Raw genomic sequence first — 57,671 nt, 5'->3', positions numbered from 1 at the left:
GTAACAATCTATTGTACCTTCACCTTCTTCTCTTTGACATAGTGTAAAACCATCATCATCATCATTATCATCCGTCCCTACTTGGATAATATCTTGAGTATAGCCTCCATCAAGAACTAAATCGAAACTAACACCTGCGTAAACATTATCTGCTGATATAGTTCCAGTTCCTTTTTCGTCTAAATTAATTCTTCCAAAGATTTTCTTTGAAGTAGTAAACTTATTATTTTCATAAATTCCTTTAAGAACATATAATTCATCTGTAGTAGTATTTTCAACAACTAAGATTTTCTCATTGGTTTCTGCTTTTTCATACCCATAAATATTATCATATGTAAAATCATTAATTTCTTCCTTTAAGAAATTCAAATCAATTTTATTTATGTCCTGGATTTTGGTTAAAGCAAAAGCCTTTTGTAAAGCCATGTCACCATCGTTATTTATGGTCTTTAATGCTATGGAACTTGTTTCTACTTCTGCGGGATTTTGCTCTTCTGAGCAAGATACGATAAAAAAAGCAGCGCTTAAAATAGCAAGAACTGTTACTTTTAAATTTTTCATTATTAAAATATTAAATTAATTTTTTAATTATTTAAATAAATTCAAATCTCTAAAAGCTTTTAAAGTATTTAAGTTTGATATCACTGCAAAAATAATTTCTACTATAATTATATAATTTCCATTTTCGATAAAATACAAAAAAAATCGACGAACTGTTTTTTTACGCTCAAAGCATAACATTACTACTTTCTGAGAAACATGAGATTGAATTGTAAAGTGAGATTACAAATTCATTGCAGAAAAACCTTTAAATAAATTTCCGAAGATTTATATATCTGCCCTGAAAAAAGTTTCTGTATTAAAAGGGTACGGGGGAGTTTACATTTTAAAAAAGAGGGGGCTTGTTTTATGGGGAGATTCGGATGTACGTAATTTTTTAATTTTTTAAAAAAAATTATAACTATTTTTACTACAATTCATAAAGATCAAAAAATGGACTATTTCTTTGAAAATTTAGGTGATGAAAGATTTCAGGAATTATGTAATACAATAATTACCAAAGAATTTATAGATGTTCAATCATTACCTGTTGGCCAACCAGATGGAGGCAGAGATGCTCTTTCATATTATATGAATTCATCAAAAAAAAGCTTTAATGTTTATCAAGTAAAATTTGTAAGAAATCCAAATAACATAGCTGACCCTCATAAATGGCTTTTTGAAATCTTGAAAGGTGAAATACCAAAAATTAAAAATTTGATTCCACGTGGAGCCGTAAAATATTATATCCTCACGAATGTAAAAGGAACATCTCATTTAGATGGAGGAAGCATTGACAAAGTGAACAAACTACTTGAAGAAAACATTTCAATACCATCCCTCTGTTGGTGGCGAGATGATTTATCAAGGTTAATAGAAAAAGACCCTCTATTCAAATGGTCTTTTCCTGAAATTTTAAATGCTCAAGACTTTATGAATTCAGCACTTTTTAGTCAAATTCATGAAAATAGGGAACGTAGAGAGCAAATTTTGAGAGCATATTTAGCAGATCAGTATTCCATTGATAATGAGGTAAAATTCAAACAAATAGATTTACACAATAAATTATTTAACTTATTTACTGATGTCCCCATTAAAGTAAAAAAATTAAATGTCAAAAATAAATCTTTACGAAAAACCCTTCAATATTTTGAAGGTAATTTATTTAGAAGAGCTGTTTCAATAGATGAATATCTTTATTATGATAATCCCGAAACTATTGGAGCAGCTAAATTTTTACTACATTCAAGAATTCAAAATGAAATTGAGAGAATACTTTTAGAAGGTGGGCCTGGGCAAGGAAAATCAACAATATCGCAATATATAAGTCAAGTACATCGTGCCAGACTTTTAAATAAATCTGAAGATCTAAAATTTATTCCTGAGGACATCCTCCAATCATCAATTAGGTTACCTTTTAAAATAGATTTAAGAGACATAGCTTCATGGATAGAGAGAAAAAACCCGTATGAAGCAGATCTAAACAATTCATTTTTTGAATCTAATTGGAAAAATTCCTTAGAATCATTTTTGGTTTCACATATAATCTATCATAGCAAAATTACAGAATTTAACACATCTGATCTAAGTGCAATAATCAAACAAAGCTCGATCTTATTAGTTTTTGATGGTTTTGATGAAATTGCTAACTTAAGTGTAAGAAAAGATGTAGTTGAATTTATCAATAAAGGTATAAATAGAATTTCAGAAAATGCCAAATCTATTCAAGTATTAATAACGAGCAGACCAGCAGCATTTAGTGATACAATTGGCTTTGAGGTTGATCTTTATCCACATTTTGAGCTTACAGATATTACTACTCAAATCATTGAAGAATATTTAGAAAAATGGATTAAAGCAAGTAATTTGACCCCCAGAGAAGCTAAGGATATAAAAAAATTACTTAAAGATAAATTAGAATTACCGCACCTGAAGGAGTTAACGAAAAGTCCAATGCAATTGGCTATTTTTATAAGCCTACTCAGAACAAGAGGAGAATCTTTACCTAATAAAAGAACAGCTTTATATGACAGCTATATCGAGTTATTTTTTAATAGAGAGTCAGAAAAAAATACTATTATCAGAGATTATAGAGACTTAATTATCGATATTCATCAGTATTTAGCTTGGATATTACATTCCGAAGCAGAATATCTGAAAAATAGTGGTAGTATAAGTTTTGACAATTTAATAAAAAGGCTAAAACTATATTTAGAAGAAGAAGGTCATAAAACTGATATTGCTGATAAATTATTTAATGTTGTAAAAGAGCGAGTTTGTGCACTAATATCAAGAGTACAAGGCACTTTTGAATTTGAAATTCAACCATTGAGAGAATATTTTTGTGCGAAATATCTTTACGAAACATCTCCCTACTCTCCCCCGGGAAGAGAAAAACCAGGAACCAAACCTGAAAGATTTGACGCAATTGCCAGAAGTTTTTATTGGCAAAATGTTGTAAGATTTTTTGCAGGATGTTTTGACAAAGGCGAATTGCCAATGCTTATAGAAAAATTAAATGAACTTCAAGATGATAAATACCTCCAATACACCAATTACCCGCGTGTTTTAACAAGTCAAATTTTGTTTGATCATGTATTTACTCAATATCCATCATTATTAAAAAAGGTTGTTGAGATAATTTTAAATGGCATGGGAGGCTTAGTAATTGACGCTCCTTCATCAAATGATGCAATAATATTACCTGATAATAGTGGAAGAATTGAATTAGTTACGGAATGTTTTAAGCAATTAGCCATGATGCCGAAGAAGGATTACGCTATTGAATTAATAGAGATTATTAATAATAATCCTTTAGATAAATACAGGCTTTGGGCTGAAAAAATTTCATCCTTTAAAAATGATGATTTAACAAATTGGTTTGAATATGGTTACCAATTACAGCTGACGCATATTATCGATAAGGAACACGTTATAAACATATTAGAAGAAAGTAAAGATATTAACACAAAGTATAAGAGATTACAAACTCTTATCAATGGTAATGGGCTTGAAAATGTTTTAAATGACTTTAATTTAAAGGAGCAAGTTTTAGAGGGAATTTTAGATGGTAAAATATTTGTAACAAATAGAAAATCAGGTTACACAGTTTTGTCTCAACTTGGGGAAATTTTAAATCCTTATCTTTTAGGAAATTTATTTAATTCCGATTTTAATGGATCATTTAAAGAGTATGTTATTTTATATCTTCACCATAAAGTTGATCCACCTGAAACTAATATCGTAGATAGCCTTGACAGAAAAGTAAATAACTTTATTAAGCAAATTGACTCCGCTTTAAATAGTAGTACAAAAGAGTTCTGTAGTTCCACTGAGCCTTGGGATCTAATCATTGAAAGTTTAAGAGATAGTTTTGGAGAAAGATGGAACTTTAATGTTTTAGCAGTAATCTCCGCAGGTATAAAATCAAGGAATGATTCCTTAAGCGATTTTGCAAATCTTCAAGATAATTCTAAATCATTGGTTAAGAGAATAAGGTATGCTCGATTGAAATCAGGAAATATCAAATTTTGGCAAGAAGTATTTAAAGATGAAAACATTAAGTTATCTCTCTTAATATTTTTTAGTTGGGCTACTGATCGAACAATTTTCTTATTATCAAATGATTCTTCTAATCTACTTAAAAATTTATCCGATGATGATTATATGGATTTAGTAAGCGCGGTACAAAAAGTAAATAACAGTGGAAAAACAAATTCCCAAATACTTTTAAGTTTACTAAAAAACAACAGTTTAAGCAATGAATTTAAATTTATGATTTGTTTAAGATTCAATGATGACAGAAGTAAAAAATTTATCAGTGAATATGTAAACTTAGACTCTCCTAAATTAAGTAACTACAAAATAATAAAACTCGATAATATTATATCGGTTTTCTTAAAAAAACCTAATTTAGATTTGTTAGATGAGATTGAAAAGGTTTACGCATTAAGTGATAGATTTTCAAATCGACATCTACGTTCAAGGCACTACCATTATGAGTCTAAAGAAATACTTATCCCTCTTGAAATTGCTGAAAAAGTTATGAAAAACCCTAAAGTATATCCACGGATTATTTCAATCATATGCGAAAAAACTTGTAGACTAAATGCGAATAAACACATAAAGCACGTAGGAAAAGTTGCAAAAAGCAATAAATGGTTTGTAGAATAAAAGTGCGGTTTTTACCGCACTTCTCAACTCAAAAACCAAGTATAGTCAGAATTACTACCACTTAGTGCTTTTACAATACCGTGATTAAAATCAAAGGCATTTACATTCCTTTCCAGAAAAGTATCTATATAACTGGATTTATTAGCCTGTGTAAATAGGTTATATACTTTCCATAAATCTATATTACCTACATCATCCCTACAGAAACTCTCATCCTGATAGTACTCTTTAGCTATAGTACTAAATTGTCCATCATTAAAGTCTAATTGTGGAATTTCAGATTTAAACTTCTTAGGAAGGTGTTGGTATAATCTTGCTTTACCTATCAATTGAGCAAATTGATGCTCAGAAAGTGAATAATTGGTAAATTCCTGCATAGCCCTTAGATGTGATTCAGCATGATAATTCTGCATTATTTCAAGTGCCTTACTTTCTAAATCCCTCACATGCATAACCTTCAGACTCTCCTGAAATCCATCTGTAGAAACACACAGATTTAAACAAACCTGATTTTGGAAACCAATAAAGAACTTAAATTTCTCTGCTGATTTCCTACTATATAAATTCTCCTGATTGTATGCTCTCACACCCCCTATAGTAAGCTGTAACTCATTCCCTCCTATCTTCTCTATTATGGTAGTAGATTTCATTATAAAAGCCATCCTCTCATAATAGATAGTCTTTTCGTTATCTAACAACTCCTTTACAGGCTTATGTATAGCCTCAGGGGTTCTACCTTTAATCTGATGGCTTACCCTAATCTCAGGAGACTGAAACTTAGCATTAGGAAATGCCTTATAGGCTGCTTCCTGTACTGCCTCTATAAATTCCTGATGTGCTATAGTCTTTTCATTATCCCTTGAAAACACAGGAATAATACAGTCATTACTCAGGTGTTCCAATTCTACTTCTGTAGTATTAGATTCTATAAATGGTCTTTTAGGAATATCTATAGCTTTCTGAGAAACTGGACTTGCTATGACGGGCTGTATTGAAGCTTCGTTATTTCTCAGAGGCTTCATAAAGGTATTGTTATTAGAATGCCTTATAACAGGTTTTAATTGCATCCCATTAGTGTTTGTATTAGGATTGATAGTGTATACTTCCATTGTTGCTGAAATTTTGTGTAGTTAATAAATGTTCATTAGTTGTAATAGTATCTTTCTGCTGTTTAAAATCATACTCTAATAGTTCCCTCCATTGTGCATAGTGGTTATAGAGTACTTTTAAATCATTAAGGTTCTCACACCCTTTAATCTTATTCCTGGCATCCTGAAGATTAGTACCTGAATTACACCAATCCAGTATCTTCCTACCTGTAGCAGAATTGATAATAAATTCAGGTTTATTCATAAATAAGCCAGTCCTGTCCTTACTTGCCCTTACCAAATGGTTTTCATTTATAAGTTCAAAGTTTATAGTAAGCTCATACTCAAAACCCTCTTTAGTGATTTCCTTAGTACCTAACTTCTGTACCTTAAGCTTACCTGAGGAATCTCTGTCTATATCATATTCAATCTTTCTACGTGCTGTAGTTATTATATGACACTCAGACTGAAGTATCTTATCTATGAATGCCTGATGTCTTGGACTTACCTGAGACCAGTCTTGAAACCTTCCTCCTAACTTCTCATGTATTTCAAGACAACCTCCTGAACCATTCCACTCATGGGTTATACTGTCTATGATAACTACTGATATTTTAGCTTTCTCACATACTGAAATAGCCTCTATATATCTCTCAGGAGTATAAGGTGGAGATAAATCAAGCACATTAAAACTGCCTAAATCTGAATAGAGTGAGGCAGAGGAATTTTCTGTGTCAATGACTGCAATTTTATTCCAGTCATTTGTCATGCCATAGGCTAATAATAAGGCTGATTTGGTTTTACCAAACCCACTTGCTCCACTTATTCCTAAGCGTAACTTTACCTGCCTTCTTTCTGATGGTCTTAATTGCATAAAGTTTAGTATTTAAAATGGTTAATATTGAAATGAAGAATCATTCATATTGAAATGAATGAAAATAAAATAAGCCAAAATCAACTTTTGGCTATTAGCTTTAAAATGAGGCTTAACCCTCTAAAACAGTGGAAAAAGTCATGAAAATTTTGTAGCTTTGTGCATACCAAATCTACAACTGAGTTGTCCTCGTCCTGAAGTTCCTGCGTTGTTAAATCCAAAGATTTTTAGGATGGGGGAGATTATTAAGAACCCCCTATGAGTCTTCCGAAAAACTATTTATTCTCAGAGAAGTATAAATGTATTTGTAGTTTATACAGAAAGGTATTTTCTCAGAGATGATAAAATGCTATATATAATCTTTTATACTCTGAGAAAGTTATAAAAAAGTACCACTTTTCGTATGCACTATATTAGCTCCCCCAAAAAGTGGCACTTTTAGTTTAATTGGATTCAGCAAGAGCAGAATTTATCATACTCTGATAAGTTTCAAAACTACCATAATATTCATTTGCAAATACTATTAATGGGTCAATACGTAAAGTATCAACTACTTTCTCAGGATTAGGCAATTCTTTATTTTGAGCAATTGGCTTAACTTTTACTCTTTCACCATTAATTGTAACTATAGGATAATTCTCTAATGGAGTTAATTCAAAGAAATCTTCAACAAGTCTCCTATATATTGATTCAATTTGTTTATCTATTGGTTTAGCACTTTCATCTGCTTCAAGTAGATTTCTCCTAAAGTTAAACACATCATTTTTAATCAAATCATCAAATTCTATTAATATAGATGCCGTATCAATAAGTAAATCTTTTTCTTCTTGAGTTAATAGTCCCTCAATAGGCTTTACAGGTAGATAATTATATTGCGTATTACCACGAGATTGGGTTGCTACCTTATCAATTAACTTATCTCTGAGCTTCCCTAAATTTTTATAAGCCTGAATTTTATTATTTAGTTCTTCAGAATAATCTGGTTCTTCATCTTTTAGGGTTTCAGCAATAGCAATACAACTTAAAAAATAAGTACTTCTGCTGAATTCAATATCAGATGTTATATCAAAATTTCTATTCCAGTAATGATAACCTCTTCCAAAATATTCCTTAGCACAGAACAAAAGCAACTGGCTTTCAAAAAGCTTATGATAAGGCTTAATTACATCACTACTATTTTCAGATTTTAAAATTAACTTGAAGGTGCTAAAAAACCTCGCCCTCACTTCATTATAAAAATGGTTAAAAGTAGTAAATCGTTTAATTTGCCTATAATCTTCAAAATAAGTTTTAAAATAGAACCATAACCTTTTTTGAATTTTTCCCTCCTTGAAGTATAATGTAGGTTTATAAGATACTTCAGCAAGTTTACAGTTCACAAATTGATTTGTGATTGCACAGTAAGTAAGATAAGCTGAGACATCTTTACCAAAGAAGCCATAATAACTTGCTAAGTAATCTTCTCCTATACTCAATTTAAACAACTTATAAGGAGGGTAACGTAAAGGAGCCAAAGAGTCCCTATCTTTATTTTCCATATATGTAACCTCATCAACTACATTCCCATATAATTCAGTTTGATAAAATGTAGATATTAATTCGTCCTGAGAATCAAGCTTGAAATATTCTACTTTATTTTTACTTCTTGCATCATGATGCATAATTACATCATATTGTTGTTTAAAAGCTCCTATCTGTGTTTCAGACATTCCTGCCCTAAGTAATGAATCATAAACAAACTTATCAGGGTTAGGCAACAGTATATGGATTTCTCCAGGAGTCCTTTGTCTTGCTAAAGCTTGAATAATGGAGTTTATTCCTCCTGAAAATATACCATTTTGGTTAGCAAACTCCATTCTTGTACTTCTGCTTGGCAATATGATAATAAATGCATGATTATCTTTTTCAATACTAACTCCTGTTTTAAAATTTGTTCCCACATTACACATTGTGTTATCAAACCTATTAGTAGGTGCTGCATTTTCCAACCTTTGATTATAATTTAGTTCTGAAGTGCAGTCATTAAGCTCCCCAAACTTATCTTTTAAAAGTTTACCTATTCCTTCCTCATCATTTATAATCTCCTTTGCTAATTTTTTGGAAAATGACAATATATCTATCTGCTTATCTTTATCAATTAGGTCTTTAACTAATCTTTCTAATTCAGGATTTGAACTTTGAAAACTAAAAGCTGGACTATAATGAAGATATAGTTTACTCTGTTTCTCTGGAAACACTACTCTTTTAGACTCTATAATCTGTATCTTCTTATCAGTAAGTTCTGCGAGATATTCTATAACCACCTTTGAAGCCTCGTTATACGTAGCACTTAGTATATAATTCTTTAGGATTACATTCTTCCACTTCCAAAGACTAAAGATATATTCTTCTTTAAAGTTCTGGATAGCATCATGAATCTCATCATAAACAAATACAACTTCTAAATGATTCTCTTCACAATGACTTATTAATCCATTGAGATACTGTCTCTTTTTATCTGAGTTTCTAAAAGCATCTTCTCCAGGATTACCTAATAAAGTATTTGCGGTAATAACATGAATCCTCCTTTGCTTATAATCAATTGTAGAATTCCTCCCAATTAACCCATAATTATAGATTTGCTCTTCAGGTATTTCTGCCTTTACATGTATATCATTACAGTACTGCTCAACTAAACTTACAAAAGGTGAGGCTACTATTATAATTGTATTAGGATGATTACGATAATATTTACCAATTGTATTTATTATTGCTGTACTCTTCCCTTGTCCTACTGCTGCATTTACTACTACAGTATTCTTATGCCTGAGGTCTATTTTTTCCTGAAATGTATCATTAATATAACCTCTATTATCAGGTTCTATTATAATTTTTTCTCTGTTGTTTTCAACTTCAAATAATGGAAAATCTTCAGGATTGATTTCTTTAAATTCGATAGGAAAGTCTTCAAAAAGACTATTTGGTAGATTCATTGTCGTAAGGTTAAAACTATGTTGTAAATATACATAGTTGTACTTACACTATAATTGCTTATTTTGGCTACATGCATAGCTCAATAGAAAAATATATCCATTATTTCTTAAAATTAAATAGAGGATTTAATAAAGGATTAGGATATGCTCCTCATAAACCAATACTCTTGTTATCTGTAATTAACCTTATTCAGAAAAGGTTAATTACATCAAATAGAATATTCATTACTCCTGAATTAGTTTTAACTTTTAAAGAAATTTGGAAAAAATTAGTTGATACACCACATACTGAAAACTTTGCTCTCCCCTTCTTTCACCTGAAAAGTGAGCCTTTTTGGAATCTTGTTACATATAATGGCTTGGATAATTTATTGACAAGTTCCAAGAGTATTAAAAGTTTTAAAACTCTTAAAGACAATATAGCTTTCGCTGAAATTGACAAAGAACTATTTACTCTAATTTCAGATAGTTTAAATTCTACAATATTTATTCAAGTACTTCTTGATACTTACTTTCCTGCTACTAAAGAATATTATTTTCTTTCTGAGCATAACAGTACTGAACAACAAATTGAAATTCAGATTCTCAATGATCCTAAAGAACAATATCAAAGTCATATAAAGGAATTAAGAGATAAACTTGATAAAGAAGAATTTGAGGAAGAGATATTTGTGAGAGGTGGCTTGTTTAAAAGAATGATTCCAAAAATTTACAATAATACCTGTTGTGTATCAGGTATGAAAATTGAAACATCTAAAAGCATACAAATGATTGATGCATGCCACATCATACCTTTCAGGACATCTCTTGATGATACTATACCAAATGGAATTTCTCTATCCCCAAATCTTCATAGAGCTTTTGACAGAGGTTTACTTACAATCAATAAAGATTATATTGTGCGTATTTCCCCTGAAGTAAAAGAATCTGACTCTGTTTATTCTATTTCACAATTTGATGGATTTAAAATTTCACTTCCTAAAGAACCTAAATGGTATCCATCAATAGAATCTTTAACTTGGCACAATCAAAAGATATTTATTCTTTAGAACTTAATCTTTTTGTAAGGTTTTGCATATGTTCACTTACTTTCTTTTGTACAACCTTACCATAGTGTTCCTGAGTGATACTCATTTTAGAGTGGCCTAATAATTCAGATACAATCTCCATAGGTACATCATTATAGAGTAACACAGTTGTAGCAAAGGTCTTTCTTGCCAGGTGATGAGTTAGATTTTTAGTAATTCCAACTACAGCAGCTATCTCTTTAAGGTAAGAATTAAACTTCTGATTTGAAATACTTGGTAACAACCAATCCATATCACTTTCTTTTGTCTGAGATAACTTATCAAGTAATTTGAGGGCATTAGGTAAAAGAGGTATTGATATTTCCTTATTGGTTTTTTCCCTTTTCATGCTTATCCATTTATTCCCATCAAACCCTGAAATGATATTTTGCTGTCTGAGGTTTGACATCTCTTTAAATGCAAGTCCAGTATAACAACAGAACACAAACATATCCCTAACCTGTTCTAATCTTGATTGAGCAAAATCATAATCTTCTAAATCTCTGAGTTCCTTATTAGTCAGATAAACCAATTCCTTTTTAGGTCTAAGGGATTTATACAGCATGAAAGGGTCTTTAGCTAAATAGTCATTCCCTACTGCGTACCTAACTACTTTCCTAAACCTCTGTATAGCCTTATAAATTGTCCCTGTTTGAAAGTTCTTCTCTGTCTTAAGGAAATACTCATAGTCAGTCACAAAATTGGATTTAAGAGCATTTAATTTGACATCCTTAGTTTTCATGTTCCAGTAGATAAAATCTACAAGATGAACTTTAGACTCTTTGTATTTGTTATAGGTAACGAGTTTAATCTCCTTATCAATCAGTTTATGAATTCTATTTAAGTACTCATCATAGACTTCAATTAACCCCATATCTTTTCTGAGAGATTTACCTAAGTATTGGTTATAAAGGTCATTTACATCAAAGTCAGGATTATTAACCTGTAGAAATAAAAAAGCCTGATTAATTTTTGTCTTAATCAGGCTCAGTTGAGTATTTATAAATTCAAAATCTTCACTTGGAGATATACCTTCCTGCATTTTGCTATCCCAATATGGTTCTTCTATTGAATAGCCAATAGCAAATTCTTTTTTCTCTTTCTTATATATAATTCTACATTTAATTGGGCATTTACCTTTTCTATTAACTTTTGCTTTCTGTAGCAAAAATGATAGAGCTATTTTGTTATTACTCATAATTTAAGCAATTTCAAAAATGGGACACACGAGATTTTTTTTGGGACACAAAAAAGGACACCTTTTTCCAGATTATGAAGTAATAAAGTTGTGTTACAAGAAGTCTATAAATCAAAAAAGCCCTCCAATTTAATGGAAAGCCTTTCATTCGGTTTAACTACTAAACCAGCCCGTTAGGGCAAACAACACAACTAATCTTAAATGCTTTGAGGCGAAAAAAGCCCCGCAATTGCGAGGCTACTTCTCCTTTACTGGCGGTCTGGACGGGACTCGAACCCGCGACCCCATGCGTGACAGGCATGTATTCTAACCAACTGAACTACCAAACCAGCGTTTCTAATAAAACTAACACCTTTTGAGTGCGTTGTTTGTTTCATTATTACGGGTGCAAATATACGGCGCTTTTTGACATTTGCAAGCATTTACAAAGAAATTTTTCAAAAAAAATTTCCGTTTTTACCCAAACTTTTGTTTTTCAACTAAGTATGTCAGTAAAATTTTTTCAAATTTTTCGTCTACCGAAACCGGCACATACTTTATACGGTACTGCATGCAGGTATCCTCTATTTTTTTAAAGTAATCCTTAACCAGTTTTTCGTATTCGTCTTTTATGTTTTCGGCAAAAAGGTTAACCTGCTCTCCTGTTTCCAAGTCAACAAACTTGCGTGGTGTATTGTCAAAATCAAAGCTGAACTCCGTTTTCTTATCAATTACATGAAAAAGCACCACTTTATGCTTATTATGTTTCAAATGCTGCAGGGCATTAAACAAATCCTCATTATCCTCTCCCTGAAACATATCGGTAAAAAGGATAATCATAGACCTCCTGTGCATCTTTTGTGCTATCTGGTGCAAATAAGTAATCGTATCGGTACTTTTAGACTCTCTTGGCTTCTCTAAAACCTCTTCCAGCTTATTGATAAGCATCCTGTGATGGCGTCCGCTTCCCTTTTCGGGAGCATAAAACTCATAATTATCAGAATACACACTTAACCCTACTGCATCACGCTGCCTTTTCAGCAAATCCATTAATACGGCTGAAGCCAGAACCGAGAAACCTATTTTATTTTCATAAAAGGGCTGCCCGTCTTTTAGTCGCGGGTAATGCATCGACGATGAGTTATCCAGTATAATGTGACACCTCAGGTTTGTTTCTTCCTCATAACGCTTAGTATAAAGCCTGTCGGTCTTTGCAAACAGTTTCCAGTCGATATGACGTGTACTCTCCCCGGGGTTATAGACCTTATGTTCGGCAAACTCGGAAGAGAACCCGTGAAACGGACTCTTATGCATGCCCGATATAAAACCTTCCACTATCTGGTTAGCCAAAAGTTCCAGATGCCCAAAAGAGGATATTTTTTCTAATTGTGATTCTAGCTTCATATCCCAAATGTAGCGAAAAAATGATTGTTATTAAAGATCAACTCTCAACCCGAAGAACACTGCATGATCCTTATATGCCGAGTTCGTAAATACATTGTTCAGTTCGTAGCTTGCAAAAAGGCTCAGACTGCCGAAACCCACATAACCTTTAAGTCCGTACACAAATTTCTCTGTATTGAAATCCTGGCGGGTTTTTACTCTTACATCTTTTCCGTTTTCAACATATTTCATCCATTGCATGGCACCTGTATTAATACCTGCATAACCACCTATACCTACTTTAAAGCTTTGTGAGGTATCATACCTGAAATAATCGGCATACTCTCTTTTTTTAGACGAACCAAACTCCAAAAACACAGGAACAACTATATTACCTATCATAAGTACATTTCGCTTAATCTGATAAGGAAAAACCTCCAACGCAGTATAACCGTCATTATTTACAAAGTATTTATTATCTCTTGGCCCCAACTGATTCTGCTGATAAGAAATACCATAAGCCAGCCTCCAGAAATTTGACTCTTTAAGCAAACGTGTACGGAAAGTGAACCCTATTTCGGCAAATGCGCTTTTACCAACCTTATAAGTACCCCCCAGGTCGGTTCCTCCTCCTGTAGTACCTCCTAATCCAAAGGCAAATACCACATCTGTATAAGTACGTTTATCATATTTTGGCTTTTTACTGGGAGCTTTATACTCCATTCCAAGCAAAAAACTTCCGTTATCATCAACCACATTACCCCAGCCTATTGCAATATAACCTCCTAAGTTTGGTGAGTAATTATAAACTACATCCCTTTCGGTAAGTTCAATCTGATTATTTATTATTGCAATTTTATTATCTATATTCTCTGCCGTTTTTTTAGCAGCTTCCTGTTTAAGGGCAGTAGCTTTGTCTTGGGTTATATCACCTTTTTCAAGCCTTTCGTCTATCTTTTCAATCTGTTTTTTAAGGTCAAACTTTTCGGCTTCCACAATATTCTCCTTTTCCCCTTCAAAAGCTTCCAGCTTTCGTTTTTTCAACCTTTCATAGTACTCCTGATCGGTTTCATTCCACCAATTTTCTTTTTTTTCTTTATCCTGTTTTTTTACCGAATCCTGCTCTGTTTGAGCGTTAACTTTAGGCAAAAAAATTCCTGTTGCCAAAAAGGCGATACACAATAAGGTGCGTTTCATAATTAAAAGATTAAGTTATTGTTTGTCTTTTACGGCTATGCGTATGGTTCTGTTTTGAAGCGAAAAAATCTTCATGGCTTTTTCGCGATAATAGTCATTCATTTCCGATTCTACCTCCTTAAGCAGGGCAGTATCATCGGTAGGGGCTTTAAGCAGTTTGTCTGTCGCCATTTCTTTTACGGCATCTTTAAGAAGATAATCTACTTCCTGCTCATACAGTTCCTCTTTAGTGAGTATTTTTATATCCTGCAGAGCTGCAACACTCACTTCAGGAAGACTCTCATTCACCTGAATATTTCTATAAGATGATGCAATTACCTTTACTTCGTCTCTAGACTGCACAAAATCAGCTTGTGGCAACTTTTCTTCATGATAAGCTACAACTTCATGGTTTTGCTGTGGCTGTAAAACAGTTTCCGATATAATTACAGGCTCTTCTTCCTTAATTATTTTTTCTGTCTTGTCAGAATCAACAACTACCCCAGGTTCTGTGATAACATCGTTATTATTACCCGACACAAAGAAGTATCCCGCAGAAAGCAATACCAGCACAACGGAGGCGGCATAATAAAACGTTACTCTTTTCTTCTTCTTTTTATCTTTTCCCTGTTGCCTGTTCTGCGCAATACGGTCCCATGCCTGAGCACTCGGGGCAATGCTTCGGCTGCCGAGCTTTTCGGCAAGTTGCTGTTCCAGGTTTTTATTATCTTTCATTTTCCATTCTCTTTAATACGCCTAACTGTTCCTGCAATTGCTTGCGTGCCTTGAACAATTGTGACTTCGACGTGTTTTCACTAATAGCCAGCATTTCTGCTATTTCCTTATGGCTGTGCCCTTCAATGGCAAACATGACCAACACAGTTCGGTAACCTTCCGGCAGCCTGTCTATAAGCAGTTGAAGCAAATCGGCATCTATATCAATATCTCCTGTAGCTACCGGAGGCACTTCGGCCGTTTCAATATTTTCAAAATAAAGCTGGGTACGCTCTCTTAAAAAATCAATAGCTTCCCTCACCATTATCCTTCTCAGCCAGCCCTCAAAGCTGCCTTCAAACCTAAACCTTCCTAAATTATCAAGTGCACGGGTAAAACCCTGTATCATTACATCTTCGGCATAATGAAGGTCTTTTATATATATCCTGCATACGCCAAGCATTTTTGCAGCATAACGGTCATACAGCTGCCTTTCGGCACGGCTGTCTCCCTGCAGGATCTTTTTTATAATCACTTCATCAGAAGTATGTAATCTGATAATCTTCAAAAGGTTTAAAATTGGTTTATATCTCTAAGACGGAAAATTTGTATTTCAAGTTGCCTGAGGTTGTAATTTTTTTTCTAAATGTACAGAAAATAAAAACCCGGAGCATTTGCCCCGGGTCTAAATAATCAGTTTAAATCCTTTATTAATAAAGCTTTTGGGCACTTGCAGCCTCAAAAGATCTAAGCTCTTCAAAACTTCCCGATTTTACTTTCTTTACCCATTCCGGATCCTGAAGAAGTGATCGACCAACGGCGACCAAATCAAAATCACCACGATCAAACCTGCGTAACAATTCGTTTAAATCTACTGTGTTTGCGCCTTTACCTTCCCCGAAAAACTCAAGAAAATCTCCGTTAAGCCCTACAGAACCTACTGTAATGGTAGGCTTACCTGTTACTTTTTTTAACCAGCCTGCAAAATTAAGGTCACTGCCATCAAATTCATTCTCCCAATAGCGGCGTTGTGAACCGTGAAAAATATCAACCCCTGCCTCAGCTAACGGCACTACCCACTCTTCAAGCTCCTGAGATGTATAAGCCAACTTTACGGTAAAATCCTGTTGCTTCCATTGCGACAGTCTCATAATAATTACCATATCAGGCCCAACAGCTTTACGGATGGCCTTTACCACCTCAACCGCAAAACGGCTGCGCTCTTTAAGTGTCTTACCACCATACTCATCGGTGCGGTTATTAGTTTGCTGCCAAAAGAACTGATCTATAAGATAGCCATGTGCACCATGTATTTCCACTGCATCAAAGCCAAGTGTTTGTGCGTCTTTTGCCGCAGCAGCAAAAGCATCAATAGTTGCATGAATATCGGCCAGTGTCATAGTATCCGGACTTTCAAGCGGCGACGATGGCAGCCATTCTCCCGCCTGTGTGTTTCCAACATGCCATATTTGAGGTGCTATTTTTCCTCCGGCAGCATGTACTTCCTCTGCTACCTTTTTCCAGTTGGCAAGTGCTTCATCCCCATAAAAATTAGGGATGTCTTTCATGTTTTTAGAAGCCGGCCTGTTTATTACGGTTCCTTCAGTAAGTATAAGACCTACCTCACCTGCTGCACGTCGGGCATAATAATCTACTATCAGCTGATTAGGAATACCATCTGTGGCAAAAGCGCGGGTCATAGGTGCCATAACAAACCTGTTCTTCAGGTGCAGGCCTTTATATTGAAACGGTGTAAATAGGGAATCAAAATTCATTTTTAGTCTTTTAAAAATTTTAAGGTTTCTTATTATTATCAAATAGTTACACAAAGTAACTGATAATAGTTTACTTTTGTAACCTACTTTAGTTTAAAGTGGTAACCTGTAAGTAACCATTATGACACGAAACCTTTTTAAATACAGTGACTGCCCCATGCACCGCTCTATGGCAATACTGGGCACAAAATGGAAACCAATAGTAATTTACATGCTAAGGGAACGCACGGCACGTTTTGGGCAACTGCATGCCGCTATAGGAAGTATTTCTAAAAAAGTACTTACCACCACCTTAAAGGAACTTGAAGAAGACGGTATTTTACACCGGAAAGAATTTAAAGAACTGCCACCAAGGGTAGAATACAGCCTTACAGAAAGAGGCCGCACGCTTGTACCCATTATAATACAACTGGCCAAGTGGGATAACGAGCACTACGAACACAATAAAAAGAATCATCCTGCACAAAAAGAGGCTGCAGTATAAAAACAAAAACTCCCGCTGTTGCGGGAGTTAATGTATATCTAAGTAATCAGATGATTATAGTAATGCGTCGATAGCATCAGTATAAGTTTGCTTAGGAGCAACACCTACCTGTCTTCCTACCACTTCTCCGTTTTGGAAAACTAAAACTGTAGGAATGTTTCTAACTCCGTATTTTGCAGCAAACTCCTGGTTAGCATCAACATCAACTTTACCAACAACAGCTTTACCTTCGTAATCTTTGCTGATTTCGTCAATGATTGGGCCTACCATTCTACATGGACCACACCATGCTGCCCAAAAATCTACTAATACCGGTTTATCTGATTTTAATACTACATCTTCAAAAGTAGCATCTGTTATTGCCTGTGCCATATGTATAATAGTTAAGTTTTAAAAGACAAAAATAGGTATAAATATTTAAAAGATTAGTTAAACATTTATTAGTTTTAGTTATCAACGCATAGACGCAAACTATAAAAACTAATTCAGTTTAAAGTTAACCTGCAGTCTTTCAAGCTCATGCAAAAGTTCGTTTGATATTTTTATCTTTAACTTCCTGCTTGGCATGCTCAGCTTAGTCACTACCTGTATATCTTCCACATCTGCCATTACGCTTTCCGGCATCTCTCCCTCAAATTCAGCTTCAGCATCATCGTCCAACTGTTCCACAGCGGTAGCCGCCACTTCTACTTTTCGTTTCACCTTCTCCAGTTCCAGCACCTCAAACTGCACCGAATGATCGCCCCTGTTATGTTTAAACAGTTCACTAAGATGAACAATTAACTGCTCCTGTAAATCCAATACATTAAACTGTATAATAAGCTTTTTCGCAAAAGTGGTAAGTACATCCTGCAGGTACTGTATGGCTATAAACTGTATCCTTGGTTCTCCCCGCTTGCCTTCGGCATTTACCCAGCCTTCCCTAACCATTACCTTAAGGTAGGTAAAGTTATTAGGGATAAGGAAATGCCTGAACTTTAGATATTCCTCCCCATAAATACGAAACTCATGGTTTTCGTCATAACCCTCGAGCATAAACGAAGCCCAGCCCTTACCGTTTTTGGCAACACGGTGCTGCACGTTTGAAATTATACCACCAAAGCTAAGGTTCTTATTTACATGCTGCTCCAGCGATTTAAGCGCCTCGAGCCTTGCATTACAAAAATACTTCATCTCAAACTTGTAGTCATCCAGCGGGTGACCGGAGATATAAATACCCACAACCTCTTTTTCCTTCGCCAGTTTTTCCATAGTACTCCATTCCTCACATGGCGGTACAACCGGTTCCGGTATCTGCACTTCACTGGCCTCACCAAAGAGGCTTACCTGAGATGAGTTTTCATTTTCCTGATACTTAGACCCGTAGCGCATAGCCTTTTCAAGGAAGGTAAGATTCTCCCCGTCATCATGAAAATACTGAGCCCTGTGTGTATCGTTAAAGCAGTCGAAACCTCCTGCAAGAGCAAGGTTCTCAAAAGCCTTTTTATTGGCCGCACGCAAATCAATACGCTTGGCAAGATCGAATATCGACCTGTATCTTCCGTCTTTACGGTTTTCTACAATGGTATCAACCGCACCGGCACCCACACCTTTAATAGCGCCCATACCAAAACGTACTGCACCGTGGTCGTTTACCGTAAACTTATAATACGACTCGTTAACATCAGGCCCCAATACCTCTAAGCCCATTCGCTTACACTCTTCCATAAAGAAAGAAACCTGCTTAATATCATTCATGTTATTGGAAAGTACCGCCGCCATGTACTCTGCCGGATAATGCGCCTTTAGGTAAGCTGTTTGGTAAGCTACCCATGCATAACAGGTAGAGTGCGATTTGTTGAAGGCATAACTAGCAAATGCCTCCCAGTCTTTCCATATTTTTTCAAGTACTGTAGCATCATGACCCTTTGCAGCGGCCTGCTCCACAAACTTAGGTTTCATTTTATCAAGTACGTCCTTTTGCTTTTTACCCATCGCCTTACGCAGTACGTCGGCCTCGCCTTTAGTAAAGCCTGCCAGCTTTTGCGACAGTAGCATTACCTGCTCCTGATAAACGGTAATACCATAAGTCTCCTTAAGGTATTCTTCACAGGCATCAAGGTCATACTTTATTTCCTCTTCTCCGTTTTTCCTTCTAATGAAACTAGGGATGTACTCCAGCGGTCCCGGACGGTACAATGCGTTCATCGCAATAAGGTCGGCAAACACGGTAGGCTTAAGTTCCTTCATGTACTTTTGCATACCAGGCGACTCGTACTGAAACACCCCTACGGTTTCACCGCGCTGGAAAAGCTCATACGTCTTAACATCGTCAATAGGGAAATTATCCGGGTCTAGGTCTATATTGTGCTTGTACTTAACAAGCTTAACCGTATCTTTTATCAGGGTTAGGGTCTTTAACCCCAGGAAGTCCATCTTCAGTAGTCCTGCACTCTCTACCACCGAGTTATCAAACTGGGTAACATACAGATCGGAATCCTTAGCTACCGATACCGGAACGAAATTGGTAATATCATCGGGCGTAATAATTACACCACAGGCATGGATCCCCGTATTACGCAACGACCCTTCCAGTACTTTTGCCTGCTGAATGGTTTCCGCTCCTAAGTCTTCCCCATCGGCAAGACCCAAAAGCTCCTGTACTTTTTCAAACTCATCCGAACGAAGTGCACCCTTAAGCGCATTGGCATCAAGATTAAATATCTTAGCCAGCTTCATATTAGGGATAAGCTTAGCAATCTTATCGGCTTCAAAAAGCGGAAGATCGAGTACCCTTGCAGTATCACGTATAGACGATTTTGCCGCCATGGTACCATAGGTAATAATCTGCGCTACCTGATTGGCCCCGTACTTATTGATTACATAATCCATTACGCGCCCTCTGCCCTCATCATCAAAGTCGATATCAATATCGGGCATCGATACACGGTCAGGATTAAGGAAACGCTCAAATAGCAGATCGTAGGCAATAGGGTCGATATTGGTAATACCCAAACAATAGGCAACCGCCGATCCTGCTGCCGAACCACGGCCCGGTCCTACCGATACCCCAAGGTTTCGTGCCTCGGCAATAAAATCCTGTACAATAAGAAAGTACCCCGGATAACCGGTATTTTCAATAGTCTTAAGCTCAAAGTCAAGCCTCTCCCTTATGTCATCTGTAATTTCGGCATAGCGTTTTTCTGCCCCCACATAAGTAAGGTGGCGCAAAAATTTGTTTTCCCCACGCTTACCGCCATCCTGCTCATCCTCTGCAACCAGAAACTCTTCCGGTATATCAAACTTAGGCAACAGTACATCACGGTACAGCGAGTAGGTTTCTACCTTATCCACTATTTCCTGAATATTCACTATGGCATCAGGAGTGTCGGCAAAGAGCTTTTTCATCTCATCGCCCGGCTTAAAGTAATATTCGTTATTAGGAAGCCCATAACGGAAACCACGTCCGCGTCCTTTTGGCGTAGCCAGTTTTTCCCCGTCCTTAACACACAATAAAATATCGTGGGCGTGGGCATCTTCCTTATCTACATAATAAGTATTGTTTGTAGCTATTAGCTTTACTTCATGTTTTCGGGCCAGTTTTACAAGGGTATCGTTTACACGATTCTCGTCTTCCTGACCGTGACGCATCAGCTCTATATAGAAGTCATCACCAAACTGTGATTTCCACCATAACAAAGCTTCCTCTGCCTGGTTTTCACCCACGTTAAGTACCTTACTTGGTATTTCCCCGTAAAGGTTACCCGAAAGCACCATGATATCTTCCTTATACTTCTCGATAACTCTCTTATCAATCCTTGGCACATAATAGAACCCGTCAGTATAGGCTATAGACGACATTTTTGCCAGATTGTGATAGCCCTTCTTGTTCTTGGCAAGCATTACTATCTGGTAACCGTTATCTTTTCTGGTTTTATCTTTATGATCTTCGCAAACAAAAAACTCACAACCTACAATAGGTTTCATAATCACCTCGGTAGGTTCTTCCCCTTTTTCAACAAGTTCCTTGTTTTTTGCTTCGGCTGCTTTGTTATGATTAAGAACATTACTTACAAAGTGAAACGCTCCCATCATGTTGGCATGATCGGTCATGGCAACAGCAGGCATTTTGTATTTAGCTGCAGCCTTAACCAAATCGGGCACCGCAATGGTAGACTGCAGTACCGAAAATTGAGTATGGTTGTGCAGGTGCACAAACTCCACCTCATTCATGTCCTGTTTCAGCTCAGGCGATACAGGTTTTATAACCTCTTCCCCTTTCAGCTTTTCAAGACGTTTCCTTACTTCGGCCGAAGCCGCTTTAAGGTTTATATGCTTTAACCCTATCAGCTGTATGGTCTGCGGGTTCTTTTCTTTAAAATCATGAAAATAAGTTGGCGCTACATCCAGTTCCTCTTTGGTAAAGACTTCTCTTTTTACCAGCTCAAGAAAACAGCGTGTAGTAGCCTCAACGTCGGCCGTAGCGTTATGCGCTTCTGCAAACGGTTCTCCAAAAAGATATTCGTGAAGTTCGGTTAGTGTCGGCAGTTTAAATTTACCTCCACGACCTCCGGGAATCTGAAGCAGTTCTGCAGTAACCTCGGTACAGGTATCCAGTATAGGCATGCCTGCCATTGGGCTGTCCATAGTAAACCTATGGAATTCACACCCCATAATATTAACATCAAACCCTACATTTTGTCCCACTATAAACTTGGCCTTACCCATAGCCTCATTAAACTTCTCCAATACACCCTGCAGGTCTACACCCTGCTCTAAAGCAAGCTCGGTAGAAATACCGTGTATACGTTCGGCATCATAAGGTATATTAAAGCCTTCAGGTTTTATAAGATAATCCTGATGCTCTATAAGCTGTCCCATCTCATCATGCAGCTGCCACGCTATCTGTATACAGCGGGGCCAGTTATCGGTATCGGTAAGCGGCGCATCCCATCGCTTGGGTAATCCGGTGGTTTCGGTGTCAAAAATCAGGTACATAACCGGTTAATTATTTGGAGGTTAAAAGAAAAGGAATGCCTTACGGCCAACTTTTCAAAATTAAGGTTTTTACCCTTCAACTACAAACCTTGTTTAAGGGTGCAGCATATATGTTTTCAACAAACGGTTATTAAGTCTCTCGTGTCCCGTTTTTAAAGTAAAAACGATAAAATAAAAAATCCCGGCATTAGCCGGGATTTGTATTAAAAAGTAAAGCGTATCTTAGTAACCACCGCGATTATAACCTCCACGATCTCCACCGCCACGGTTATAACCTCCTCTGTCACCACCGCCACGGTTGTTACCATAACCACCGCTACGGTTGTTATTAAAACTTCTGCGTTCACCTTGCGGCTTCGGCTCCGATTTATTCACAACAATGCTACGACCTCCAAAATCAGAACCATTAAGTCCTTCAATTGCAGCCGCACCTTCTTCCTCGTCCGGCATTTCTACAAAGCCAAAACCTTTACTTCTTCCAGTCTCTCTATCTGTAATTATTTTTACAGACTCAACTGAACCATAAGCCTCAAAGGACTCTCTTAAATCAGCTTCCTTTGCTGTGAAAGGAAGGCTACCAACGAATATATTCATATAAATTAATTATTTGTTCCTTATAAGGCTTATACAAATGTAATCTTATTTGGCTTCAAAAAACAAAAGATGCAATATTTAATAAAATTTTAATATAAAATTATTGTAAACAAAAAAACCACCTTAACGGTGGCTTAATATTATTATTGACCTACTGGCTGTATCGGAACCCTGTAAAACACACCGTTTCGGAAGTTAAGAACAGTCCCGTCGTCTTCAACTGCATTGAAACGGAACGTACCTGTAATAAAGCCCTGAGTAATATCAGTATCTTCTACAGTTATCTCAATTTTCCCATCACCTAAATCAGTACCTGTCTGGTAATTTTGCTCTATACCATCTACAGAAACGCTGAAAGTTGCCTTATTCTGCTCATTTACACCCAGGTCATAAACACCCGGATCTACCGAAGCAGTTCTTAATGTAAGGATTTCAAAACCGTTTGTAGCAACTATCGTTAGGGAATTATCCGTCTCTCTTGTTGCGGTATACTGTGCAGCCCTCCACAGCTCATCGTCTTTAAGACCCTGAACCGCAGGATTATTGAACTTAACGTCTTCTTCACATGAGGCAAAAGTTACCAATAGCACTAATAGTGATAAAATCTTTTTCATTATATTAATATATCTTAAAGAAATGGTGTATCAATTTTTACAACGACAAAAATAGTTTTTTATGACATATATCCTAATTAAAATATAATAAATCGCGTTAAAAGTATACAATTTGAGCTTTCATCCAACAAAAAATCATAAAAAATAAGTTTTAAAACAATTATCTCCTAAACTTTTATATCTTTGCACCCTTAATTAACAGAGGTCGGGAACCTCACATTTAATCTAAAGATTATGCCTGTAAAAATCAGATTACAAAGACACGGTAAAAAAGGTAAACCTTTTTACTGGGTAGTAGCTGCGGATTCACGCGCTAAAAGAGATGGTAAATTCCTTGAAAAACTAGGAACTTACAATCCAAACACTAACCCTGCAACTATCGACCTAAACCTTGATAGCGCTGTTAAGTGGTTACATGATGGTGCTCAGCCAACTGACACTGCAAGAGCAATCCTTTCTTACAAAGGTGCTTTACTTAAACACCACCTTGACGGAGGTGTACGTAAAGGTGCACTTACACAAGAACAGGCTGACGCTAAACTAGCTGCTTGGTTAGAAGAAAAAGAAACTAAGATCGACGCTAAGAAAAATGGACTTTCTACTGCTCAGGCTGATGCTAAAGCAAAAGCTCTTGCTGCAGAGAAAAAAGTTAACGAAGATCGTATAGCTGCTGCTAAACAAGCTGAAGCTGATGCCGCTGCTGAAGAAACTGCTGCTGCTGAAAGCGAAGAGACTGTAGCTGAAGCTGATACAACTTCAGAAGAAAACACAGAAGAAACCCAAGCTTAATTTGACTGCGATTTATGCGTAAAGAAGATTGTTTCTATTTAGGCAAAATCGCCAAAAAATTCAGTTACAAAGGCGAAGTCCTTATCTATTTAGATACCGATGAGCCGGGTTTGTATGAAAACATGGAATCAGTGTTTGTTGAAATAAACAAACACCTGGTTCCATTTTTTATTGAAACATCTTCACTACATAAAGGCGACTTTTTAAGAACACGCTTTGAAGATGTGAGCAGCGAGGAAGAAGCCGAAAAGATTTTAGGCTGTGAAGTATACCTGCCACTGTCTATGCTACCCGAACTGGAAGGTGATAAGTTTTATTTTCACGAAATAATAGGTTTTGATGCCGAAGACCAGCGTTTAGGCAATGTTGGTAAAATAGTAGGCATTAACGACACATCGGCTCAGCCGCTTTTTGAAATACTTAAAGGCGATATAGAGATCCTTATCCCTATGATAGACGATTTTATCGTGAAGGTAGACCGCGAAAACAAAAAAATTATCCTTAACACTCCGGAAGGACTGATAGACCTATACCTAAACAGCTAATTGTTTTTGGTTAAAACATCTTATCTCATTACTCAAATCTAACATCTCCCTTCTACAGAAATGTTCCAATTCAAGCAATTTACCATACAACAGGATAAATGTGCCATGAAAGTGGGCACCGATGGTGTTTTGCTTGGCGCCTGGACACCGGTTGTAAACAACCCTTTCAGCATACTTGACATAGGAGCCGGAACCGGACTTATAGCCCTGATGCTTGCACAGCGCAGCCATGCAGAACAGATTGACGCTATTGAGATTGATGATGATGCCTACGAACAGGCTGTAGAAAATTTTGAGGAAAGCCCATGGGGCGACCGCCTGTTTTGTTATCATGCCGGGCTTGATGAGTTTGTAGAGGAAATGGAAGATGAGGAATATGATATTATTGTATCCAACCCTCCTTTTTATACCGAAAATTACAGCTCAGGAAACGAACAGCGCGACAAAGCACGATTTACCGAATCGCTGCCATTTGAAGAGCTTATTAAAGCTGCTGCCATCCTACTGTCTGAAAACGGAATTTTTTCTGTTATTATTGCTTTTAAGGAAGAAGAAAAATTTAAAGCTATTGCTGCTGAATTCGGGCTTTACCCTGCCAAAATAACAAGGGTAAAAGGCACCCCTGAAACAGAAATCAAGAGAAGCCTTTTAGCCTTTATACGACTGCAAACCGAAACTGCTGTTGATGAACTCGTTATAGAAACAGCCCGTCATCACTACACTCCGGAATATACTGCCCTTACTAAAGATTTTTATTTAAAACTTTAGTTTCGGCATAATTACCTTAAGCCCAAAGTTAGGAGACATAATAGTTTTTTTAGATGGTTTATGCTCAAACACAACTTCATAATCTACCTTAAGATGTTTGTTTATATTGTTCCAAAAGTAACTATTGGTTCCAACGGGATTAATCCATCCGCAATAATTATCTGTTGTAGTAGGATGAAAATCAATCCAGGTCATTTCTTTGGGATCTGTAATTTTTGCTGGTTTTCCTGCAGCATCATAATATCCCACGCCTTCGAGACTTAAAAACAGTCCTTCCTCAGGCATCATTATACTGTACTCCGTTAAATCGACCTCAACAACACCTTTTTGTCCGGGCTCAAGAAAAACAACTATTTCCTGTGTAGCAATAGGATCTCCCGGTATAAAAGTAGCATAGGAAAATTTAGCACCTGTCTTAGGATGATAAGTATCCTGCACATAATCGTGCTTTTTGTATATTTTAATTCGCGCCTCAGTTTTATGCTTTACTTTAGCCACTTTAAAAAGCATGGATTTAAGATAAACGCCTTCTTCACCTGTAGTATTCTCAAAATAATAGGCAACTTTACTATCAGCACTAATAGTTTGCCCTTTTCTGGATTTCTTACCGTTAAGCTCACCCAATAAAACTTCGGGAGTATCGTCACTCACAACAAGCTCATTAAGCCTGTAATTTACAACAGTGCCATTTGCACTGTCAACGTTTGCCATTGCCGTATCCTGAGCATAAAGCGCAACACTTAACAATGTTGCTGAAGCAATTAATAATGGTTTCATATTTTAGCTGGTTTTAAGATTTACCAATATATAACAGTTTAATGAGGTATTTCCATATGTCAACTAAAAAATACAACATTTTATTCTTGATTTGTTACAATTCTTGTTTACTTTTGCCTTCAACTAAAACGTTATAAATGAAACCAGATTTATTTCAGGCTCCTGATTACTATTTACTTGACGAGTTACTGACAGACGAACATAAAATGGTTCGCGATGCTGCCCGCGAATGGGTAAAACGCGAAGTATCTCCAATAATTGAAGATTATGCCCAAAAGGCAGAATTCCCAAAACAAATAATACAGGGACTTGCCGATATAGGCGCATTTGGCCCTTACATTCCGGAAGAGTACGGCGGTGCCGGTCTTGACCAGATTTCTTACGGACTTATCATGCAGGAAATTGAGCGCGGCGACAGCGGTGTTCGTTCTACAGCTTCTGTACAGTCATCACTGGTTATGTACCCGATATGGAAATACGGTAACGAAGAGCAACGCAAAAAATACCTTCCAAAACTTGCTTCGGGTGAGTTTATGGGTTGTTTTGGTTTAACAGAACCAGACTATGGCTCTAACCCGGGTGGCATGATAACCAACTTTAAGGATATGGGCGACCATTATCTTTTAAACGGTGCTAAAATGTGGATTTCTAATGCTCCCTTTGCTGATATTGCAGTGGTTTGGGCTAAAGACGAAACAGGAAGAATTCACGGTCTTATCGTAGAGCGTGGTATGGAAGGATTCTCCACTCCGGAAACTCACAACAAATGGTCATTAAGAGCATCGGCTACCGGTGAACTTATTTTTGACAATGTAAAAGTCCCTAAAGAAAACCTATTACCAAATAAATCAGGTCTTGGTGCTCCGCTTGGATGCCTTGACTCTGCCCGTTACGGAATTGCCTGGGGTGCCATAGGTGCCGCAATGGATTGTTATGACACTGCACTGCGTTATGCAAAAGAGCGTGTTCAGTTTGATAAACCTATTGCCGCAACACAACTTCAGCAAAAGAAACTTGCCGAAATGATTACCGAAATTACCAAAGCACAATTGCTAACATGGAGGCTTGGTGTTTTAAGGAATGAAGGCAAAGCCACAACGGCACAAATCTCTATGGCAAAAAGAAACAATGTGGATATGGCCCTTAACATTGCCCGCGAAACACGTCAGATTTTAGGCGGTATGGGTATTACAGGAGAATATTCTATCATGCGACATATGATGAACCTTGAAAGTGTAATTACTTATGAGGGAACACATGATATTCACCTTTTAATAACCGGTCTTGATATTACTGGTCATGCGGCTTTCAAATAAAATATAATTAGAAATTATACGTTTATTTAAAAAATCAATCAAAAAAAGCTTCTTTATACAAAGAAGCTTTTTTAATTTTGTAAAAAACTAAGGCTATGAATACAGATACCATTAACAAAAGTATCCAACCCCAAAAAGACCTTCTGTTAACGCACTCTTTATACGGTAAAGTAAAAACCATAGACGACCTTAAGTGCTTTTTAGAAGGGCACGTATATGCCGTTTGGGATTTTATGTCACTGTTAAAGGCATTACAGTCTAAACTTACATGCACCACTACCCCGTGGCTTCCTGTAGGTAACCCTGACATCCGTTACCTTATTAACGAAATTGTACTTGCTGAAGAAACTGATATTTCTGCTGAAGGAAAAAGGCTAAGCCACTATGAAATGTATGTGGATGCCATGAAAGATTGTGGTGCCAATACTACCGATGTAAAAGCATTTTTAGAAGATGTAGTGGCAACACAAAACATTTTTGTTTCCATAAAGCAAAGTCACCTGCACGATAAGATAAAGGATTTTTTAAACTTTACTTTCATGACCATAGACCAGGGCCAGCCTCACCAGATAGCTGCAGCATTTACATTTGGCCGTGAAGATCTTATCCCTAGCATGTTTACCGAGATACTGAAAAACTTTCAGAAAAACTTCCCGGAAACAAATCTTGACAAGCTTATATACTACTTTGAAAGACACATTGAACTGGATGCCGACGAGCACGGCCCAATGGCAATGCAAATGATAAATGAGCTTTGCGGAGACGATGAGCAAAAATGGCGTGAAGTGGAAGAAACCTCTAAACAGGCTCTTGAAAAAAGAATAGGATTATGGAATGCTATAGAAGAAAACATTCTTCACCACGATATGGCTTCTATATAAGAAATAAAATATAAAACTTTAAAATCCCGATATATTATATCGGGATTTTTTGTTAAAAAGGAAATTAGCCGGCTTGCATATAAAATATTAATGTATTTTCGGCGCTGAATTTAAATTCCTTAGAATGAAATTAAACACTACTACTATTAAAATCGGTTTACTAACATTGTCAGGTCTGCTATCTGCAGGAGCTTTTGCTCAAACCAAGAAAACAAAACAATTTGGGCCCCAAGAAAACGGGTTCATTAACTGTGCCACCACACAATATGAAGAAAGCTTACAGAGAAAATTCCCAAACAGGTCTAATACTGTACAGTTTGAAGAATGGATAGCACAAAAAATTGAGGAACAAAAAGCCAAAGGTTTTTTAAAAAACACTCAAACCACTAACGAAGTGGTAACCATCCCGGTAGTATTTCACGTTATACATGATGGAGATGCTATTGGTCAAAACGAAAACATTGCCGATGAGCAGATACTTTCTCAGCTTACTGTACTAAACCAGGATTTTAGAAGAATGGCAGACACCCCGGGCTTTAACACAAACCCTGTAGGTGCTGATATGGAAATAGAATTTTGTTTAGCACAAAGAGATGAGTACGGAATTGCAACAAGCGGTATTACAAGACATTATTATGAAAACGACGATCCTTACGGCTGGGAAATGAATGCAGTTGAAACCATAATAAAACCACAAACCCAATGGGACCCTAACAAATACCTAAACATTTGGGTTGTTAGCAATCTATATATCAGTTTCAATGGAACACCTATAGGTGAGCTTGCAGGATATGCACAGTTCCCAACACAATCAGGACTTGAGGGACTTGAAGAAGAAGGGCTACCTGTACTTGCCGAAACAGACGGTGTTGCACTTGGCGCAATGTATTGCGGTTCTTCAGACATTTACCCTAACGGATACTATAATGAGGAAGGCGGCAAAGACAAAGGACGTTCTGCTTCACATGAAGTAGGGCACTACTTTGGACTAAGACACATTTGGGGTGACGGTGACTGTAGCTTTGATGACTATTGTGCTGATACTCCTGTAGCTGAGAATGCTAATAGCGGATGCCCTGAAGGGCTGGATTCATGCCCTAGCTCTCCCGGGCTGGACATGATTGAAAATTACATGGACTATACAAACGACAGCTGTCAGAATGTATTCACTCAAAACCAAAAAGAAAGAATGCAGGCTGTATTAGCGAACTCACCAAGAAGAGTATCATTAATAACATCTGACGGTTGTGTACCGGGAGTTGTTTATGATAATGACGGATCACTAAACATAAACCAACTTCAGCAATCTTGTGGAGAAGAGTTTGCTTTAACTATCAACCTTAAAAATACAGGTACTAATACAATTACAGCTGCCGAAATAAGCTATACACTTGATGAGGAAGCTGCCGTTTACAGCTGGACAGGTGAACTTGAAAATGGAGAAACCACTACTATAGAACTTCCTGTAGCAGAGCCTGCACAAGGAGAGCACACACTTGAACTATCTATTATTTCTGTAAACAACACAGAAGATGAAGCTCCGTTAAACGATACTATAACACAAGATTTCACTTATACACCTGTAGCATCATACAACACTCAGGCCCTAACAGTTACTATTTTAACTGACGGATGGGGAGACGAAACGCTATGGGCTGTTTTAGATGCTAATGAAGAACTGATTACTTATGGCGGCCCATATGATGACGACACATTATATACCGAAACCGTTGAGCTTGAAATTAGCCAGTGTTATACTTTTGTAATAATTGACCAGGCAGGAGACGGTATGTGCTGTGAATATGGGGAAGGATATTATGAGGTTACTACAATAGACGGAACAGTTGTTGCTTCAGGCGGTTCCTTTGGAGTTACAGAAGAAACTTCATTCTATGTAGATACCACTTTAGGCACTAATGATTTTGTTTATGAAAATGGAATTAAACTTTATCCTAACCCTACTAATGGTATTATCAACATCAGTATGAAAAACAACGAGCTACCGGAAAGCTATACTATCTACAATAATTTAGGTCAGGTAGTAGCACAGTCTAAAGTTAGCTCAACTGCTAATCTTAGCATCAATACTTCTGCATACAGCAATGGTATCTATTTCATAAAAATTGATAAAGACGGTCAAAGCGCAACGCTTAAGTTTATCAAAAACTAAGTTTTATATCTTTTATATTCAAAGCCTCTTCAGTTGAAGGGGCTTTTTTATTGATGTTCATATTATAAAAGTTAAAAAGATATTTTAAAAATCAAGGCCCGATAGAAAAAAATAAGTATGAAAACCATTTCAGCTTTTAACTATGCTGCTTTCTTAGGAGTTTTCCAGATAAATCCGTCAAGTATGTAGTGGGTAAACTGCGGCACTACCAGCAATGGTACAAGTAAAAAATGCCAGTTTTGAAAGACGGCTGTTCCTGAAAAAGAGAACTGTTCCTGCCAAACCGTAATTTCCCAAAGGTATTCTTCAAAAAAAGCCAATAGCAACAAAAGGCCAATATATATTATAATTCCTTTATAGCTATTAATATACTGCATAAATGACGACGCATTTTGCCTTGGCTGCCTTATTTCTTTAAGATAAATTAATGCCATGTAAGGCACTCCATGTGAAACTATATTCAGCATGGTAAAGACAAGGTCGTTATTGTAATATACAATCCCAAAATACCAGGAAGCGGCGGTACCAATTATTATGGCATTTTTAGGAATATTAAAATAACCTCTTTTAGCAAAAGCATATATAACCCTCACCGTATAGATAACCAATATCAACACATACACATAACCAAAAACAGCAAGCAGTTCATCATTCCTGTAAGTAAAAAACTCATTTTCCATAAACCATGTATACTTTCTTGGCGCGCTCATAAACCAGTAAAGCATTGGGTATCCGGTTGCCGCATATATGGTTAGGTTATCAAAAAATACAGTAAAACGGGTTTTAGTTTCGAGTCTGGAATACAACCTCATAAAGCCATATTGCTGCCTTATAAAGTGAAAAACGGCAATGTAGGCAAGCGTTATCCAAAACACCCTGCTCCCCAGCATAAAAAGCATAAGGCCAATAAAGAAACATACTACAGGCAAGCCTATTAACAGTCTCTTTTTTTTCCTAAAAGTTTGCGGCACTAAGTATGTTTTAAATAAAGTGGCATATACATGGGCAACATCTATAAATACCACAAAAAATAACCATGTATAAAATGAATATTCTTTTTCAAGACGCACAAGCCACCCCTGACAAAAAAATACAATTGCCAAAACCACAAATGGCGGCATCAGTATAAATATGCTGTCGGTTTTTGCCTTATCAATCCAGGGCTGTTTCATTTATTAATTTATTTGCTGCATTAATACCCTGATGAAAAGCCTCTTCAAAAACCGAAATTCCGGAAAGGTCGCTATGGGCAAAAAATATTTTATTCTCTATAACAGATGAAGCCTGCTTTCTGGCTTCACCAAATATAAATCCGGGAACAGGGCTTATCATGCCATGTCCCAAAATATGTATTGTTATATCTTCAGTAAAATCTTCAATCCCGGGATGAGCCTTTTTTATATCGTTAAGTACAAATTCTTTCCAATATTCTTTTCGCTTACCGTAAATTTCTTTTCGCTTAGCTACGATATCCTTACAGGAAAAAACATGATAATAAGTAATTACCTTTTTTTGATGTACCTGCTTTAATGACTGATGCTGATCGTATATATAACCTACACCCTCCCCTTTATAAATAACATTATCCCATGAAAGCGGTTGGCCAAAATCATCTGGCAAATCACTTAATGTAAGGGTTGCCAATAGCCACGGGGCATAATTAAATGCTTTAACAAGTGGCTTTCTTTCCTTAAAAATATAACCGTTAACAAACTGGGGTGTTGCCATTATCACCTTGTTTGCTATAATATCAATAGTTTGTTTGGCTTGGGCATCAAAAGCCTTAACCACAACCTTATCATCAACAGGAATAACCTCAAAAACAATATGATTGACCAGAGTTTTGTTTAATGCATATTTTTTAAGGTGAGACGCCAGCCTGGCATTACCTTCCGGCCAGGTAAGCACGCCTTCTTTGTTAGCTTCTCCGCCGTTATGTTTTCTGGCAGCAAAATAATGAATGCCCGCCCAGGCAGACACATACTTTATACCCAAACCAAAATCGTCACGACAGCAATAGTCAACATACTCAAAAACCTCTTCAGTTGTAAAACCATTATCCGTTAGCCATTGCTGCATGGTTACCGCATCCAGTTCTTCATTCTTAGTGTCGAGAGAACCGTTCTCTATTGGCAAATCAAAGCTATACTTCCCGTCGTTCCCTTTTTGAGACTTAAAGCCTTCCATCAGCTTAAAGAAACGGTCAAATTCGGCTATCGTCTTTTCCGATGTGCCATAACGGGGTATAAGTCCCTCCTGCCATGTATTTTTGTAAAAAAGCCGTTCCTGAGGCGAAAAAGTAAGCTGCTCTTCATCAAAAACAGGGTATCCGGCATTATCATATCCGGTTATTATATTTTCTTCCTCTAAAAAGCTAATAAGCTCTTTATCGTGAAAATTTGGAAGAGGCAGGTAGTGTGCCCCTAGTGGATATTTTGAGTAGGCATTTTCTCCGTTTGAGGAATTACCTCCGGTATGATCTTCAAGTTCAACAAGCAAAAAATCATTAAAGCCTCTTCGGCAAAGTTGCCTTGCAGCACTTAATCCTGTTATGCCCCCTCCTACAATAAGTACAGGAACACTCAGCTGCTTTGTAGCATTAGGAAAATCTTTAGCCCACAACCTGTGTCCCAAAATATGAGAGGTACCTGTAAGCCTTAAAGCGATTGACTTAATTTTCTTAGCACAAGACTGTATAAAGGCAGCCCCGACAGCTAGAGCCCCCAGACTTTTTAAAAATGTCCTGCGCGAACTGCTATAGTCTTCCCCATTCTTCATCAAAATAACGTACTAATATCTGGTTATCCAGTCTGTTTATCTCTATATCATTAACCCGCATGTCTTTGGGAAAGTCGTTTAACCTGCTGTAATCATAATCATAAAACCTTAAACCCTGCACCCTGCGTTTTGCACTGCCTAACGGTGTTGAAAGGCTCCTGGCAGCTATGGTATATCCCCACTCCCCAAAAGAAGGTACATAAACATGGTAGGCATCGGTAACCGGAAAAACCTGAGCTGCGGTTTTATTGATACACCAAAATGACTTTGGCGCAAAAAAAGGAGAAGTGGTTTGTATTACGGTAATTGCATCGTCTGTCAATACCTTATTGAGGGTCTTGTAAAAATTAAGCGAATACAGTTTCCCCAGACTATAATTTGAAGGATCGGGAAAATCGATAATTACCACATCAAACTTTTGTTTGCATTCCTTAAGCCATATATAGGCATCACTGTTAATTACCGTTACCTTAGAATTAGTTAACGAATGCTTATTAAAATCAGATAAAACGGTATTGGTCTTGAACAACTCCGTCATACCCTCATCAAGGTCTACTAATGTTACATGATTAACCTCATCATATTTTAATATTTCACGTACTGCAAGTCCGTCACCCCCACCCAAAACCAAAACATTGTCAACCTTATTTGCCATAGACATTACAGGGTGCACCAAAGCTTCGTGGTAGCGGTATTCATCCTTAGAGCTAAACTGCAGGTTATTATTAAGGTAAAGCCTGTAGTCATTTTTATTATGGGTAAGTACTATGCGCTGGTAAGAAGTGGTATGTGTATAAATTATATTTTCCCCATACAGTTTTCCTTCAGAATACGACAATATACTCTCCGAGAAAACAAAAACAATTAATAACAGCAAAAAGGAAAATATAGCTTTTGCCTTAAGTAACCCAGGATTTTTAAGGTCTTTTTTAAGCATAAAGCAAAGCACTATGGCAATACTAACATTAATCATCCCAAAGAAAAGGGAGGTTTTCATTATACCTAATTTTGGCACCAGCACCAGGGGAAAAAGAATGGATGCCAACAGGGCTCCTATATAATCAAAAGTGAATACGTTAGACACAAGGTCTTTAAAAGTAACCCTGTCTTTAAGTATGTTCATAAGAAGCGGAATTTCCAGCCCCACTAAACATCCGGTTATAAAAACCAGTAAATAAAGTATAAACTGAAAATAGTAAACACTCTCAAACAGTACAAAAAGTATTACCGAGCTAAGCCCTCCTATAAGCCCTACCAGTATCTCTATATCTACAAAAGTGTTTAAAAGGTTACGGTTTATGAATTTTGAGAAATAAGAACCTACCCCCATAGAAAAAAGGTAAACCCCTATTATAAAGGAAAACTGCTTTACCGAATCGCCCAAAAGATAACTCGCCAGGGTACCGGCCACTAGTTCGTACACAAGCCCACAGGTGGCTATGGTAAAAACCGCCAGAAAAAGCAATACTTCAAAACCGATTTTTTTGTTACCCATGTATAGCTCCGCTTATAATAATGGCAATACCTATTATAAAGGCTGCAAAAACTATGGCAAGCGCAATGTTTTTATTTTGTACTATTTCTTTCCATGTGTTTTCAGGTGTTAGCTTCTCTACAATAAAGTAAGAGATTAACAAAATAGCAAGTCCTAAAAAGGAGAACAGTAACGAACTCAAAACGGGTTTTAAAAAAATATCCATAGTATTTGTTTTTATTTATGATAAAAATGATTCACTCCCGCGGCACGACTATGCGTGCTGTTAGTGGCGGAATTATATTTTTCGGTTTTTTGGCAATCACAAAGCTTATTCCCCTCAAAAGTATATTTAAGGAATAAAACAAAGACCGCCGCGCCTATTAACAATGCTGCAATATTGTTTTTTATAAATGGTACTATTCTGTCTTTCCTCATATCTGTTAAGTATTATATGGCGAATAATCACTTTCAGACCATCTTCTCTGTTCAAAGAACGCCTGGGCTACATAAGCTATAATAACTATTATCAGCATAATCCCTATAAACATAAATACATTCCAAAGGGTAGGCACATTCCAGGTTGCAGTTACACTTAATTGCTTATTAGAGAAATCTTCCAGCGGCTTGGCAGGGGTAACTGTCAAATGGTATTTGCCTGCACCTACACCACAAAGGTTAAACTTTTCGTTAGTACTGCCTTCTTTCCAAATTTCCCCGTCACTGTAGCCATGATAATACTCTATATCCTTAGTAGCATAAAACTCCTCATTAGTAACCTCATTAACCAAAGAAACCTGCAGAGAAGCCCAGGAATTATCTACATCAGACTGAACCGAAATTGTAAGAGGTGCTGCACCTCCTTTTAACTCAAAAGAATCGCTTACAAAATCTTTATTATTAAATTCACTGAATTCCATCTTTTTCCTAAACACCTCTTTTTCTGCCCTGCCATTGTATATCAGCAGATGACTAATAAGGATAAGGACAGCAAAACAAGAAAAGATTATTGCCATTTTCCTGACTCCAAACCTAAATGGCTGTGCCATTCCAATACCTGTTCTTGCAGGCATACTCTTGACCTCAAAAGCTCTTTTAATTTTTGATGCGGCAATATATTCTCCAAAATATCCTGTTTGGTTTTTTCCGATTTTTTCTACAGAATAAATATATGGCGGACTGATATATTCAATTAACTGTATATTTTTTTCCGGGAGGTTAAAATCAAAAAAACCTTCAGCAGAAACAATACTTGTATTGCCCTTACTAAAAATTTCCATCTGCATACCATCATAAGCAATAGTCCCGGGAGAGAGGCCTTTCTCAGCTTTTTCTTTTGCTTCGTGAAGTGCTATCCAGTGGCCGTCATATTCAGAAAGGTACAACTGTTCATCGTCTGGGGATGTTAAAATATATTCACGCCACATGTAACCGGCAGGAACTTTTTTAACCAAAACTCCGGTCAGTATATATTTTATCCCGTTAAGTTTTCCTCGCTGACCTACCTTTAAAGTAACATTATTAAAGGTATAATCAAAAGTCCTCATCACAGTTTTGGGCCCATCTGAACTATAATTAAAAAGGGAAGCGCATTTAGGGCATACAAAATTAATCACATCAAGCTCTATTTCGGCTTCTGTAACAGCTTTACATTCAGGACAGGTAACAGTCATAGGCTTAACGGTTAATTTCAAAATCTTTAATTACCTCTGCTTCAAAATAAACTATATATTCATTGGCAATGGCCCTTACCTTATCACTATTATCTTTAAGATAATTACACAAATACACATCCATGGTTAGCTGATTAAACTCAGGCCATGTATGTATACATAAATGAGATTCTTTTAAACAGTAGGCCGCAGTATAGCTTCCGTTTTCAAAAACATGAGATGAAAAGCCTACCTCTTCCAATCCGTATTTTAATAAAATACCATCAGAAAAGTTTTTAAACCCATTAAGGTTTGTAAGTTTATCAATATTTTTCACCCTGAGCGTAAGCAGTTTATGAAGCCCGGGCGAATATGCAGTGTTTGTCATTTAGTAAGGCTGGGCATTGTTTTGCCCAAAGATATTTTTATTTACCAAAAAACAAAAACATTAAAATAAAAAAAGCGCTTCAAATGAAGCGCTTTTTTTATTTATGACTCGGGAGCAAGTTCAATTTCAAGTCCCTCCAGTTCGTTTGTTATAGGTATCTGGCAACCCAGCCTGCTGTTTGGCTTAACATAAAAAGCTTCGGCAAGCATGGCATCCTCATCAGGACCCATTTCCGGCAACTCCACATCGTTAAGCACATAACACTGGCAGGAAGCACACATGGCCATCCCTCCGCATACTCCTATAGTACCTTCTGGAGCCAGCTCATAAGCCCTTACCAGTTCCATTAAATTCATAGACATATCGGTAGGTGCCTGCACTTCGTGCATAACCCCATCCCTGTCTTTTATCTTTATGGTTACATCTGCCATACTATTCAATCGCTTTTACAACCTGTTTCTCGGCTTCCTTACGTGTCCCGTCAAACCCGTCAACACCGCTTACGGTTGTATATTTAAGAACATATTTTTTACCGGGGTTCAACTTGTTATATACGCTTTGGCACATAAGGGTTGCCTCATGAAAACCACAAAGTATAAGCTTAAGTTTACCCGGATAGGTATTAACATCACCTATGGCATATATACCTTCTATATTCGTTTGATAATCTAACGCGTTGTTAACCTTAATGGCATTCTTTTCTATTTCAAGACCCCAGTTAGCAATAGCTCCCAGTTTAGGTGACAAACCAAAAAGCGGAATGAAATAATCGGTTTTTATGGTTCTGTGTCCGCCATCCTGTTCAATATCCAGTTCTTCCACATGCTCTGCACCACGAATACCTGTTACCTCTGCCGGAGTAATAAGATTTATTTTACCCTGCTTTTTAAGTTCCTGCACTTTCTCTACAGAATCTAAAGCACCCCTAAACTCGTTTCTCCTGTGTACAAGGGTAACCTCTTTAGCAACATCGGCAAGGAAAATACTCCAGTCCAATGCACTGTCGCCACCACCTGCAATAACAATACGTTTATCACGGAAAAGCTCAGGATCTTTTACAAAATACTCAACCCCTTTATCTTCATAAAACTCAAGGTCTTCTATAATAGGTTTTCTCGGCTCAAAGCTACCCAGGCCACCTGCAATGGCAACAGCCTTAGCATGGTGCTGTGTCCCTTTGTTTGTGGTAACTATAAAAGTACCATCTTCCTGCCTTTCTATAGTCTCTGCCTTTTCGTTAAGGGTAAAGCCCGGCTGGAACTGCTTTATCTGTTCCATCAGGTTTGTTACAAGGTCTCCCGCTAAAACAGAAGGAAAACCGGGAATATCAAAAATGGGTTTTTTAGGATAAAGCTCGGCAAGCTGCCCGCCCGGTTGTGGGAGCGCATCTATAATGTGGCATTTAAGCTTTAGTAATCCTGCTTCAAATACGGCAAAAAGCCCTGTTGGACCAGCGCCGATTATTAATATATCTGTACTAATCATTTTCTTTTTTTTCATAATAAAACAGTTTTAAAGCAAAAGTCTCTAAAACTGTTCTTTTATTTCATGATATTTATCAGCCGAACCTTAAGCAATATTTACTACGGTTTCTATTTGCGGAACAAATTTTTTAATGGTTGTTTCCACACCGGCTTTTAATGTCATTTGGTTTACGCTGCAACCCACACATGCACCTTCAAGGCGAACCTTTACGTGTTTGTCGTCCTCAATATCGATAAGGGTAATGTTTCCTCCGTCAGACTCAAGGAACGGGCGGATTTCATCCAGCGCCTTTTCCACATTAAATTTAATTTCTTCTGTTGTCATCGTTATTTCTTTTTAACTGCTGAACAGCCAGCCATGGTAGTGATTTTTATTGCCTCTGTAGGCGGAAGGTTGTCGTTTCTGTTCACGGTTTCCTGTACTACCGAACGTGCCAGCTCTTCAAACGACGCTTCAAGCGGAGTAGCCGTTTGCAATGCTGCAGGTCGGCCATAGTCTCCTGCTTCGCGAATGCTCTGCACGATTGGCACTTCGCCAAGGAAAGGCACATCTAAATCTGCTGCAAGATTCCTTGCACCTTCTTTTCCAAAAATGTAGTATTTGTTATCAGGAAGTTCTTCCGGAGTAAAGTAAGCCATGTTTTCTATAATACCCAGTACAGGAACATTTATGCTTTCCTGCTGGAACATTGCCACACCTTTTTTGGCATCGGCAAGGGCAACTGCCTGTGGTGTACTAACCACAACCGCACCGGTAATAGGTAATGACTGCATTATAGATAAGTGGATATCTCCCGTTCCAGGAGGAAGATCGATAAGCATAAAGTCAAGTTCACCCCAGTCGGCATCAAAAAGCATCTGGTTAAGTGCTTTAGAAGCCATTGGGCCTCTCCAGATGATAGCCTGCTCCGGCGTAGTGAAGAACCCTATTGAAAGTAATTCCACACCATAGCTTTGTATCGGTTTCATTTTAGACTTTCCGTCTACCTCTACCGATATTGGCCTTTCCCTCTCTACGTCAAACATTATCGGCATAGACGGACCATAAATATCGGCATCAAGAACACCAACCTTAAAGCCCATTTTAGCAAGGGTAACAGCTAGGTTTGCCGTAATTGTAGATTTACCTACACCTCCCTTACCGGAAGATACAGCTATAATGTTTGATATACCGGGGATACCTTTACCTTTTATCTCAGGTTTTTCAGGCGATTCTACTTTTACGTTTACTTTTACCTTAGCATCGGCATTTACCTTTTCCTGAATTGTTTTTATAATATCAGCTTCGGCACGCTTTCTAATATGCATTGCAGGAGTAGTAAGCACTACTTCTACAACTGCCTCATCACCAAAAGTAAGTACGTTTCTTACAGCCCCGCTTTCTACCATGTTTTGGCCTTCTCCGGCTATTGTAATGGTTTCAAGGGCTTTTAATATCTCTTTTCTATCAAGTTTCATAATATATTATACTATTCAGTTTCAGCCTCTTATTAAGACTGATTTCAAATTGCAAAGATAGTATGAAAACTTTATACAATAAAGTTTTTAAAGCAGTAAAAAGTACATTAACAGAAGTTAAAAGTCTAATTCTTTTGCAGGATCCCAAAAAAGTTTGTCGAAATCGGTCACTTTATTGTCATTTATCTCAACACCTTCGCTTTCCAGCAGCTGTTGCATAAGGTTAGTACCAGGAAAATGATGCTTGCCAGAAAGCAGCCCAACCCTGTTAACCACTCTGTGTGCAGGCACATCGTCGCGGCCGTGACAGGCATTCATAGCCCAACCCACCATTCTTGCCGAACGGGCTGCCCCAAGAAAGCTGGCAATAGCCCCATAGGATGTTACCCTGCCATGAGGTATAAGACGGGCTACATCATACACCCGTTCAAAAAAGTTTTGGTTTTTGTCCTGTGTCATGATTACATGTTTCTCAACAACTTAATCAGGGTAATTACAGATACAAGGCCGGTAACACCACCTATAAAATAGTTGATGTTCTTCATAAAAAAGTCAGTTTTCTGCTCCAGCTTTTTAAAGAAAATAATATACAGATAGAACACGGCAAATGTTCCTGTTATGGCTCCTATTACAAATAAAAAAACAAAAAGATTATCAAACGAAAAGAACTTATAGGTGGAGAGTGTAACACTCATAACCACATAATAAGGAATAGGGAAAAAGTTAAGTACCGAAAGCAGTACTCCTAAAAAAAAGCATCCTGTACGGGACCTCATTTTTGCAGGCTCTTCGTCGTCTTTTGACTGAGGCTTTTTTGCAATAAAAATAAAGTAGATGGTAAGCAGCACAAAAATACCAAGCCCAACTTCCTCAAGCAGGTTAATGATATCGTCTCTTTTGCTAATAAACTTAGCAAAGGAAACCGCTATATAAGACTGGATAAAAACTATAACGGTAGCACCTATAGAAAACACTATCGCACATGCCCTGCCGTCCCTTACGCTAATTTTGGCAGCCGTCATATTAATTAACCCCGGAAGCACTATACCCGGTGTTGCAACAGCTATACCCAAAAGCAAAGGGAGTATTATATCCATTCTTTATCTACTTAATTTTAAACTGAATATACGTTATTGGTTTTCCTTTTTCAAGATATTGTTGTTCGTAGAACGTTTGTATGGCAGTTACCACCTCGGGTGCACCATGGTTTTCATACACATTATGGTTGGCATAAATTACTTCGTGCCCTTCGCCGTGTAGTAACCCTAACGTATAACCATGCATAAACTCGCTGTCAGTTTTAAGGTTCATCAGTCCGTCCGGTTTAAGGACTTTCTTGTAACGCTGCAGGAATTCCGAATTGGTAAGCCTGTGTTTGGTACGCTTGTATTTTATTTGCGGATCGGGGAAGGTTATCCATATTTCAGAAACTTCGCCTTGAGCAAAAAAGTGCTCAATAAGCTCAATTTGTGTACGCAGGAAACCAACATTATTAATACCGCCTTCTACAGCAGTTTTGGCACCACGCCAAAAACGGGCACCTTTAATATCTATACCTATAAAATTCTTTTCAGGATATCTTTGGGCAAGGCCTACAGAATATTCGCCTTTACCACAACCCAACTCAAGAACTATCGGGTTGTCATTTTTAAAAAAGTCACTCCCCCATTTACCTTTTAAAGGAAAATTACCCGAAACTGCTTCCTCACGGGTAGGCTGCAGCACGTTGTTAAAAGTCTCATTTTCCTTAAAACGCTTCAGTTTATTTTTACTTCCCACGGTTAAATTTAAAATTTTGGTAAAATTAGGGAAATATACGAAACAGAGAATAGTTTTAGCTTGCACTTATTAAATAGTTATTAAAAACTTAAAGTTTTGCAAAACAAAAAAATACTGGTAACCCCTTTAAACTGGGGGCTGGGCCATGCTACACGCTGTATTCCCGTTATTGAAGCATTAGAGAACCACGGATTTGAACCAATTATAGCTTCCGACGGCGTTGCTCTTGAGTTACTTAAAAAAGAGTTTCCTGATAAAAAGATACTGGAACTCCCTTCATATAAAATAGAATATGCCAAAAACGGAAGCTTTTTTAAGCTGAAGATGTTCTTCCAGATACCCAACATGATAAAAGCTGTAAGAAGCGAGAACAGAACCGTAAAGAAATGGATCAAGGAATATGGCATTAGCGGTATCATTTCTGATAACCGTATGGGAGTGTATAGCCCTAAAGTACCTTCGGCTTTCATGACGCATCAGCTTAACGTACTTACCGGAAACACCACTTGGTTTACCACCTACATACATCAGCTGTTTATTAAAAAACATAAACAATGCTGGGTACCGGATGTTGCCACATCGCCAAACCTTACCGGAAAACTGGGACATCCTGAAAACTGTACGTTAAACATAAAATACATAGGACCTCTTAGCAGGCTGAACAAAAAATGCCTTCCTAAAAAATACGATCTTATGATAATACTTTCGGGTCCGGAACCACAAAGGACATTACTGGAAGAGAAACTTCAAAAGGAACTTTTGGATTATGAGGGTGAGGTAATTTTTATTCGCGGGGTTATAGACGGCAATCAAACCGTTACAGAAGAAGACAACATTACCACATACAACTACATGGGCCGCGAAGAATTGGAACAAGCTTTTAATGAGAGTGAACTGGTACTTTGCCGATCAGGCTATACCACAGTTATGGACCTGGCCAAATTGGGCAAGAAAGCATTTTTTATACCTACGCCGGGGCAGTACGAACAAGAGTACCTGGCACAAAAACTTAAAAAATCGGGATTGGTACCTTATGCCCTTCAGGACGATTTTAAGATTAGCGACCTTGAAGAGGTAAGCGAATATAAGGGACTTAAAAATATGGATACGGAAGAAGTAACCTGGAAAGACTTATTTGGTCTTTTCGAGGGTAAATGAAAATTCTGAACCCTCACCATATTTACTTTCCACATATATTTTTTCATCATGGCCTTCTATGATGTGTTTTACTATGGAAAGCCCTAAACCGGAGCCACCCTCGGTACGCGCACCACTTTTATCTACACGGTAAAAGCGTTCAAACAATCTTGGTACATTCTTTTTCTCTATACCCTCTCCGTTATCTTTTATCCTTACAATAATCTTATTGTTTACAAGGTCTTCAATACTTACTTCGGTAGTACCGTTTTCACGGCCATACTTAATGGAGTTCACCACTAAATTGGTTACCACCTGCTGTATTTTTTCCCTGTCGGCATACACCATTATTGGCTTGAAATACTTCATATCAAACATCAGGATAATACCTTTTTTATCAGCTTTCATTTCAAGCAGGTCAAATACATTTTGTACAACCTCAACAATGTTGAATTTGGTGTAATTAAGGTTAAGGTCTCCTACCTCAAGCTTGGTAATCATGTCAAGATCCTGCACAATATAAATAAGCCTTTCCACACCTTTTTCGGCACGTTGCAGGTATTTTTTGCGCAGGGTTTTATCACTCATGGCACCATCAAGCAGTGTAAGCAGATAACCCTGTACGGTAAAAAGAGGGGTTTTTAGTTCGTGTGATACATTACCAATAAACTCACGGCGGTATTCTTCACGAACCTTTAAGGTTTCAATCTCAATTTTCTTATCGCGGGCAAATTTCTCAACTTCACGTGTAAGTGTAGCCATATCAGTAGTAATCGACTTGTTTCTTAAAGAACTCGATTCCAATAGCGAAACATCGTCGTATATTTTTTTTACCCTGCGGTAAATAAAACGCTCTACGCGATATTGCAGCACAAAAAATGAAAATATGAGAATTGCCGAGGATAAGGCCGAAATAAACGCCCAGCTTATTTCGGTGTAAAAGAATTTCATCGCTGCCATTAAGGCAGCAGAAAATAGGGATATGTAAAGCGCTGACTTAACAGCAAACTTATATGTTTTCTTAAAATTTATTGCCACTAAATTTCCAGCTTATAGCCTACTCCTTTTATCGTTTTAAATAGTTCGTCACCTATTTTTTCACGAAGCTTTCTAATGTGTACATCAATAGTCCTTCCGCCTACTACAACCTCATTACCCCATACTTTGTCAAGAATTTCTTCTCTCTTAAATACTTTACCGGGCTTAGAAGCTAACAGATAGAAAAGCTCAAACTCTTTTCTTGGCAGTACGATCTCTCCGTTATCTTCAAGAATAATTTTATATTCTTCGCGGTTTATTTCAATATTACCTACTTTAAGAACATCGCCTTTGCTTTCATCTTCCTTAAGCCTTCTTAGTAGAGCTTTTACTTTGCTTACCAGTAATTTTGGCTTAATAGGCTTTGCAATATAATCATCGGCTCCGGCATCAAACCCTGCAACCTGAGAATAGTCTTCGCTTCTTGCAGTAAGGAAAGTGATAATTACATTGTTAAGCTCAGGTAATTTCCTGATGTTCTCAACCGCTTCCATACCATCCATTTCGGGCATCATTACATCCATAATGATAAGGTGAGGAAGCTCTTTTTTTGCTTTCGCAATGGCATCCCTGCCATTTGATGCAGTGATAATCTGGTAACCTTCCTGAGATAGGTTATACCCCACAATTTCCAGGATATCCTGCTCATCATCAACCAATAAGATCTTAATGTCTTTTTTCTTCATAATGCTTTGGCATATTATGTTTTGCGGCTGTAAAGGTAAAGATAATACAAAATGAACAAACGTGTTAACAATTATTTAATCTGTTAACAATTTAATAATAAAACCTAAATCCAAAGGTAACGTTTATCTAACAATCGGTTCGGATACCTGAAGTTTCTTTGCAGCGAAATTAAACGACACGAAATGAAACTTAAATTTTTAATTATCACACTGTTTACCTTTGCTTTAAGCTTTGCCCAAAACAAAGGAACAGTAACCGGTACAATTACCGACAAAGACTTAAATGATGAAACCCTTCCTTTTGCCAGTGTGGTGATAAAAGGAACAACAATTGGAACTAACACAGACGAGAACGGAAAGTACTCTCTAACGGTTCCTGAAGGAAGCCACACTTTAGTAGTAGCATTTCTTGGTTATGAAAACGTAGAAATACCTTTTACTATTAAGGCAGGCGAAACAAAAACGATAAACCAGGCTTTAGGTTCTACCAGTGTAGTACTTACTGACCTTGTAATAGAAAAGACGGTTAGCCGCGAAAAAGAATCAACCCTTTTAGCTGAACAGAAAAAAGCGGTTGAGATAAAACAAAACATTGGTGCGCAGGAATTAGAGCGTAAAGGAGTTAGCGACGTAGCTACTGCCGTTACTAAAACTACAGGTATATCTAAACAAGAAGGATCAGGTAGTGTATATGTAAGGGGTCTTGGCGACAGATACAATATGACTACCATGAACGGATTACCGTTACCGTCTAACAACCCTTCTAAGAAAAACATAAGCCTTGAAATATTCTCTACTGACATTGTTGAATATATTGGTATAGACAAAACGTATTACTTTAAAAACTACGGAGACTTTTCGGGAGCAAACATAGATATCGCTTCTAAAAACTACAAAGGAAACGGATTTTTTGAAGTAGGCGTAGGAACAGGTGTTAGTCAAAATGCTGTAAACGTAGACAACTTCTACCAACAGGATGGCCCGGCTTTTTCAGGATTCTCAAATCAGGAAGCCCCTGCAAATCCATTAGATGCTTACAACTTCACTACAAGTTGGAATAAGCAAACTGTAACTCCGGTAAATATGAGCATCTCTCTAAAAGGCGGCGACAGTTATGATGTAGGCGAAGAAGGAAGATTAAGCTTTTTTGCTACAGGATCATTTGACAGTGAGTACAGCTACAGAGAAGGTATTGCAAGGGGTAACGTAAGTAACCAGGGAATTGCAAGAAAAGATTTTGATTATGAGTCATATACCCATTTAACAAACACTACTTTAATGGGTAATGCCAACTATAAAATCAATGCAGACAACAACCTTAAATTCAACTCACTTTTTGTTAACTCAACATCTCAAAGTCATGACGAATTTAACGGTACTATAGATATTTTTGACAACGCTCCAAACGGAGGCGGTTTTGTAAGACGTTCTACCTTTGACAGAACTTCGCTTTATGTAAACCAGTTATTAGGTAACCATACATTTAACGAAAGAACAGACCTTGAATGGGGTACTTCTTACAATGTAGTGAAGAACGTAATACCAGACAGGATGCAAAACACTTTTGTCCCTATAGACAATGATGATTTCTCACAGGGGCTTAAAGTATCTGACTTAGCAACATCAGACAACCACCGCTATTATCAAAATCTTACTGAAGACGAAATAGCAGCAAACATCTCTGCAAATTATAAATTCAATAAAGATGCGGATGACAACTACAAAGGTAAATTTACAGTAGGTTACAGCGGACGTTTTAAAAACACTGACTTTGATGCTACTCAGTTCAACTTTAGAATTGACAGACAGACAAACCTTGTTGATCCTGTACAAATAGACCTTAACAATATTGACGGTTACTTTAACCAGGCAAATATGGATGCGGGCAGATTTGACATCATTACCTTTAGAGGTGGCGCAGGCGTACCAAATGCCCTTGACCCTCAAACCTACAACGGTACACAAATTATCAATGCAGGTTATGGAGCAGTAGAATACAAATTCAACCCAAGGTTAACAGCAATTGCTGCTTTAAGGCTTGAAATGATTACTCAGGATATTGAATGGAAAACTTCATTACAACCAAACGGTGGTGACAGTAGTTTTGAATCTACAGAGTTTATGCCAAGTACAGCTATTAAATATGAGCTTACTGAAAAACAAAACTTAAAATTTGCAGCCAGTAAAACCTATACACTGCCTCAGTTTAAAGAAAGAGCTCCGTTCCAGTATGAAGAAGTTACTCAGGTAACATTCGGTAACCCTGACCTATATGCTTCAACAGATTATAATGCTGATATTAAATGGGAATACTTCCCAACTGCTACTGAAATAATCTCATTCACAGCTTTTGGTAAATACATTCAAAACCCAATAAACGAAGTAACTGTAGCATCTGCAACAAACGACATCTCTTATGTTAACACAGGAGAAAAAGCAATTGCTATAGGTGGTGAATTTGAAATAAGAAAAGACCTGTTTAAATTCTCTGGTGAAGACGCAATATTAAACAACATAGTATCAGCAGGTTTTAATGCATCATACATGTACAACAATCAGGATTTTAGTTCCCAGAAAGTATCAGACGAAACTAACCTGAACGTAGGCTTTACAAACACCGAAGGCAAACTTACAGGAGCTTCAGATCTACTTTTAAATGCTGACATAAGCTACCTTAACGAATTTAGCGAAGACAAAAAACTTACAGCAACACTTACTTACAACTATTTCTCTGACAGGGTATATGCTATCGGTACTAATACAAAAGGTAACATTGTTGATAAAGCTGTTGGCACTCTTGATTTCATCGTTAAATCTGACCTGAGCAAGAAGTTCAGTATAGGACTAAGTGTAAGAAACATACTTGACCCTACAGTAGAAAGAATACAGGAAGATCAGGATGTAATTGTTGCACAATACAAAAAAGGTATGGTTTTCAAGGTAGGCCTAACCTATAAACTGTAATTAACATTGAAGTAACACAAAAGCGTTTAGGTTTAATAAACACTTAATATTGACTTAAACGCTTTTTAATACGGCTAAAATACTTTTGCCTCAGTAAATTAACTTAAACTTTAAAAACACAACAGATGAAAAAATTGCTTTTCTCTACGTTAGCAGTTGCAGCATTAGCTTTAACATCTTGCAGCAGCGATGATGACAACTCAAACAACAACAACCAAACTGTAATTGACCCTACAAACTTTCAGGGTGAACTTAAATCAGGTGAAGAAGCTACTTTAGACGCTACTAAAACTTACAACCTAACAGGTTCATTCATTGTAAGAGATGGTGCTAAATTAACTATTCCTGCAGGTACAACTGTTAAGGCTTCAGGTGGAACTAGCGCTTATATCGCAGTAGCTCAAGGTGGACAAATATTCATCAACGGTACAGCTACTAGCCCGGTAGTTATGACTTCTGCTTCATCTAACCCTGCACAAGGTGATTGGGGTGGTCTTGTAATTTGTGGTAAAGCAAACACTAACAAAGGTGGTTCTACAGGACAAACTGCTACTGCTGAGGTTTCTGACCTTACTTATGGTGGTACAGTAGATAACGATAACTCTGGTGTTATCCGTTACCTAAGAATTGAGTACACTGGTGCCGCTTTTAACGGTGATAAAGAATTTAATGGTCTTTCTCTTTTCGGAGTTGGTTCTGGTACTACAGTTGAGTACGTTCAGTCTTTCGAAGGTGGTGATGACGGTATAGAGTTCTTCGGTGGCGCTGTAAACGGTAAATATTTAGTAGCTACTAACAGTGGTGACGATTCAATCGACTTTGCTGACGGTTGGAAAGGTACTGGTGAGTACTGGTACATCACAGGCGGTGCTAAAGCTGGTATAGAAGGTTCTAACAATGGTGATAACGGTGCAGCTCTTCCTACAACTACAGCTACACTTAAAAATATCACTGTAGTGGGTCCTGGTTCAGAAGGTGGTATCTTCATCAAAGAAGGTGGAGGACTTTGGACAGTAGATAACTTCTACGTTTCAGGTTTCGCTACTGGTATCAACATTAAAGATGCTGCTGCAGATCCTGTAGCTAACGCTCACGTTGACAACAATGAAATCAAATTTACAAACGTAATGTTTGACAACGTTACTGCAATCACTAACTACCTAGGTACTAACACAGGTTTCTACACTGTAGGTGCTAACGTAACTGGTGCTGGTAACGGTGCTGCTGTTCCTACTTGGGCTCAGGGATGGACAAGATTTAACTAAGAAAAGTTATAATCAACATATCAAAAAGCCCCTCATAAAATTGAGGGGCTTTTTTTTTGGTATGATATTTGAAAATATTTTTATATCTTTACACTATCAATCGTCGTCAATGAAGAAAAACTACTTTTATATCACTTTACTGTTCTTTTTCCTTATGTCCTTCAGCGCTGCTGCACAGGATAGCAAAGGGAATACAGCTGTAATGCAACAGCAGAACATAGAAGACCTGAACATATACCCTAACCCGGTAAGTTCAGACAGGGTTTATATCACCTCTAAGTCTGGTCAAAGCAAAGAGGTAGAGATTTACGATGTACTGGGTAAAAAAATACTTCAGGCTACCATAACCGGTAAAGAATTAAATATATCTAACCTGACTGCAGGTGTATATATTGTTAAGGTTAAGGAAGGTGAAGCTACAGCAACCAGAAAACTGATTGTTAAATAAGATATTCAATAGTATAACATAATTAAAGCACTGCAACAGCGGTGCTTTTTTATTTGTATTTTTGCCAAAACTTTTTGTGCATTGCTTACCCAAAACGACATATTTACCATTGCTTCTAAAAAGGAGTTTGAAAAAATTACACTAAAAGTATACAGGCACCAGTATGACAATAATGCCGTATACCGAAATTTTTGTGAACTTTTGGGTAAAGACAGGCAAAATGTAAAATCCATACACCACATTCCGTTCCTGCCGATACAGTTTTTTAAAAGTCATGACATAGTAAGCAGCATTAACCCTGCACAAATCACTTTTACCAGTAGCGGAACAACTGGAATGACAACCAGTAGACATCTTGTTACCGATTTAAGCTATTATGAAGACAGTTTCAGACTGGCTTTTTCACAGTTTTACGGCAATATAGAAGACTATGCCATTTTGGCTCTTCTACCCTCCTATCTGGAGCGCGAAGGCTCTTCATTAATTTACATGGTGAAAGACCTAATTGAGCGTTCTAATAATCCTGATAGCGGCTTTTACCTGCACAACTACGACGAGCTTATACAAAAGCTTACAGCACTGGATAATGCAGGACAGAATGTTTTACTTATTGGTGTTACTTATGCCCTTCTCGACCTGGCAGAAAAACAGGATTTTAACCTTAAGAATACTATTATAATGGAGACTGGGGGGATGAAAGGCAAACGTCGTGAAATGATACGTGAGGAACTTCATGAAATACTGTGTAAAGGTTTTGGCGTAAGTAAAATCCATTCGGAATACGGTATGACCGAACTGCTTTCGCAGGCGTATTCACTTGGCGATGGTATTTTTGAATGCCCGCCATGGATGGATATTCTTATTCGTGACACCGAAGATGCTTTAAGCTATGTAGAAACCGGTAAAACAGGCGGCATAAATGTAATAGATCTTGCCAACATCAATTCCTGCTCCTTTATAGCTACTCAGGATTTAGGGAAAAAATACACAAACCAGTCCTTTGAAGTATTGGGCCGTTTTGATAATTCCGATATCCGCGGGTGTAACCTCATGGTACTTTAACAATACGTTATACACTTATAGTCGTATATTTACCTTTCGCAAATCTGTTACTCATGACCAAACATATCTTAGCCGTTATACTGGCAATGCTGGCAATGGTTTCCTGCGGCAAAAAAAAGGAAACCGAACAAGTTGTGGAGGCTCCGCAAAAACCCAACATCATTTTTATAATGACCGACGACCATGCCCTACAGGCCATTAGCGCATACGGTCACCCCTTAAGTCAGCTGGCAAAAACCCCTAACATAGACCGATTGGCAAAAAACGGGGCACTTTTTACCAATAATTTTTGCACCAATTCCCTTTGCGGACCTAGCCGCGCTACCATACTTACCGGAAAATTCAGCCATATGAATGGTTTTAGGATGAACGGCGATAAATTTGACAACACACAAAACACATTACCAAAATACCTACAGGAAGCAGGCTATAAAACGGCCGTTATAGGGAAATGGCACCTTTCATCAGACCCTACAGGTTTTGACCATTGGGACATCCTGAACGATCAGGGCAATTATTACAATCCCGAGTTTATAACTACAAAAGGCAAAGTTGTTACCGACGGTTATGCTACCGACCTGATTACCGATAAAAGTATTGCCTGGATGGATAAAAATGCAAAAGGAGATAAGCCTTTCTTTTTAATGGTACACCACAAAGCACCACACCGCAACTGGATGCCGGCCCTTCGTCATTTAAACATGTACGACACTATACAATTCCCTATACCCGACACTTATTATGTAAAACATGAAGGACAGCCTGCCGCACAACAGCAGCTTATGACCATTTATGATGATATGTATGAGGGACATGACCTTAAAATGACTAAAAAAGAAGGAAGCCCTGAACTTGCACACAACCCGTGGACGAATGACTTTGACAGAATGACCCCGTTACAGCGCAAAGTATGGGATTCGGCCTATCAGGCAAAAAACGATGCTTTTCACAAAGCTAACCTTCATGGTAAGGAACTGGCAGAATACAAATACCAACGCTATGTACAGGATTATCTTGCAACAATCGCTTCTGTAGACGAAGGCGTAGGTAAAATACTGGATTACCTTGACGCAAACGGACTAACCGAAAACACTATTGTGGTTTATACTTCTGACCAAGGGTTTTACATGGGTGAAAATGGCTGGTTTGACAAGCGTTTTATGTACGAGATATCCATGAAACAGCCATTACTTATACAGTATCCTGAAAAAATACAGAAAGGAAAAATTGTTTCGGGCATGACCCAAAACCTTGACTTCGCCTCTACCTTCCTTGATTATGCCGGCGTACAGATACCGTCCGATTTTCAGGGCAAATCATTGAGGCCATTGCTGGAAAACACCATAAAGGATGACAACTTCAGAGATGCCCTTTACTATCATTATTACGACTACCCGGCTTTCCACATGGTAAAAAGGCATTATGGTGTAAGAACAAGCCGTTATAAGCTAATCCATTTTTATGACGACATTGATGTATGGGAAATGTACGACCTTAAAACAGACCCTGAGGAACAGCATAATATTTATAACAGTCCGGAATATGCCAGCATCCAGAAAGAGCTACATGCAAGGCTAAAAGAGCTTCAGGCAGAGTATAAAGTAACTGACAAAGAATTTGAAACCACTCCTAAAGAAAAAGTAGACAAAGCCTACGATAATTTTAAAAAACTAAGGGGTACTCCTATGAAATAAAAAAAATCCGCTCAATGAGCGGATTTTTTTATAAAGTTACTTTGCAACTAAGCAACTTATATTTATTAATCCTCTACAGGAACAACAAAATTCTTTTTCTTACCAAAAGAAACCAGGATGTATTTACCAAAAAGCAAATCGTTAGTACTCAAAGCATAGCTTTCATCAACTTTCACTTTATTGATAGCAACAGCGTTAGCTGCTAATGATTTTCTTGCTTCTTTCCTTGAAGGGAATATACCTGTAATATCGCTTAGTACCACAACGATATCCTCACCTTGTGTAAGTACCGATTTTTTTACCGGAGCCGTAAAGAACTCACCAAAAATATCTGTAAAGAATTCTTCACTTTCGTTCTCAATAGCCTCACGGTCATAATTAGAGAAAACAAATTCGGCTTTCTTTACCGCATCTTCAAAATCTTCTTTAGAGTGAACAAATGTAGTTACCTCCTGAGCAAGTCTTTTTTGAAGCACCCTTAAATGCGGAGCCTGCTTATGTTCCGCTATAATCTGCTCAATTTCTTCCTGCGGAAGGAAAGTGAATATCTTAATATACTTCTCAGCATCATCATCACTGGTATTAAGCCAGAACTGGTAAAACTTGTACACAGAAGTCTTATCGGCATCAAGCCAGATGTTCCCACCTTCCGATTTACCAAATTTAGAACCGTCGGCCTTAGTTATAAGCGGAGTCGTCATGGCATAAGCCTTAGCGCCTTCATCATTCATTCTTCTTACAAGCTCGGTACCGGTAGTTATATTACCCCACTGGTCGCTACCACCCAGCTGAAGCATACAGTTATAATGTTTGTGAAGATGATAGAAATCGTAACCCTGAATAAGCTGATAAGTAAATTCAGTAAACGACATGCCTGATCCTGCCTCACCCGTAAGCCTCTTTTTAACCGAGTCTTTTGCCATCATGTAGTTTACGGTAATACGTTTGCCTACATCGCGCACAAACCCGATAAAAGAGAATTCCTTCATCCAGTCGTAGTTGTTAACCAGTACCGGAGCATTTGCTTCCTTGGCATTAAAGTCAAGAAAACGGGAAAGCACTCTTTTAATTCCTTCCACATTTTTGTTTAGCGATTCCTCATCAAGCAGGTTTCTTTCGTCACTCTTGCCCGAAGGGTCACCTATCATACCTGTGGCACCACCCACAAGCGCAATAGGCTTGTGCCCGCATTTGTGTAGATGCACCAGTATAATAATAGGCACTAAACTACCTATGTGCAGTGAATCTGAAGTTGGATCAAAGCCAATATACGCCGTTGTAACCTCTTTATTCAGTTGTTCTTCGGTTCCGGGCATGATATCATGTATCATACCTCTCCATCTTAGCTCTTCTACAAAGTTCTTCATATCAAAAATTTAGTGAAGTGCAAAAATACAATGTACGGAGATAAAAACATACCCCCTATGTTTAAAAAAAGTGAATATTTATAGTTACCTCAATATATTTTACGTCTATCAATAGCTATATTTGTTATATGATTTTAGTTACAGGAGGAACAGGATTAGTAGGCGCACATCTGCTATTACAGCTTACACAGGGCGCCGAGCCCGTAAGGGCATTATACCGAAGGGCCGAAACCATCAAAAAAACGAAGCACCTTTTTTCCCATTACAACAAACAGGAGTTGTTTGAAAAAATAGAATGGACAGAAGGCGATATACTTGATGTTCCCTCGCTGGAACCGGCACTGGCAGGAATAGACAAAGTATACCACTGTGCCGCATACATTTCTTTTGACCCTGCTGACGAAGAAAAACTACGCAAAGTAAATATTGAAGGTACCGCTAATATGGTTAACCTTTCGCTGGCATTAGGCATAAGGAAGTTTTGCCATGTAAGCTCGGTAGCCGCATTGGGCGATCTTAAATTCAATGAAATAATAATAACCGAGGAAACCGAATGGAATCCTGAAAAGTTTCATTCTGATTACGCCATAAGCAAACACGGAGCAGAAACCGAAGTTTGGCGTGGCTGGCAGGAAGGGCTTGAAGTGGTGATTGTTAACCCCGGACTTATTTTCGGATACGGCTTCTGGAACCAGGGAAGCGGAGAGATATTTAAAAATGTTGACAAAGGCCTGTATTTTTACTCAAAAGGTACATGTGGAGCTGTAGCGGCAGAAGATGTTGCCAGTATCATGATACAATTAATGGAATCTGACATTTCGGGAGAGCGCTATACCCTTGTAGCCGAAAACATATCGTTTGAGTCTATTTTTAACACCATAGCCGATGGTATGTATAAAAAACGTCCGTTTATATATGCCACACCGTTTATGACAAATGTAGCCTATCGTTTAGACTGGTTTTTCTCCAAACTGTTATTCAGGCCAAGGCATTTTACGCGTACCATGGCGAAATCGGCACACAGGCACCAAAATTTTGACAATTTAAAAATTAAGGAAACGCTTAACTACAATTTCAGGGATATAAAATCGCATTTAAAGCAGATTGCAAAAGATTTCAGATCGTTGTCCTAAAGCTTTTCTTTTACTTTAGCAGTATCAACAACAAGAGCAGATGCTTTTACCTCATCTTTTTCAGGTTTGGCCTGCATTAAGGTATCCACTACTGCTTTTTCTTCCCTAAGCCTGTCGGTTACCCTATTCATTAGTTTTTCATACCTTTCAAAATCAGAAGCATAATATGTATGATTCTGGACCAATGTAAGGCTGTCTATATCATATTTATTATAAAGATAATCGCTTACAGTTATATCATTATCATGCAATATTCCCGGCGCAAAAGAACTCATAGACTGTAAAAGGGCAGCGTCATAAAGTATATCTTCCATTTTATCTTCTTCTATAAAGTTTTGTGGCTTTTCAGGCCCTTTATCACAGGCCGCCAGCACTACAAATGCAAATAATATAACTGTAAACTTTTTCATATCTATTCTCTGTCAAAAAGTAAACGCTCACCGCAACGAATGTCTTTTACTTTAGAATTATTGTATACAAGCTGTCCGTTAACAAACGTATGGGTAATTCTCGATTTAAAGTTAGTCCCTTCAAACGGAGACCAGCCGCATTTGTAAAGTATGTTTTCTTTCTTAACGCTCCACGGCATACCCGGGTTAACAATAGCAAGATCGGCATAGTAACCCTCACGGATAAATCCGCGTTTTTCAATTTTGAAGAGTTTAGCCGGATTATGTGCCATTTTCTCTACTATCTTCTCTATAGATATCTTACCCTGATGATAAGCCTCAAACATAGCCACTACTGCATGCTGCACCAACGGCCCACCAGAAGGTGCGCTTGTGTACGGGTTTTTCTTTTCTTCAAGGGTGTGAGGAGCGTGATCGGTAGCAATAACATCAATCCTGTCGTCCAGTAAGGCTTCCCAAAGCGCATCCCTGTCTGCTGACGTTTTCACAGCAGGATTCCATTTTATCAGCGAACCTTTCTTTTCGTAGTCGGCATCACTAAACCAAAGGTGGTGTACACAAACCTCAGCAGTTATCTTTTTCTCCTCAAGCGGAATCTTATTGGTAAACAGTTCAGTTTCTATAGCTGTAGAAACGTGGAATATATGAAGCCTTGCTCCTGTTTTCTTTGCCAGCTCTATAGCTTTTGAGGATGATTTATAACAAGCCTCAGCGCTTCTTATAAGCGGATGGTACTTCATTGGGATATCATCACCAAACTCCTCTTTGTATTTTTCAAGGTTTTCGCGAATAGTAGCCTCGTCCTCGCAATGTACCGCTATAAGCATAGGCGTACTTGAGAAAATCTTTTCCAGCACCTCTTCGTTATCCACAAGCATATTACCCGTAGAAGAACCTAAAAACAGCTTAATACCCGCCACATTTTTAGGATTTGTTTTAAGTACTTCCTCAAGGTTGTCGTTAGTACCCCCCATCATGAAGGAATAGTTGGCATACGATGTTTCGGCTGCCCTTTGGTATTTCTCCTCCAGAAGCTCCTGAGTAACCGCATTAGGCACTGTATTAGGCTGCTCTATAAAAGAGGTAATACCACCGGCTACAGCTGCACGCGATTCGGTTTCTATATTTCCTTTGTGGGTTAAACCCGGTTCACGAAAGTGCACCTGGTCATCTATAGCCCCCGGGATAAGGTAATTCCCTTCGGCATCTATAATTTTAATATCAGAAGACTTTGCACTTATACTGTCGGCAATTTCCTTGATATACTTATCTTCAATTAAAAGATCGCCTTCAAATATTGACCCTTCATTTACAATCTTAGCGTTCTTAATTAAAATCCTGTTCATCTTCTCCGGTTATAATCTGTTAAGCATTTTCTTTATTCTTAGCGAAACAACACCCAATATCGCCTCTTTAATAATGGCGTTGCTCATTTTAGACTCCCCTTTTGTCCTGTCGGTAAATATTATGGGAACTTCCGTAATATTAAACCCGTTAGACCAGGTTCTGTACTTCATTTCAATCTGAAAGGCATACCCCACAAACTTAATGTTGTCAAGGTTTATGCTTTCCAGCACTTTTCGTTTATAGCATATAAATCCGGCAGTGGCATCATGAATTTTCATGCCGGTTATCATTTTTACATATACAGAGGCATAATATGAAAGCAATACACGGCTTAACGGCCAGTTTACTACATTAACCCCTTTACTGTAACGGGAACCAATAGCCATGTCTGCTCCTTTTTTACAGGCTTCCTGTAGCCTTACCAAATCGGCAGGGTTATGCGAAAAATCGGCATCCATTTCAAAAATATATTCATATTTTCTGGCAATGGCCCATTTAAATCCGTGCACATAGGCAGTACCCAGCCCGGCTTTGCCAGCCCTAACCTCTAAAAAAAGCCTTTGCGGGAACTCCTGCATAAGCTCCTTAACTTTTTGGGCGGTACCATCGGGAGAGTTATCGTCTACAACCAATATATCAAACGGAGTTTCATGAGAAAAAACCGCCCTGATAATTGTTTCTATGTTTTCAATTTCGTTGTAAGTAGGTATTACAACAATGCCTTCGCTCATGTACGCGTGAATTTTGAAATGCAAAAATAATGTATTTCTAACGCGTGTACTATAATTAAATTATAAAACTGCAAAATAACGAATATAAAAATCACTAATTTTGTGCGATATGAACGAATTTGTTTTACAGGAAAGAATGATTGAAAGCAGGGATTGGGCTACCGTCCTGTTTACCTTTTGCTTTGTTCTTATCGCTGTAAACAGATCTGTTTTCAGCCTTAGGTTTACAGAGTTTTCCAGACTTGCCATTTCTGATAAATATATCAAAATATATAAAGACAGCGGAAACATAACCAACAGCTTTACCATTTCGTTCTTTTTTGTACAGTTGGTATCCTTTACTTTTTTTATACAGTTCCTGCTTAGTTACTTTGGCAAAAGCGAAAAAACAAGCTGGGTAACCTTTGTACAGATATTTACTTTTTTAGGCTTTTTTATCCTTTCTAAATACCTTACCGAAAAGATAATAGCCACCTCCTTTAACATAGAAGAATTTAACGAGCAGTTTAACCTTCAAAAGGT

General features: G+C 37.6%; 51 protein-coding genes and 1 tRNA gene (2 of these 52 cut by a window edge). 17 read left to right on the top strand and 35 right to left on the bottom strand.

Annotation, left to right across the window (positions count from 1 at the left end; genetic code table 11):
* A protein-coding gene (locus NU09_RS07985; RefSeq protein ID WP_129750756.1) for a hypothetical protein crosses the window boundary here: on the bottom strand, positions 1-561 show its 5' portion. 102 nt of this gene lie to the left of the window's left edge; 561 of the gene's 663 nt are visible here — the first part of the coding sequence; its start codon is at positions 559-561; its stop codon lies off the left edge, out of view.
* A gap of 432 nt (positions 562-993) precedes the next feature.
* On the opposite strand from NU09_RS07985, the gene NU09_RS07980 reads away from it, so the two are divergent.
* Entirely contained in the window at positions 994-4,713 is a 3,720-nt protein-coding gene (locus NU09_RS07980; protein ID WP_129750755.1) for an NACHT domain-containing protein, read from the top strand.
* Between the two features lie 23 nt (positions 4,714-4,736).
* Here NU09_RS07980 and NU09_RS07975 read toward each other — a convergent pair whose 3' ends face one another.
* From NU09_RS07975 to NU09_RS07965, 3 genes are all read right to left on the bottom strand, one after another.
* Positions 4,737-5,822 (bottom strand): DUF3871 family protein, encoded by a 1,086-nt coding sequence (locus NU09_RS07975; RefSeq protein ID WP_129750754.1) that lies wholly within the window; start codon positions 5,820-5,822, stop codon positions 4,737-4,739.
* A complete protein-coding gene (locus NU09_RS07970; protein ID WP_129750753.1) occupies positions 5,797-6,675 on the bottom strand; it encodes an AAA family ATPase in 879 nt (292 codons plus the stop codon). Before NU09_RS07970 ends, NU09_RS07975 begins: the two co-directional genes overlap by 26 nt.
* A gap of 443 nt (positions 6,676-7,118) precedes the next feature.
* The gene (locus tag NU09_RS07965) at positions 7,119-9,647 is read right to left on the bottom strand and encodes a DEAD/DEAH box helicase family protein (RefSeq protein WP_129750752.1); all 2,529 of its coding nucleotides are present in this window, start codon (positions 9,645-9,647) and stop codon (positions 7,119-7,121) included.
* Between the two features lie 71 nt (positions 9,648-9,718).
* Here NU09_RS07965 and NU09_RS07960 point away from each other — a divergent pair, with 71 nt between their 5' ends.
* The gene (locus NU09_RS07960; RefSeq protein WP_129750751.1) at positions 9,719-10,696 is read left to right on the top strand and encodes an HNH endonuclease; all 978 of its coding nucleotides are present in this window, start codon (positions 9,719-9,721) and stop codon (positions 10,694-10,696) included.
* Here the strand turns inward: NU09_RS07960 and NU09_RS07955 are convergent.
* The 7 genes from NU09_RS07955 to NU09_RS07925 form a co-directional block, all read right to left on the bottom strand.
* A complete protein-coding gene (locus tag NU09_RS07955; RefSeq protein WP_129750750.1) occupies positions 10,686-11,912 on the bottom strand; it encodes a site-specific integrase in 1,227 nt (408 codons plus the stop codon). The two genes, NU09_RS07960 and NU09_RS07955, sit on opposite strands and share 11 nt — an antisense overlap.
* A 252-nt stretch (positions 11,913-12,164) precedes the next feature.
* Positions 12,165-12,241: transfer RNA gene (locus NU09_RS07950), tRNA-Asp, on the bottom strand.
* Positions 12,242-12,368: 127 nt separating this feature from the next.
* Complete coding sequence (locus tag NU09_RS07945; protein WP_129750749.1) at positions 12,369-13,295, bottom strand: DUF58 domain-containing protein; 927 nt, start codon at positions 13,293-13,295, stop codon at positions 12,369-12,371.
* 30 nt (positions 13,296-13,325) lie between these two features.
* Positions 13,326-14,471, bottom strand: coding sequence for a hypothetical protein (locus NU09_RS07940; protein WP_129750748.1), 1,146 nt, complete (start codon positions 14,469-14,471; stop codon positions 13,326-13,328).
* Between the two features lie 15 nt (positions 14,472-14,486).
* Positions 14,487-15,185: a hypothetical protein gene (locus NU09_RS07935; RefSeq protein ID WP_129750747.1), complete on the bottom strand. Its 699-nt coding sequence runs from the start codon at positions 15,183-15,185 to the stop codon at positions 14,487-14,489.
* Positions 15,175-15,732 carry an RNA polymerase sigma factor gene (locus NU09_RS07930; protein WP_129750746.1) on the bottom strand — a complete coding sequence of 186 codons (558 nt, stop codon included), beginning with the start codon at positions 15,730-15,732 and terminating at the stop codon, positions 15,175-15,177. Before NU09_RS07930 ends, NU09_RS07935 begins: the two co-directional genes overlap by 11 nt.
* A 142-nt stretch (positions 15,733-15,874) precedes the next feature.
* Positions 15,875-16,939: an NADH:flavin oxidoreductase gene (locus NU09_RS07925; RefSeq protein WP_129750745.1), complete on the bottom strand. Its 1,065-nt coding sequence runs from the start codon at positions 16,937-16,939 to the stop codon at positions 15,875-15,877.
* A 121-nt stretch (positions 16,940-17,060) separates the two neighbouring features.
* On the opposite strand from NU09_RS07925, the gene NU09_RS07920 reads away from it, so the two are divergent.
* Positions 17,061-17,423: a winged helix-turn-helix transcriptional regulator gene (locus tag NU09_RS07920; protein WP_129750744.1), complete on the top strand. Its 363-nt coding sequence runs from the start codon at positions 17,061-17,063 to the stop codon at positions 17,421-17,423.
* A 54-nt stretch (positions 17,424-17,477) separates the two neighbouring features.
* Here the strand turns inward: NU09_RS07920 and trxA are convergent, their stop codons facing one another.
* From trxA to NU09_RS07900, 4 genes are all read right to left on the bottom strand, one after another.
* Positions 17,478-17,795 carry a thioredoxin gene (trxA, locus tag NU09_RS07915; RefSeq protein WP_129750743.1) on the bottom strand — a complete coding sequence of 106 codons (318 nt, stop codon included), beginning with the start codon at positions 17,793-17,795 and terminating at the stop codon, positions 17,478-17,480.
* Between the two features lie 108 nt (positions 17,796-17,903).
* Complete coding sequence (dnaE, locus tag NU09_RS07910; protein WP_129750742.1) at positions 17,904-22,400, bottom strand: DNA polymerase III subunit alpha; 4,497 nt, start codon at positions 22,398-22,400, stop codon at positions 17,904-17,906.
* A 222-nt stretch (positions 22,401-22,622) separates the two neighbouring features.
* On the bottom strand, positions 22,623-22,994 hold the full coding sequence (locus tag NU09_RS07905; protein ID WP_129750741.1) for an RNA recognition motif domain-containing protein: 372 nt from the start codon (positions 22,992-22,994) through the stop codon (positions 22,623-22,625).
* A gap of 143 nt (positions 22,995-23,137) precedes the next feature.
* Positions 23,138-23,608, bottom strand: coding sequence for a DUF6252 family protein (locus tag NU09_RS07900; RefSeq protein ID WP_129750740.1), 471 nt, complete (start codon positions 23,606-23,608; stop codon positions 23,138-23,140).
* 234 nt (positions 23,609-23,842) lie between these two features.
* Here NU09_RS07900 and NU09_RS07895 point away from each other — a divergent pair, with 234 nt between their 5' ends.
* The 3 genes from NU09_RS07895 to NU09_RS07885 are packed head-to-tail and all read left to right on the top strand — an operon-like array spanning position 23,843 to position 25,710.
* Positions 23,843-24,397, top strand: coding sequence for a 30S ribosomal protein S16 (locus NU09_RS07895; protein WP_129750739.1), 555 nt, complete (start codon positions 23,843-23,845; stop codon positions 24,395-24,397).
* A gap of 14 nt (positions 24,398-24,411) precedes the next feature.
* A complete protein-coding gene (gene rimM / locus NU09_RS07890) occupies positions 24,412-24,942 on the top strand; it encodes a ribosome maturation factor RimM (RefSeq protein ID WP_129750738.1) in 531 nt (176 codons plus the stop codon).
* A gap of 60 nt (positions 24,943-25,002) precedes the next feature.
* On the top strand, positions 25,003-25,710 hold the full coding sequence (locus NU09_RS07885) for a tRNA1(Val) (adenine(37)-N6)-methyltransferase (protein WP_129750737.1): 708 nt from the start codon (positions 25,003-25,005) through the stop codon (positions 25,708-25,710).
* On the opposite strand, the gene NU09_RS07880 is transcribed toward NU09_RS07885, so the two are convergent.
* Positions 25,699-26,487 carry a hypothetical protein gene (locus tag NU09_RS07880; protein WP_129750736.1) on the bottom strand — a complete coding sequence of 263 codons (789 nt, stop codon included), beginning with the start codon at positions 26,485-26,487 and terminating at the stop codon, positions 25,699-25,701. The two genes, NU09_RS07885 and NU09_RS07880, sit on opposite strands and share 12 nt — an antisense overlap.
* 137 nt (positions 26,488-26,624) lie before the next feature.
* Here NU09_RS07880 and NU09_RS07875 point away from each other — a divergent pair, with 137 nt between their 5' ends.
* From NU09_RS07875 to NU09_RS07865, 3 genes are all read left to right on the top strand, one after another.
* Positions 26,625-27,803, top strand: coding sequence for an acyl-CoA dehydrogenase family protein (locus NU09_RS07875; RefSeq protein ID WP_129750735.1), 1,179 nt, complete (start codon positions 26,625-26,627; stop codon positions 27,801-27,803).
* A 95-nt stretch (positions 27,804-27,898) separates the two neighbouring features.
* On the top strand, positions 27,899-28,684 hold the full coding sequence (locus NU09_RS07870; protein ID WP_129750734.1) for a DUF3050 domain-containing protein: 786 nt from the start codon (positions 27,899-27,901) through the stop codon (positions 28,682-28,684).
* Between the two features lie 124 nt (positions 28,685-28,808).
* The gene (locus NU09_RS07865; protein ID WP_129750733.1) at positions 28,809-30,854 is read left to right on the top strand and encodes a T9SS type A sorting domain-containing protein; all 2,046 of its coding nucleotides are present in this window, start codon (positions 28,809-28,811) and stop codon (positions 30,852-30,854) included.
* A gap of 140 nt (positions 30,855-30,994) precedes the next feature.
* On the opposite strand, the gene NU09_RS07860 is transcribed toward NU09_RS07865, so the two are convergent.
* The 13 genes from NU09_RS07860 to trmB form a co-directional block, all read right to left on the bottom strand.
* Entirely contained in the window at positions 30,995-32,026 is a 1,032-nt protein-coding gene (locus tag NU09_RS07860) for a hypothetical protein (protein ID WP_129750732.1), read from the bottom strand.
* Positions 32,007-33,632: an FAD-dependent oxidoreductase gene (locus tag NU09_RS07855; RefSeq protein WP_129750731.1), complete on the bottom strand. Its 1,626-nt coding sequence runs from the start codon at positions 33,630-33,632 to the stop codon at positions 32,007-32,009. The genes NU09_RS07860 and NU09_RS07855 overlap by 20 nt, the downstream gene beginning before the upstream one ends.
* The gene (locus tag NU09_RS07850; RefSeq protein ID WP_129750730.1) at positions 33,610-35,127 is read right to left on the bottom strand and encodes a polyamine aminopropyltransferase; all 1,518 of its coding nucleotides are present in this window, start codon (positions 35,125-35,127) and stop codon (positions 33,610-33,612) included. The genes NU09_RS07855 and NU09_RS07850 overlap by 23 nt, the downstream gene beginning before the upstream one ends.
* A complete protein-coding gene (locus NU09_RS07845) occupies positions 35,120-35,332 on the bottom strand; it encodes a DUF350 domain-containing protein (RefSeq protein ID WP_129750729.1) in 213 nt (70 codons plus the stop codon). Before NU09_RS07845 ends, NU09_RS07850 begins: the two co-directional genes overlap by 8 nt.
* A gap of 217 nt (positions 35,333-35,549) precedes the next feature.
* A complete protein-coding gene (locus tag NU09_RS07840; RefSeq protein ID WP_129750728.1) occupies positions 35,550-36,779 on the bottom strand; it encodes a DUF4178 domain-containing protein in 1,230 nt (409 codons plus the stop codon).
* Between the two features lie 4 nt (positions 36,780-36,783).
* Entirely contained in the window at positions 36,784-37,146 is a 363-nt protein-coding gene (locus tag NU09_RS07835; RefSeq protein WP_129750727.1) for an S-adenosylmethionine decarboxylase family protein, read from the bottom strand.
* A 101-nt stretch (positions 37,147-37,247) separates the two neighbouring features.
* The gene (locus tag NU09_RS07830; RefSeq protein WP_129750726.1) at positions 37,248-37,577 is read right to left on the bottom strand and encodes a 2Fe-2S iron-sulfur cluster-binding protein; all 330 of its coding nucleotides are present in this window, start codon (positions 37,575-37,577) and stop codon (positions 37,248-37,250) included.
* A gap of 1 nt (position 37,578) precedes the next feature.
* A complete protein-coding gene (locus NU09_RS07825) occupies positions 37,579-38,631 on the bottom strand; it encodes an NAD(P)/FAD-dependent oxidoreductase (RefSeq protein ID WP_129750934.1) in 1,053 nt (350 codons plus the stop codon).
* Positions 38,632-38,715: 84 nt separating this feature from the next.
* Positions 38,716-38,955, bottom strand: coding sequence for a NifU family protein (locus NU09_RS07820; RefSeq protein ID WP_129750725.1), 240 nt, complete (start codon positions 38,953-38,955; stop codon positions 38,716-38,718).
* 2 nt (positions 38,956-38,957) lie between these two features.
* Positions 38,958-40,088 carry an Mrp/NBP35 family ATP-binding protein gene (locus NU09_RS07815; protein ID WP_165357676.1) on the bottom strand — a complete coding sequence of 377 codons (1,131 nt, stop codon included), beginning with the start codon at positions 40,086-40,088 and terminating at the stop codon, positions 38,958-38,960.
* A 117-nt stretch (positions 40,089-40,205) separates the two neighbouring features.
* Positions 40,206-40,547: an MGMT family protein gene (locus tag NU09_RS07810; protein WP_129750723.1), complete on the bottom strand. Its 342-nt coding sequence runs from the start codon at positions 40,545-40,547 to the stop codon at positions 40,206-40,208.
* Positions 40,548-40,549: 2 nt separating this feature from the next.
* A complete protein-coding gene (locus NU09_RS07805) occupies positions 40,550-41,185 on the bottom strand; it encodes a LysE family transporter (RefSeq protein WP_129750722.1) in 636 nt (211 codons plus the stop codon).
* Between the two features lie 7 nt (positions 41,186-41,192).
* Complete coding sequence (gene trmB, locus NU09_RS07800; RefSeq protein ID WP_129750721.1) at positions 41,193-41,867, bottom strand: tRNA (guanosine(46)-N7)-methyltransferase TrmB; 675 nt, start codon at positions 41,865-41,867, stop codon at positions 41,193-41,195.
* A gap of 96 nt (positions 41,868-41,963) precedes the next feature.
* Between trmB and NU09_RS07795 the strand changes: the two genes are divergently transcribed.
* A complete protein-coding gene (locus NU09_RS07795) occupies positions 41,964-43,025 on the top strand; it encodes a glycosyltransferase (protein WP_129750720.1) in 1,062 nt (353 codons plus the stop codon).
* Here the strand turns inward: NU09_RS07795 and NU09_RS07790 are convergent.
* Both NU09_RS07790 and NU09_RS07785 read right to left on the bottom strand, forming a co-directional pair.
* Positions 42,999-44,042 (bottom strand): sensor histidine kinase, encoded by a 1,044-nt coding sequence (locus tag NU09_RS07790; protein ID WP_129750719.1) that lies wholly within the window; start codon positions 44,040-44,042, stop codon positions 42,999-43,001. The two genes, NU09_RS07795 and NU09_RS07790, sit on opposite strands and share 27 nt — an antisense overlap.
* Positions 44,042-44,728 carry a response regulator transcription factor gene (locus NU09_RS07785; protein ID WP_129750718.1) on the bottom strand — a complete coding sequence of 229 codons (687 nt, stop codon included), beginning with the start codon at positions 44,726-44,728 and terminating at the stop codon, positions 44,042-44,044. Before NU09_RS07785 ends, NU09_RS07790 begins: the two co-directional genes overlap by 1 nt.
* Positions 44,729-44,911: 183 nt before the next feature.
* Between NU09_RS07785 and NU09_RS07780 the strand changes: the two genes are divergently transcribed.
* The 5 genes from NU09_RS07780 to NU09_RS07760 all read left to right on the top strand — a co-directional run bounded on the left by NU09_RS07780 (position 44,912) and on the right by NU09_RS07760 (position 52,161).
* On the top strand, positions 44,912-47,692 hold the full coding sequence (locus NU09_RS07780) for a TonB-dependent receptor (RefSeq protein WP_129750717.1): 2,781 nt from the start codon (positions 44,912-44,914) through the stop codon (positions 47,690-47,692).
* Between the two features lie 125 nt (positions 47,693-47,817).
* Positions 47,818-48,957 (top strand): hypothetical protein, encoded by a 1,140-nt coding sequence (locus NU09_RS07775; protein ID WP_129750716.1) that lies wholly within the window; start codon positions 47,818-47,820, stop codon positions 48,955-48,957.
* 109 nt (positions 48,958-49,066) lie between these two features.
* Positions 49,067-49,405 (top strand): T9SS type A sorting domain-containing protein, encoded by a 339-nt coding sequence (locus tag NU09_RS07770; protein WP_129750715.1) that lies wholly within the window; start codon positions 49,067-49,069, stop codon positions 49,403-49,405.
* An 81-nt stretch (positions 49,406-49,486) separates the two neighbouring features.
* On the top strand, positions 49,487-50,467 hold the full coding sequence (locus NU09_RS07765) for an acyl transferase (protein WP_129750714.1): 981 nt from the start codon (positions 49,487-49,489) through the stop codon (positions 50,465-50,467).
* 53 nt (positions 50,468-50,520) lie between these two features.
* Positions 50,521-52,161 carry a sulfatase gene (locus NU09_RS07760; protein WP_129750713.1) on the top strand — a complete coding sequence of 547 codons (1,641 nt, stop codon included), beginning with the start codon at positions 50,521-50,523 and terminating at the stop codon, positions 52,159-52,161.
* Between the two features lie 65 nt (positions 52,162-52,226).
* On the opposite strand, the gene tyrS is transcribed toward NU09_RS07760, so the two are convergent.
* Complete coding sequence (gene tyrS, locus NU09_RS07755) at positions 52,227-53,528, bottom strand: tyrosine--tRNA ligase (protein WP_129750712.1); 1,302 nt, start codon at positions 53,526-53,528, stop codon at positions 52,227-52,229.
* A 128-nt stretch (positions 53,529-53,656) separates the two neighbouring features.
* On the opposite strand from tyrS, the gene NU09_RS07750 reads away from it, so the two are divergent.
* A complete protein-coding gene (locus tag NU09_RS07750) occupies positions 53,657-54,661 on the top strand; it encodes an NAD-dependent epimerase/dehydratase family protein (protein WP_129750711.1) in 1,005 nt (334 codons plus the stop codon).
* On the opposite strand, the gene NU09_RS07745 is transcribed toward NU09_RS07750, so the two are convergent.
* The 3 genes from NU09_RS07745 to NU09_RS07735 are packed head-to-tail and all read right to left on the bottom strand — an operon-like array spanning position 54,658 to position 57,149.
* Positions 54,658-55,071, bottom strand: a complete 414-nt coding sequence (locus tag NU09_RS07745; protein WP_129750710.1) for a DUF4296 domain-containing protein — start codon at positions 55,069-55,071, stop codon at positions 54,658-54,660. The two genes, NU09_RS07750 and NU09_RS07745, sit on opposite strands and share 4 nt — an antisense overlap.
* 2 nt (positions 55,072-55,073) lie before the next feature.
* Positions 55,074-56,417, bottom strand: coding sequence for a dihydroorotase (locus tag NU09_RS07740; RefSeq protein WP_129750709.1), 1,344 nt, complete (start codon positions 56,415-56,417; stop codon positions 55,074-55,076).
* A gap of 9 nt (positions 56,418-56,426) precedes the next feature.
* Positions 56,427-57,149: a polyprenol monophosphomannose synthase gene (locus NU09_RS07735; RefSeq protein WP_129750708.1), complete on the bottom strand. Its 723-nt coding sequence runs from the start codon at positions 57,147-57,149 to the stop codon at positions 56,427-56,429.
* Between the two features lie 109 nt (positions 57,150-57,258).
* Between NU09_RS07735 and NU09_RS07730 the strand changes: the two genes are divergently transcribed.
* Positions 57,259-57,671: the 5' portion of a DUF4271 domain-containing protein gene (locus tag NU09_RS07730; protein ID WP_129750707.1), read on the top strand. The gene runs 253 nt beyond the window's last position; only the first 413 of its 666 coding nucleotides appear in the window; it begins with the start codon at positions 57,259-57,261; the stop codon falls past the right edge of the window.

It is taken from the genome of Flavobacterium beibuense, from assembly GCF_004151245.1.
Classification (GTDB): domain Bacteria; phylum Bacteroidota; class Bacteroidia; order Flavobacteriales; family Flavobacteriaceae; genus Flavobacterium; species Flavobacterium beibuense_A.
The sequence above is the reverse complement of the archived record's forward strand: the minus strand, read 5'-3'. Positions and strand labels throughout refer to the sequence as shown.

Coding starts and splice junctions, on each gene's coding strand:
- NU09_RS07980 (WP_129750755.1), top strand. CDS start 994: ATGGACTATTTCTTTGAAAATTTAGGTGATGAAAGATTTCAGGAATTA.
- NU09_RS07975 (WP_129750754.1), bottom strand. CDS start 5,822: ATGGAAGTATACACTATCAATCCTAATACAAACACTAATGGGATGCAA.
- NU09_RS07970 (WP_129750753.1), bottom strand. CDS start 6,675: ATGCAATTAAGACCATCAGAAAGAAGGCAGGTAAAGTTACGCTTAGGA.
- NU09_RS07965 (WP_129750752.1), bottom strand. CDS start 9,647: ATGAATCTACCAAATAGTCTTTTTGAAGACTTTCCTATCGAATTTAAA.
- NU09_RS07960 (WP_129750751.1), top strand. CDS start 9,719: ATGCATAGCTCAATAGAAAAATATATCCATTATTTCTTAAAATTAAAT.
- NU09_RS07955 (WP_129750750.1), bottom strand. CDS start 11,912: ATGAGTAATAACAAAATAGCTCTATCATTTTTGCTACAGAAAGCAAAA.
- NU09_RS07945 (WP_129750749.1), bottom strand. CDS start 13,295: ATGAAGCTAGAATCACAATTAGAAAAAATATCCTCTTTTGGGCATCTG.
- NU09_RS07940 (WP_129750748.1), bottom strand. CDS start 14,471: ATGAAACGCACCTTATTGTGTATCGCCTTTTTGGCAACAGGAATTTTT.
- NU09_RS07935 (WP_129750747.1), bottom strand. CDS start 15,185: ATGAAAGATAATAAAAACCTGGAACAGCAACTTGCCGAAAAGCTCGGC.
- NU09_RS07925 (WP_129750745.1), bottom strand. CDS start 16,939: ATGAATTTTGATTCCCTATTTACACCGTTTCAATATAAAGGCCTGCAC.
- NU09_RS07920 (WP_129750744.1), top strand. CDS start 17,061: ATGACACGAAACCTTTTTAAATACAGTGACTGCCCCATGCACCGCTCT.
- trxA (WP_129750743.1), bottom strand. CDS start 17,795: ATGGCACAGGCAATAACAGATGCTACTTTTGAAGATGTAGTATTAAAA.
- dnaE (WP_129750742.1), bottom strand. CDS start 22,400: ATGTACCTGATTTTTGACACCGAAACCACCGGATTACCCAAGCGATGG.
- NU09_RS07905 (WP_129750741.1), bottom strand. CDS start 22,994: ATGAATATATTCGTTGGTAGCCTTCCTTTCACAGCAAAGGAAGCTGAT.
- NU09_RS07900 (WP_129750740.1), bottom strand. CDS start 23,608: ATGAAAAAGATTTTATCACTATTAGTGCTATTGGTAACTTTTGCCTCA.
- NU09_RS07895 (WP_129750739.1), top strand. CDS start 23,843: ATGCCTGTAAAAATCAGATTACAAAGACACGGTAAAAAAGGTAAACCT.
- rimM (WP_129750738.1), top strand. CDS start 24,412: ATGCGTAAAGAAGATTGTTTCTATTTAGGCAAAATCGCCAAAAAATTC.
- NU09_RS07885 (WP_129750737.1), top strand. CDS start 25,003: ATGTTCCAATTCAAGCAATTTACCATACAACAGGATAAATGTGCCATG.
- NU09_RS07880 (WP_129750736.1), bottom strand. CDS start 26,487: ATGAAACCATTATTAATTGCTTCAGCAACATTGTTAAGTGTTGCGCTT.
- NU09_RS07875 (WP_129750735.1), top strand. CDS start 26,625: ATGAAACCAGATTTATTTCAGGCTCCTGATTACTATTTACTTGACGAG.
- NU09_RS07870 (WP_129750734.1), top strand. CDS start 27,899: ATGAATACAGATACCATTAACAAAAGTATCCAACCCCAAAAAGACCTT.
- NU09_RS07865 (WP_129750733.1), top strand. CDS start 28,809: ATGAAATTAAACACTACTACTATTAAAATCGGTTTACTAACATTGTCA.
- NU09_RS07860 (WP_129750732.1), bottom strand. CDS start 32,026: ATGAAACAGCCCTGGATTGATAAGGCAAAAACCGACAGCATATTTATA.
- NU09_RS07855 (WP_129750731.1), bottom strand. CDS start 33,632: ATGAAGAATGGGGAAGACTATAGCAGTTCGCGCAGGACATTTTTAAAA.
- NU09_RS07850 (WP_129750730.1), bottom strand. CDS start 35,127: ATGGGTAACAAAAAAATCGGTTTTGAAGTATTGCTTTTTCTGGCGGTT.
- NU09_RS07845 (WP_129750729.1), bottom strand. CDS start 35,332: ATGGATATTTTTTTAAAACCCGTTTTGAGTTCGTTACTGTTCTCCTTT.
- NU09_RS07840 (WP_129750728.1), bottom strand. CDS start 36,779: ATGACTGTTACCTGTCCTGAATGTAAAGCTGTTACAGAAGCCGAAATA.
- NU09_RS07835 (WP_129750727.1), bottom strand. CDS start 37,146: ATGACAAACACTGCATATTCGCCCGGGCTTCATAAACTGCTTACGCTC.
- NU09_RS07830 (WP_129750726.1), bottom strand. CDS start 37,577: ATGGCAGATGTAACCATAAAGATAAAAGACAGGGATGGGGTTATGCAC.
- NU09_RS07825 (WP_129750934.1), bottom strand. CDS start 38,631: ATGATTAGTACAGATATATTAATAATCGGCGCTGGTCCAACAGGGCTT.
- NU09_RS07820 (WP_129750725.1), bottom strand. CDS start 38,955: ATGACAACAGAAGAAATTAAATTTAATGTGGAAAAGGCGCTGGATGAA.
- NU09_RS07815 (WP_165357676.1), bottom strand. CDS start 40,088: ATGAAACTTGATAGAAAAGAGATATTAAAAGCCCTTGAAACCATTACA.
- NU09_RS07810 (WP_129750723.1), bottom strand. CDS start 40,547: ATGACACAGGACAAAAACCAAAACTTTTTTGAACGGGTGTATGATGTA.
- NU09_RS07805 (WP_129750722.1), bottom strand. CDS start 41,185: ATGGATATAATACTCCCTTTGCTTTTGGGTATAGCTGTTGCAACACCG.
- NU09_RS07785 (WP_129750718.1), bottom strand. CDS start 44,728: ATGAAGAAAAAAGACATTAAGATCTTATTGGTTGATGATGAGCAGGAT.
- NU09_RS07780 (WP_129750717.1), top strand. CDS start 44,912: ATGAAACTTAAATTTTTAATTATCACACTGTTTACCTTTGCTTTAAGC.
- NU09_RS07775 (WP_129750716.1), top strand. CDS start 47,818: ATGAAAAAATTGCTTTTCTCTACGTTAGCAGTTGCAGCATTAGCTTTA.
- NU09_RS07770 (WP_129750715.1), top strand. CDS start 49,067: ATGAAGAAAAACTACTTTTATATCACTTTACTGTTCTTTTTCCTTATG.
- NU09_RS07760 (WP_129750713.1), top strand. CDS start 50,521: ATGACCAAACATATCTTAGCCGTTATACTGGCAATGCTGGCAATGGTT.
- tyrS (WP_129750712.1), bottom strand. CDS start 53,528: ATGAAGAACTTTGTAGAAGAGCTAAGATGGAGAGGTATGATACATGAT.
- NU09_RS07750 (WP_129750711.1), top strand. CDS start 53,657: ATGATTTTAGTTACAGGAGGAACAGGATTAGTAGGCGCACATCTGCTA.
- NU09_RS07745 (WP_129750710.1), bottom strand. CDS start 55,071: ATGAAAAAGTTTACAGTTATATTATTTGCATTTGTAGTGCTGGCGGCC.
- NU09_RS07740 (WP_129750709.1), bottom strand. CDS start 56,417: ATGAACAGGATTTTAATTAAGAACGCTAAGATTGTAAATGAAGGGTCA.
- NU09_RS07735 (WP_129750708.1), bottom strand. CDS start 57,149: ATGAGCGAAGGCATTGTTGTAATACCTACTTACAACGAAATTGAAAAC.